This is a genomic window from Flavobacterium subsaxonicum WB 4.1-42 = DSM 21790 (assembly GCF_000422725.1).
GTDB classification, from domain to species: domain Bacteria; phylum Bacteroidota; class Bacteroidia; order Flavobacteriales; family Flavobacteriaceae; genus Flavobacterium; species Flavobacterium subsaxonicum.
This window is the reverse complement of the sequence record NZ_AUGP01000025.1, coordinates 115,343-173,013: the sequence shown is the minus strand read 5'-3', so window position 1 is coordinate 173,013 and position 57,671 is coordinate 115,343. Positions and strand designations below refer to the sequence as shown.

48 protein-coding genes (2 of these 48 running past the window's edge) are annotated in these 57,671 nt (G+C 43.1%); 26 read left to right on the top strand and 22 right to left on the bottom strand.

Annotated elements, in window-relative coordinates:
- Positions 1-52, bottom strand: partial view of a hypothetical protein gene (locus G509_RS0108575; RefSeq protein ID WP_026991146.1) — the beginning only. The gene continues 683 nt to the left of window position 1, outside the view; the window shows 52 of its 735 coding nt (coding positions 1-52); the start codon lies at positions 50-52; the stop codon falls past the left edge of the window.
- A 163-nt stretch (positions 53-215) separates the two neighbouring features.
- Between G509_RS0108575 and G509_RS0108570 the strand changes: the two genes are divergently transcribed.
- Positions 216-923, top strand: coding sequence for a LytR/AlgR family response regulator transcription factor (locus G509_RS0108570; protein WP_026991145.1), 708 nt, complete (start codon positions 216-218; stop codon positions 921-923).
- 390 nt (positions 924-1,313) lie between these two features.
- Here the strand turns inward: G509_RS0108570 and G509_RS0108565 are convergent, their stop codons facing one another.
- Positions 1,314-5,078, bottom strand: coding sequence for a DUF559 domain-containing protein (locus G509_RS0108565; protein WP_026991144.1), 3,765 nt, complete (start codon positions 5,076-5,078; stop codon positions 1,314-1,316).
- A 185-nt stretch (positions 5,079-5,263) separates the two neighbouring features.
- On the opposite strand from G509_RS0108565, the gene G509_RS0108560 reads away from it, so the two are divergent.
- The 6 genes from G509_RS0108560 to G509_RS0108535 all read left to right on the top strand — a co-directional run bounded on the left by G509_RS0108560 (position 5,264) and on the right by G509_RS0108535 (position 9,298).
- Entirely contained in the window at positions 5,264-6,136 is an 873-nt protein-coding gene (locus G509_RS0108560) for a cell division protein FtsX (protein WP_026991143.1), read from the top strand.
- A 137-nt stretch (positions 6,137-6,273) separates the two neighbouring features.
- Positions 6,274-6,585 carry a DUF3098 domain-containing protein gene (locus G509_RS21735; RefSeq protein WP_081663273.1) on the top strand — a complete coding sequence of 104 codons (312 nt, stop codon included), beginning with the start codon at positions 6,274-6,276 and terminating at the stop codon, positions 6,583-6,585.
- 9 nt (positions 6,586-6,594) lie between these two features.
- Positions 6,595-7,401, top strand: a complete 807-nt coding sequence (locus tag G509_RS0108550) for an undecaprenyl-diphosphate phosphatase (RefSeq protein ID WP_026991142.1) — start codon at positions 6,595-6,597, stop codon at positions 7,399-7,401.
- Between the two features lie 7 nt (positions 7,402-7,408).
- Positions 7,409-8,104: a tRNA pseudouridine(55) synthase TruB gene (gene truB, locus G509_RS0108545; protein ID WP_026991141.1), complete on the top strand. Its 696-nt coding sequence runs from the start codon at positions 7,409-7,411 to the stop codon at positions 8,102-8,104.
- Positions 8,088-8,681: a hypothetical protein gene (locus G509_RS21730; RefSeq protein ID WP_051200071.1), complete on the top strand. Its 594-nt coding sequence runs from the start codon at positions 8,088-8,090 to the stop codon at positions 8,679-8,681. The genes truB and G509_RS21730 overlap by 17 nt, the downstream gene beginning before the upstream one ends.
- Positions 8,681-9,298: a YiiX/YebB-like N1pC/P60 family cysteine hydrolase gene (locus G509_RS0108535; protein ID WP_026991140.1), complete on the top strand. Its 618-nt coding sequence runs from the start codon at positions 8,681-8,683 to the stop codon at positions 9,296-9,298. Before G509_RS21730 ends, G509_RS0108535 begins: the two co-directional genes overlap by 1 nt.
- A gap of 160 nt (positions 9,299-9,458) precedes the next feature.
- On the opposite strand, the gene G509_RS21725 is transcribed toward G509_RS0108535, so the two are convergent.
- Both G509_RS21725 and G509_RS0108525 read right to left on the bottom strand, forming a co-directional pair.
- Entirely contained in the window at positions 9,459-10,019 is a 561-nt protein-coding gene (locus tag G509_RS21725) for a heavy-metal-associated domain-containing protein (RefSeq protein ID WP_081663272.1), read from the bottom strand.
- 130 nt (positions 10,020-10,149) lie between these two features.
- Positions 10,150-10,977, bottom strand: coding sequence for an alpha/beta hydrolase (locus G509_RS0108525; RefSeq protein WP_026991139.1), 828 nt, complete (start codon positions 10,975-10,977; stop codon positions 10,150-10,152).
- Positions 10,978-11,088: 111 nt separating this feature from the next.
- On the opposite strand from G509_RS0108525, the gene G509_RS0108520 reads away from it, so the two are divergent.
- Positions 11,089-12,261 carry an MFS transporter gene (locus tag G509_RS0108520; protein ID WP_026991138.1) on the top strand — a complete coding sequence of 391 codons (1,173 nt, stop codon included), beginning with the start codon at positions 11,089-11,091 and terminating at the stop codon, positions 12,259-12,261.
- A gap of 79 nt (positions 12,262-12,340) precedes the next feature.
- Here the strand turns inward: G509_RS0108520 and pbpC are convergent, their stop codons facing one another.
- The 4 genes from pbpC to G509_RS0108500 all read right to left on the bottom strand — a co-directional run bounded on the left by pbpC (position 12,341) and on the right by G509_RS0108500 (position 22,356).
- Positions 12,341-14,752, bottom strand: a complete 2,412-nt coding sequence (pbpC, locus tag G509_RS0108515) for a penicillin-binding protein 1C (protein ID WP_051200069.1) — start codon at positions 14,750-14,752, stop codon at positions 12,341-12,343.
- A gap of 208 nt (positions 14,753-14,960) precedes the next feature.
- The gene (locus tag G509_RS0108510; RefSeq protein WP_026991136.1) at positions 14,961-15,989 is read right to left on the bottom strand and encodes a tetratricopeptide repeat protein; all 1,029 of its coding nucleotides are present in this window, start codon (positions 15,987-15,989) and stop codon (positions 14,961-14,963) included.
- Between the two features lie 261 nt (positions 15,990-16,250).
- Positions 16,251-21,776 (bottom strand): alpha-2-macroglobulin family protein, encoded by a 5,526-nt coding sequence (locus G509_RS0108505; protein ID WP_026991135.1) that lies wholly within the window; start codon positions 21,774-21,776, stop codon positions 16,251-16,253.
- A gap of 136 nt (positions 21,777-21,912) precedes the next feature.
- A complete protein-coding gene (locus G509_RS0108500; RefSeq protein WP_026991134.1) occupies positions 21,913-22,356 on the bottom strand; it encodes a nucleoside deaminase in 444 nt (147 codons plus the stop codon).
- A 1,527-nt stretch (positions 22,357-23,883) separates the two neighbouring features.
- Between G509_RS0108500 and G509_RS0108490 the strand changes: the two genes are divergently transcribed.
- Positions 23,884-25,653: a 1-deoxy-D-xylulose-5-phosphate synthase gene (locus tag G509_RS0108490; protein WP_026991132.1), complete on the top strand. Its 1,770-nt coding sequence runs from the start codon at positions 23,884-23,886 to the stop codon at positions 25,651-25,653.
- A 46-nt stretch (positions 25,654-25,699) separates the two neighbouring features.
- Positions 25,700-26,650 (top strand): DUF3078 domain-containing protein, encoded by a 951-nt coding sequence (locus tag G509_RS0108485; RefSeq protein WP_026991131.1) that lies wholly within the window; start codon positions 25,700-25,702, stop codon positions 26,648-26,650.
- 220 nt (positions 26,651-26,870) lie between these two features.
- Here G509_RS0108485 and G509_RS0108480 read toward each other — a convergent pair whose 3' ends face one another.
- From G509_RS0108480 to G509_RS0108470, 3 genes are all read right to left on the bottom strand, one after another.
- Entirely contained in the window at positions 26,871-27,491 is a 621-nt protein-coding gene (locus tag G509_RS0108480) for an FAD-dependent oxidoreductase (RefSeq protein ID WP_026991130.1), read from the bottom strand.
- A gap of 5 nt (positions 27,492-27,496) precedes the next feature.
- Entirely contained in the window at positions 27,497-27,697 is a 201-nt protein-coding gene (locus G509_RS0108475; RefSeq protein WP_026991129.1) for a hypothetical protein, read from the bottom strand.
- A gap of 61 nt (positions 27,698-27,758) precedes the next feature.
- A complete protein-coding gene (locus tag G509_RS0108470; protein WP_026991128.1) occupies positions 27,759-28,352 on the bottom strand; it encodes a MarC family protein in 594 nt (197 codons plus the stop codon).
- A gap of 124 nt (positions 28,353-28,476) precedes the next feature.
- On the opposite strand from G509_RS0108470, the gene G509_RS0108465 reads away from it, so the two are divergent.
- From G509_RS0108465 to dgt, 8 genes are all read left to right on the top strand, one after another.
- The gene (locus G509_RS0108465; protein WP_026991127.1) at positions 28,477-29,073 is read left to right on the top strand and encodes a DUF3109 family protein; all 597 of its coding nucleotides are present in this window, start codon (positions 28,477-28,479) and stop codon (positions 29,071-29,073) included.
- A 246-nt stretch (positions 29,074-29,319) separates the two neighbouring features.
- A complete protein-coding gene (locus G509_RS0108460) occupies positions 29,320-30,297 on the top strand; it encodes a ribonucleotide-diphosphate reductase subunit beta (RefSeq protein ID WP_026991126.1) in 978 nt (325 codons plus the stop codon).
- Between the two features lie 82 nt (positions 30,298-30,379).
- The gene (locus tag G509_RS0108455; protein WP_026991125.1) at positions 30,380-32,806 is read left to right on the top strand and encodes a ribonucleoside-diphosphate reductase subunit alpha; all 2,427 of its coding nucleotides are present in this window, start codon (positions 30,380-30,382) and stop codon (positions 32,804-32,806) included.
- Between the two features lie 9 nt (positions 32,807-32,815).
- A complete protein-coding gene (gene dinD / locus G509_RS0108450) occupies positions 32,816-33,658 on the top strand; it encodes a DNA damage-inducible protein D (RefSeq protein WP_026991124.1) in 843 nt (280 codons plus the stop codon).
- Between the two features lie 113 nt (positions 33,659-33,771).
- Positions 33,772-34,272: an RDD family protein gene (locus tag G509_RS0108445; protein ID WP_035738751.1), complete on the top strand. Its 501-nt coding sequence runs from the start codon at positions 33,772-33,774 to the stop codon at positions 34,270-34,272.
- A 22-nt stretch (positions 34,273-34,294) separates the two neighbouring features.
- Positions 34,295-34,792 (top strand): RDD family protein, encoded by a 498-nt coding sequence (locus G509_RS22820; protein ID WP_026991122.1) that lies wholly within the window; start codon positions 34,295-34,297, stop codon positions 34,790-34,792.
- Positions 34,793-34,855: 63 nt separating this feature from the next.
- Positions 34,856-35,104, top strand: a complete 249-nt coding sequence (locus G509_RS21715) for a hypothetical protein (RefSeq protein ID WP_035738748.1) — start codon at positions 34,856-34,858, stop codon at positions 35,102-35,104.
- Positions 35,105-35,254: 150 nt separating this feature from the next.
- Positions 35,255-36,601 carry a dGTP triphosphohydrolase gene (gene dgt, locus G509_RS0108430; protein WP_035738762.1) on the top strand — a complete coding sequence of 449 codons (1,347 nt, stop codon included), beginning with the start codon at positions 35,255-35,257 and terminating at the stop codon, positions 36,599-36,601.
- Positions 36,602-36,856: 255 nt separating this feature from the next.
- Here dgt and G509_RS0108425 read toward each other — a convergent pair whose 3' ends face one another.
- Together G509_RS0108425 and G509_RS0108420 are read right to left on the bottom strand one after the other, a co-directional pair.
- Positions 36,857-38,113, bottom strand: a complete 1,257-nt coding sequence (locus G509_RS0108425; protein ID WP_026991120.1) for an aspartate kinase — start codon at positions 38,111-38,113, stop codon at positions 36,857-36,859.
- Between the two features lie 34 nt (positions 38,114-38,147).
- Positions 38,148-38,621 (bottom strand): GNAT family N-acetyltransferase, encoded by a 474-nt coding sequence (locus G509_RS0108420; protein ID WP_026991119.1) that lies wholly within the window; start codon positions 38,619-38,621, stop codon positions 38,148-38,150.
- A 110-nt stretch (positions 38,622-38,731) separates the two neighbouring features.
- Between G509_RS0108420 and fbp the strand changes: the two genes are divergently transcribed.
- Positions 38,732-39,739, top strand: a complete 1,008-nt coding sequence (fbp, locus tag G509_RS0108415) for a class 1 fructose-bisphosphatase (RefSeq protein WP_026991118.1) — start codon at positions 38,732-38,734, stop codon at positions 39,737-39,739.
- Positions 39,740-39,819: 80 nt separating this feature from the next.
- Here fbp and G509_RS0108410 read toward each other — a convergent pair whose 3' ends face one another.
- The gene (locus tag G509_RS0108410) at positions 39,820-40,866 is read right to left on the bottom strand and encodes a hypothetical protein (RefSeq protein WP_026991117.1); all 1,047 of its coding nucleotides are present in this window, start codon (positions 40,864-40,866) and stop codon (positions 39,820-39,822) included.
- Positions 40,867-41,023: 157 nt separating this feature from the next.
- Between G509_RS0108410 and G509_RS0108405 the strand changes: the two genes are divergently transcribed.
- Positions 41,024-42,619 (top strand): hypothetical protein, encoded by a 1,596-nt coding sequence (locus G509_RS0108405; protein WP_026991116.1) that lies wholly within the window; start codon positions 41,024-41,026, stop codon positions 42,617-42,619.
- A gap of 44 nt (positions 42,620-42,663) precedes the next feature.
- Here the strand turns inward: G509_RS0108405 and G509_RS0108400 are convergent, their stop codons facing one another.
- Entirely contained in the window at positions 42,664-43,095 is a 432-nt protein-coding gene (locus G509_RS0108400; RefSeq protein WP_026991115.1) for a tellurite resistance TerB family protein, read from the bottom strand.
- Positions 43,096-43,261: 166 nt separating this feature from the next.
- Between G509_RS0108400 and G509_RS0108395 the strand changes: the two genes are divergently transcribed.
- The 3 genes from G509_RS0108395 to G509_RS0108385 are packed head-to-tail and all read left to right on the top strand — an operon-like array spanning position 43,262 to position 45,925.
- Positions 43,262-43,852, top strand: coding sequence for a HupE/UreJ family protein (locus tag G509_RS0108395; RefSeq protein WP_026991114.1), 591 nt, complete (start codon positions 43,262-43,264; stop codon positions 43,850-43,852).
- Positions 43,853-43,906: 54 nt separating this feature from the next.
- Entirely contained in the window at positions 43,907-44,338 is a 432-nt protein-coding gene (locus G509_RS0108390; RefSeq protein ID WP_026991113.1) for a deoxycytidylate deaminase, read from the top strand.
- A gap of 3 nt (positions 44,339-44,341) precedes the next feature.
- Positions 44,342-45,925, top strand: coding sequence for a S41 family peptidase (locus G509_RS0108385; protein WP_026991112.1), 1,584 nt, complete (start codon positions 44,342-44,344; stop codon positions 45,923-45,925).
- 790 nt (positions 45,926-46,715) lie between these two features.
- Here the strand turns inward: G509_RS0108385 and G509_RS0108380 are convergent.
- Both G509_RS0108380 and G509_RS0108375 read right to left on the bottom strand, forming a co-directional pair.
- Complete coding sequence (locus G509_RS0108380) at positions 46,716-47,459, bottom strand: toxin-antitoxin system YwqK family antitoxin (RefSeq protein ID WP_026991111.1); 744 nt, start codon at positions 47,457-47,459, stop codon at positions 46,716-46,718.
- Between the two features lie 116 nt (positions 47,460-47,575).
- Positions 47,576-48,094 (bottom strand): hypothetical protein, encoded by a 519-nt coding sequence (locus tag G509_RS0108375; RefSeq protein WP_026991110.1) that lies wholly within the window; start codon positions 48,092-48,094, stop codon positions 47,576-47,578.
- Positions 48,095-48,279: 185 nt separating this feature from the next.
- On the opposite strand from G509_RS0108375, the gene G509_RS0108370 reads away from it, so the two are divergent.
- The 3 genes from G509_RS0108370 to G509_RS0108350 all read left to right on the top strand — a co-directional run bounded on the left by G509_RS0108370 (position 48,280) and on the right by G509_RS0108350 (position 53,099).
- Complete coding sequence (locus G509_RS0108370) at positions 48,280-51,696, top strand: hypothetical protein (protein WP_026991109.1); 3,417 nt, start codon at positions 48,280-48,282, stop codon at positions 51,694-51,696.
- A gap of 261 nt (positions 51,697-51,957) precedes the next feature.
- Complete coding sequence (locus tag G509_RS0108360) at positions 51,958-52,197, top strand: hypothetical protein (protein WP_026991107.1); 240 nt, start codon at positions 51,958-51,960, stop codon at positions 52,195-52,197.
- 554 nt (positions 52,198-52,751) lie between these two features.
- Complete coding sequence (locus tag G509_RS0108350; RefSeq protein WP_026991105.1) at positions 52,752-53,099, top strand: hypothetical protein; 348 nt, start codon at positions 52,752-52,754, stop codon at positions 53,097-53,099.
- A 178-nt stretch (positions 53,100-53,277) separates the two neighbouring features.
- Here G509_RS0108350 and G509_RS0108345 read toward each other — a convergent pair whose 3' ends face one another.
- The 5 genes from G509_RS0108345 to G509_RS0108325 all read right to left on the bottom strand — a co-directional run.
- On the bottom strand, positions 53,278-53,751 hold the full coding sequence (locus G509_RS0108345; RefSeq protein ID WP_026991104.1) for an HAD family hydrolase: 474 nt from the start codon (positions 53,749-53,751) through the stop codon (positions 53,278-53,280).
- Positions 53,752-53,909: 158 nt separating this feature from the next.
- A complete protein-coding gene (locus G509_RS0108340) occupies positions 53,910-54,455 on the bottom strand; it encodes a hypothetical protein (RefSeq protein ID WP_026991103.1) in 546 nt (181 codons plus the stop codon).
- A 191-nt stretch (positions 54,456-54,646) separates the two neighbouring features.
- Entirely contained in the window at positions 54,647-55,306 is a 660-nt protein-coding gene (locus G509_RS0108335; RefSeq protein ID WP_026991102.1) for an HAD family hydrolase, read from the bottom strand.
- Positions 55,307-55,621: 315 nt separating this feature from the next.
- A complete protein-coding gene (locus tag G509_RS0108330) occupies positions 55,622-57,301 on the bottom strand; it encodes an Ig-like domain-containing protein (protein WP_081663271.1) in 1,680 nt (559 codons plus the stop codon).
- A gap of 4 nt (positions 57,302-57,305) precedes the next feature.
- Positions 57,306-57,671, bottom strand: the 3' portion of a protein-coding gene (locus G509_RS0108325) for an ankyrin repeat domain-containing protein (RefSeq protein WP_026991100.1). It continues 150 nt past the right edge of the window; the window shows 366 of its 516 coding nt (coding positions 151-516); its start codon lies beyond the right edge, outside the window; its stop codon occupies positions 57,306-57,308.

The window sequence follows — 57,671 nt, the reverse complement described above, 5'->3', positions numbered from 1 at the left end:
TAGAGCAGGAAACCATGGCCAATACGGCCAAAACCAGTATAAACTTTTTCATGATATAGGTATTTTTAGTTGTAATATGTGCCGAAGTTATTTGTAAACCCGCGGCCACGCAACTACCAATATACCAACAACCTAATTAATAGACGGGCGTGCTTTAAAACCCTGTATTTAACAAGCTTTTAAGATATTTTGACTTAATTTTAAAATAAAAATACATGCCTTACAATTGTATTATAGTAGATGATAACGAAGTAGACAGGCTTACCACCTACTCTTTTGCCAAGAGGCACCCGCAGCTTAGGGTGCTGGGCGTTGTAGAGTCGGCGGCAGAGGCACTGGAGCTTATGGAAAAGGAAATGCCCGACATACTTTTTCTGGATATTGATATGCCCGATATAAACGGACTCGAACTTAGAAAGAGAAGCATGGAGGTACCGGTTTGTATTTACATATCGTCTCATCCGGAGCACGCCATTGAGAGTTTTGAACTCGATACGCTCGACTTTTTAGTAAAGCCCGTTAAGTTTGCCCGTTTTGAAGATGCCGTAATGCGAATTGAAAATTTTATGGAGATGCGCCACAAAGCATCGTTATTTGAAGCCAGCGTGGGTGGCGATGCCATTTACATTAAAGAAGGCCGCGACCAGGTAAAGGTCAAACTTCATGATATTTTATATCTGGAAGCCTTAAAAGACTATACCCTTGTAGTTACCGCCCAAAAAAGGCATTGTGTGCTCTCTAACCTTGGGGCGTTATTAAAAGAAACCCATTTTTGCTCTTTTGTGCGCATACACCGCAGCTATGCCGTACAAAAGCAGTTTATACAAAAAATTAATGCTACAGAGGTACTGCTTAACAACAATATGCTGTTGCCGCTGGGGCGAAGTTTTAAGACTTTGATAGATGTAAACAACTTATCCTGAAGCACGAAACTATAAGGCATAAAAAAACCAACTCATGGCATCGAGCTGGTTCTCTTAAACTAACTATATAAAAAACTAAATCTAATTCTATTAGAGATGTATTATGTATTTCAAATTTTGTGCCAAAAATTCTGATTAAAATAAAAAAAGGGTCGCAAAAATTATTTGCGACCCTTTTTTTATTGATTTAACCACCCCACCCTACGGGCACCCCTCCAAGGGAGGGGAATGCTGTACAACCTCACCCCCAGCCCCTCTCCGAAGGAGAGGGGAGCCTGGAACGGGTATAGCTCGGAATTGCAATTTATACATTAAACAGCAGTCACGGTTGAGTGTAGCTGCCCCCCTCTCCTTCGGAGAGGGGCTGGGGGTGAGGACAATAAAGGTTTATTACCCAACAATATTAATAATCTTGCCCGGCACTACAATAACCTTTTTAGGCGCCTGGCCGTTTAGCTGTTGTGCAGTACGCTCGTCGGCCATAATGGCGGCTTCAATTTCTTCTTTACTCATATCCATAGGCAACTCAATTTTAAAGCGGGTTTTGCCGTTAAAAGACACCGGGTACTCTTTACTGCTCTCTACCAGATGCTCTGCATTAAAGATAGGGAACGGCACTTTAGAGATGCTACCCTGGTGGCCCAGCCTGTGCCAAAGCTCCTCAGCAATGTGCGGTGCATAGGGCGATATTAATATAGCCAGTGGCTCCAGTATGGTACGCTCGTGGCAGTTGATGGCGGTAAGCTCGTTAACGGCTATCATAAAACTGCTGACCGAGGTGTTGAACGAGAAATTCTCTATATCGTCCTGTGTTTTTTTAATGGTGCGGTGCAGTATCTTAAACGCCTCTTTGCTGGCCTCATTAGAGGTAACAATTAGTCCGTTATCATCAAAATACAGCTTCCACAATTTTTTAAGGAAACCGGACACCCCTGTTATACCGGCAGTATTCCACGGTTTGGCCTGCTCCAGCGGACCTAAGAACATTTCGTACAACCTTAATGTATCGGCACCGTATTGCTCGCAAATCAAGTCAGGCGTTACTACATTGTATTTTGATTTCGACATTTTCTCGACTTCGCGACCAACAATGTATTTACCGTTTTCATTTAGAATGAATTCGGCATTTACGTAATCTTTATTTCGAACATCTTGTTTAAAAAGTTCTATGTCAAGTTCATTAGAAGCATTTACATAATTAACATCTACATGAAAAGGTAATGTATTTGCATATATATTTTTAGGGTATCGCTTCTCATTCTCAAAATTTCTTTCAAAACTTATTTTATGACCATCAAATTTTTGCTCAAATCTATTTGATAGTTTCTGATAAGCACTTTCAAATATTGACTCTAATTCTGAATCAAATTCATGAAGTCTTTCATAATGAGAATTACTAACAAGTATCCTGAATTTATTACAATAATCAATAATCTCCTTACGATTTTCTTCGCTAAGATTTTCACTTCCTTCGACAAGATCACAGAGTGGAATATGGGCATAAACAAAAGCACTTTGACCCAATATCATCCCCTGGTTGATAAGTTTTTTAAACGGCTCTTCCTGGTTTACAAAACCACGGTCTTTTAAAAATTTATTCCAAAAACGCGAGTATAATAAGTGGCCGGTAGCATGCTCGTTACCACCAATGTATAAGTCGACATTTTGCCAGTAGTCTTCGGCTTCTTTGCTTACCAATGCCTCTTTATTATACGGGTCCATGTACCTAAGCCAGTACCATGAACTGCCTGCCCAGCCCGGCATGGTGTTTAACTCTAACGGAAACACTGTTACCTCGTCTATCAGGTCGTTGCTTACCACCTTGTTTTCGGTAGTGCTCCACGCCCATTCGCGCGAGTTACCCAACGGCGGCTGGCCGTCTTCGGTTGGTAAATATTTCTCAACATCGGGCAAACGCACCGGTAAATGCTCTGTAGCTATAAGCTGCGGCACACCGTTTACGTAATACACCGGGAAAGGTTCTCCCCAGTACCTCTGGCGACTGAAAACAGCATCGCGCAGGCGGTAATTGGTTTTGCCCTTGCCCTGGCCAATGCCCTCTAACGCACCAATAACTTTTTTGGTAGCTTCTTTGTAATTATCGCCATTTAAAAAGTCGGAGTCCTGTAGCTTAATACCGTCTTTAGAGCCGTAAGCCTCTACAGAAATATCCTGGCCTTCGAATATATTTTTTATCGGGATGCCAAAATGCCTTGCAAAGTCGTAATCGCGCTGGTCGCCCGCCGGTACCGCCATAACGGCGCCCGTACCGTAGCCCGCCAGTACGTAATCGCCTATCCAGACCGGGATAGGTTCCTTTGTAAAAGGATGCTCTGCATACGCGCCTGTAAACACGCCCGATATGGTTTTAACGTCGGCCATACGCTCGCGCTCGCTGCGTTTTGCAGTAGCTTCTACATAGGCATCTACCAATGGTTTTTGCGTTGGCGTGGTTATTTTAGCTACCAGGTCGTGCTCGGGTGCCAACGTCATAAATGTTACCCCAAAAATGGTATCAGGACGGGTAGTAAATACCTCTATCTTATAATTGTTGGTGTCTTCATCGTCAAACGGACTGGTTATATCATCAAAAAATTCTTTTAAACCAAGGCCCTGAAGGATGGATGGGTTGCCGTTATTATTTAACGTCATATTATTATCTGACCTATCCTCATCAGACCTCACCCCCGGCCCCTCTCCAAAGGAGAGGGGGGCAGCTTCACCCGGGGCAGCATCATTTGTCCTCCCCCCGGCCCCCTCCGAAGGAGGGGGAGTAGCATCACTCAGCTGCTCCTCATCTTTGTAAGATTGCCTGTTGCTTAGGGTTTCGCTTATTGCAGATACAACCGTATCAATATCATTTAAAACTTCCTGATTTGTAAACCTGATTACTTTAAAAAGGTGTTTTTGCTCTAACTCAAAAGTGCGGGCAAGATCAAGATCTGTTTGCTCCGGGGATGTATGGTAACCGCCATCAACCTCTATAATTAAACGCTTTTCTAAAGCTACAAAATCGGCCATAAAAGCACCTACTGGGTGTTGCCTCCTAAATTTTATACCAAGATTTTTTTTACGCAAAGCTTCCCATAAAACATTTTCGGCTTCAGTAGGCTCTTTACGCATACCCTTAGCGTGCTGTAACGAATCTTTAATAATCGTACTGTCTCCGGTTAAATACCCGGGGTCGGAGCTCGCTCCCCTCTCCTTCGGAGAGGGGTTGGGGGAGAGGACTGAGGGGTTAGGGGTGAGGTCTTTGGAATCGTCTGAAGAATTAGCAATTACCTTAAACGTAACCGATGCCCCAACCGATTTACCTATCCAGTTGCGTTGGCTTTCTTTTATAGATTCGCTCCAGTCAATAGTGTCAAGGCCCTGCAAAAAGCGTTCGGCATACGCCGAGATGCGCATGCTCCACTGGGTCATCTTTTTACGGATAACCGGGTAGCCCCCACGTTCAGATACTCCGTTAACAATCTCATCGTTAGCCAGTACCGTACCCAATGCCGGGCACCAGTTAACCTCGGTTTCGGCCAGGTAGGTAAGCCTGTATTTAAGCAACAGTTTTTCCTGTTCGTCTTTAGTGTAAGCATTCCACTCAACTGCCGTAAAAGTGGCAATATTATCATCGCTCACGGCATTTATGCCGGCGTTGCCGTTGGCCTCAAACGCGCTAATAAGCGTGCAAATGCTCTCGGCCTTATCGGTATCTTTATTGTACCATGAGTTAAACAGCTGGATAAAAATCCATTGTGTCCATTTATAATATTCGGGGTTAGAGGTGCGTACCTCCCTGTCCCAGTCAAAAGAAAAACCTATTTTATCCAGCTGTTCGCGGTAGCGGGCAATGTTAGCCTCTGTAGTAATAGCCGGGTGCTGCCCGGTTTGTATGGCATACTGTTCTGCCGGAAGGCCAAAACTGTCGTACCCCTGCGGGTGCAGCACATTAAAGCCCTGGTGGCGTTTGTAGCGCGCATAAATATCTGATGCTATGTAACCCAGCGGATGGCCCACATGCAGGCCGGCACCACTTGGGTACGGAAACATATCCAGCACATAGTATTTGGGTTTATCAGATATGGCTTCGGCTCGGAAGGTACCTTCCTCTGCCCAGTATTTTTGCCAGCGGGCTTCAATTTCGTTAGGGTTGTATCTCATACTTTAAAGTTGCTTAGTGTCTTAGGTACTTAGATACTGAGGCCCTAAGCGCCTAAGCAACTTAGCACCTCAGCACCTTTGTGGCACAAATTTACGGTTATTGTACGAATGTAAAAACTTTGCCCGTTATAAACTATGACGAAAGAAATAGTTTATTTATTTTTACGGCTAAATTAAGATCTCCTATGGCATCATCTTTTGAAAAATTCCAGAAACGACGCGTAATTTCTTCGTATTTTTCTGTTGTGCTGTGTATTTTTATAGTACTAACCCTTCTTGGCGCACTGGGCCTGTTTGTTATTAACACCGATAAGATTTCGGGCTACGTTAAAGAAAACATACCCATGACGGTTTATTTTAAACGCGAAGCTACCGATAGTACTACCCAGGCTTTTGGCACCCGCCTGCAAAACTCGGCCTACATTAAAGATTATGTGTTTGTATCTAAAGAAGATGCGGTTAAAAATAATCCGGAACTGATGAAGGATTATGATACTATGCTGGATGAGAACCCACTGCTGGATTCGTACGATATTCACCTTAAAGGCGATTTTGTGCAGAAAGACAGCATTAAAGATATTGAGGTAGAGCTGCGCTCTGACCCTGCCGTGGGCGATGTTAGCTACGACAATGTACTGGTAGACCTTGCCAACGAAAATATTAAAACCATTACTTTTTATATACTTATACTTAGCGGTGTACTGGCTTTTATTGCCATGCTGCTTATAAACAGTGCACTTAGGCTTAGTATTTATTCGCACCGTTTTACCATTAAAACCATGCAGATGGTAGGTGCTACAAAATCGTTTATCCGCCGCCCGTATATCTGGAAAGGTATTAAACTGGGCCTTATTGGTGCCATACTGGCAATGGGCGCCCTGGTGTACATTGTGTACTGGCTGGATGGGGCTTTCCCGGTATTAAATATTTGGGAAGACTGGATACCTACCGCCATTGTACTGGCCGGTGTACTGGCTTTTGGGATTATCATTGCCATGATAAGCACCTTTTTTGCCACACAGCGATTTTTGAATTTAAGAACGGATGATCTTTATTAGAGATTAGATGAGAGATAATAGATGATAGACTGACGGTGTAGACAGAAGATAGTAAACGTTCGAGTAAAGTTAGCGGTAAGCACTACAAGCGTGGCAACTTTAAACATTAAACCTGAAACTTTAAACAAATTCATAAAGTGAAAAATAACGAAATAAAAACCCATTTCCTTTTCGAAAAGGTTAACTATAAAATATTACTTATAGGCCTTGGTGTTATTGCCCTTGGTTTTATACTAATGTCCGGCGGCGGTAGCGATGATCCTAAAGTATTTAGCGATGCCATTTTTAACTGGAGGCGCATTCGCCTTGCCCCTACCGTAGTGCTTATTGGTTTTGGTGTTACTATTTATGCTATCATAAAAAACCCAAACCCTACAGAGGCAACTATAGACACCACTACTACAGAGCCTTTTCCGGAAGATAAAGCCATCAAGAATTTTAAAAAATAACATTTATAGATGGATTTTATACAGGCCATTTTTCTTGCCATTATAGAGGGGCTAACCGAATATTTGCCGGTTTCGAGTACGGCACACATGATTTTTGTGAGTTCGTATTACGGCATACAGGACGATGAATTTGTAAAGCTGTTTCAGACAGCCATTCAGTTTGGTGCCATACTTGCCGTTGTTGCCCTGTACTGGAAAAAGTTTTTCGATTTTACCCGTATCAACTTTTACGTTAAGCTGGCCTGCGCCGTTATACCCGCACTTTTACTGGGCAAATTGTTTGACGATATGATAGACGAAGCCCTGGGCGACCCCATTCCTATCGCCATTATGCTTATAGTTGGTGGTGTGGTACTATTGTTTATAGACAACTACTTTAAAAAACCTCAAATTTTTAAAGAAGAAGATATTACTATTAAAAAAGCCATTACCATTGGTTTTTGGCAATGCCTTGCCATGATGCCGGGCACCAGCCGTTCTGCAGCCTCTATAATTGGGGGTATGCAGCAAAAGCTTAGCCGCGAGGCTGCCGCCGAATTCTCGTTTTTTCTTGCGGTGCCTACCATGCTTGCGGTTACGGTATATTCGATAGTTTTAAAAGAATATGGCCCTAACCAGGTTAAAGGCTACACCATGCTTTTGGAGGGCGACAACCTTAAGCTGTTTTTACTGGGCAACGTTATTGCTTTTGTAGTGGCCATTATTGCTATTAAAGGCTTTATTGGCATTATTAAAAAATACGGTTTTAAGCCCTGGGGCTACTACCGTATTATTGTAGGTGCTGCACTTTTGGCCTATTTTTCCATTTATAAATAACAGCATTTTGCCTACAACTCCCGAAGATTTCCAGGAAGGAAAAATTGTACTGATTGATAAACCGCTTACATGGAGTTCTTTCCAGGCGGTTAATAAGGTTAAATGGAGCCTTAAAAAGCACATGGGCCTTAAAAAAATAAAAGTGGGCCATGCCGGTACGTTAGACCCTCTGGCTACAGGGTTGCTGATTGTATGCACCGGTAAATTTACCAAACGTATTACAGAGCTTCAGGGTATGGAGAAAGAGTACACCGGTACTTTTTACGTTGGTGCTACTACTCCATCTTACGATCTGGAAACCGAGGTTAACGCCACCTTTCTTACCGACCATATTACGGCAGAATTAATTCACGATACCGTACCGCAGTTTTTAGGCGAGATAGACCAGAAACCACCGGTTTTTTCGGCCATTAAAAAAGACGGCAAGCGCCTTTACGAACACGCCCGCAAAGGCGAAGAGGTAGAGATAGCATTTCGTAAAACCACTATTCACGAATTTGAGATTACCCGTATTGCCCTGCCCGAAATAGACTTTAGGGTGGTATGCAGCAAGGGTACCTACATACGGTCTTTAGCTTACGATTTTGGAATTGCATTACAATCGGGCGCACATTTAACGGCTTTAAGGCGTACCAAAATCGGCGAATTTAACGTTGATAATGCTATAACCCCAGATGCCTTTGAAGATGAAGTTACACCTTAAACTTTGCCTTATCTTTTTTGCCTCAAGCCTTTATTGCGCTGCGCAAAACACTACCGTTTTTATTACCAGCGCCGACGAACCGGAGAAAAAAAGCGGCTCGGGTTTTTTTAGCGATTTTGCACCTTTTTCGCAATTTGCGGTTTCATTCCCTTTCAGATCCAATCCGGAGTATGGCGAAACTGATAACTCTAACAGTAACAACAACTGGTTTATACCCGATGGGCTTAGCGCACACGGTGGTTTTGGTGTTCACGTTTACGAGTCTATTGCCTTTAGTGCCAATACCGGCGTAGACTGGCAGATTACCCCAAAGCTGGTATCGGTACCGGTTTACGGCAGTGTATTGCTTAACCCATCTATATCAGACGAATCAAGCATCCTTATACAGGCCGGCCTGGGCAAGGCTTTTGCCATTGGGCATGGCGATATATCGGGCACCTACCAAAAATACCGCGTTGGCTACTTTACAAACTATTACGGCATTTATGGCGAGATAAACTTTTACGGCTATGCCTGGAACGATGCCCCGCAAATGAGCACCATTAATGTTGGCATTTGTTTGCTTAACTTTGAATAATGAAATACCTATTACTTTTCTTTTTCGGCATTGCAACGGCTTTCGCGCAAAGCAAACCCGACTTAAAAGACGGCGACCTTATTTTTCAGGATATGGATTGCGGTCCGCTTTGCGACGCCATTGAGGCCGTAACCCAGGGCTACAACGGTGCCGATTACAGCCACATGGGGCTGGTGTACCACCGCAACGACACCCTTTACATTATAGAGGCCGCAGGCAGCGCGGTACGCTTAACTACGCTGGAGAAATTCAGTAAAAACACAAGCAAACCCATGCTTGTGGGCCGCCTTAAAAAGAAATACCAAAAACTTATACCTGCCGCCATTGCCTTTTCTTTAAAGCAAATGGGTGTACCCTATGATGATGAATATGTTTACGATAACGGCAGCTACTATTGTTCTGAACTTATTTATGATGCTTTTAAAGATGCCAACAAGGGCAAGCCGTTCTTTACACTTTATCCTATGACGTACAAGCAGCCCGGCACTAACGATTACTTTCCTGCCTGGGTTGACTACTACAAGGCCATCAACAAACCCATCCCAGAAGGGCTACCCGGCTGTAACCCCGGGGGCATCTCTACCAGCGATAAGATCGAGATTGTGGGTAGTCTTTAGTTTTAGGATGGAACACGGATAACACGGATGCGAGCAATCGCGGATTTTAACGGATTTTTTTCTTTGTGCCTTCTTTGCGAATCTTTGTGGAACTATCCTTCAATTCCTAAAACAAAAAAGCAGCCCGAAAGCTGCTTTAAATATTCTCTATAAAAGTAGATTATAAACTACCGCCTTTTGCTTTAGCATCGGCAGAGCAGCATCCTGATTTTTTCTCGGTTTTAGCTTCAGATGAGCAGCAAGAATTTTTACCTTCTTTTTTTGCTTTTGCAGCAGCCTCTTTTTCTTCTTTTTTCTTTTTCTTCTTGTCTTTATCCTTTGCAGAATAGAATGCTTTATCGCCCGATGATTTTACATCCGATACTTTGTAAGCGCCATCGGCAATTTTTTCAACAGTTTGTACAAAGCTTTCGGCAGTTTGCTTAGCCGGGTCGAAAGATATGGTAGCTGTTTTACTGTCAAAGTCAACTTTAGCTTTATCAACACCGTCCATATCGGCCAGTTTTTTCTCAATGGTAGCAGCGCAACCCATTGGGCAGGTCATACCATCTATTTTAAAGGTAGCAGTTTCAAGGTTAGCAGCCGTTTCTTTACTCTGGGCGCTATCGGTTACAATTTCTTCTTTAGGCGTTTCAATGTTGCCATCTTTAGAGGTATCCTTACAGCTTGCAAACAATACCGCAGCAAGGGCAATTAACGAAAGTTTCTTAGCTAATTTCATATATCGTATCTATTAGTTTAGTATCTGGTTTATACACAGGCTACAAATTTAGGCAAAAACGTGTTTAGATGGTAACCCACTAATCATAAAATTATTTAGCTTTTACGGACGGTTGTTACAATAAACGGTATTAATTATAAAGCCCCACCCACTTTGTAATCTCATCAAGCACTTTCTTTTCGCTATCCGGCTGGTTCATGCCGCAATCGTGGCCTTTGCCCTTCATGGTTACAAACTTCGACTTTACGCTTTTCTTCTGAAGCTCCTCATACAAAAAAACCGACTGTGAGTACGGCACTATGTTATCGGCATCGCCATGAAATAAAAGTGTAGGTATTTGCTTTATGTGCGCATACGGACTAACAACTGTAAATTCCGTCCCCAGTTTCTGAGCCGGGATATACTTCGCATCAGCCAGCAGCTCGACGTTAGTAACAAGGTTATTTTTTTGGAGGTCGCCCAGCCCGGCAACGTCATCTAACTTAGATGGCGCACAAAGTGCCGTGATCGATTTTATGTTTTTAGAGGTGGTATAACCATACAACAACGCCAAGTGCGCCCCCGCACTAATACCCGTCATATGGTAACCTTTTGGGCTGTAGTTGTAGGTTGCAGCCTGCTTTTCTACATACGTAACGGCGTCATCAATATCGCGAAGCAGGTCCTTAGCGTTAACCGAGTCGTTTACATACCGGTAATCAACGTTGGCCACCACAAAACCGCGGTCGCGGAGGTCTTTAGAAGTTTTTTCGGTGTACTGGCTACCGCCCATCATCCAGGCACCGCCATGCAACATAATAATAACCGGCGTTTTAGGGGTAATGGTTTTAGGCAGGTACAAATCGAGCGTGTTTTGCTTTGCCGATGCATACTGCAAATGCATAATGTCTTTCGGGCCCTGTGCAGCGCAGGCTACAAACAAAAACAGGCTGGCAATAAGCGGAAGGATGTTTTTCATTCTAAAATGTTTTTGGATTTGGAAGTTACAAATATAAGGCCACGCATCTTATTTTAAGCACAATTAATTGTTGCTAAGCAGGCTATTATGTAGCTTTGCAGCCTCTTTGGTATGCAAAAAACTAAACACCCCATATACAACCTGCAATTTGGCCTGCTATGCCTTAGCTCGCTACTATTTTCTGCAAGTTTTAATATGCTGATACCCGAACTCCCCGCCTACCTCAGCAGCCTTGGCGGTGCCGAATATAAAGGCCTCATCATTGCACTATTCACATTAACCGCAGGCATATCCAGGCCGTTTAGCGGCCGCCTTACCGATACCCTTGGCCGCGTGCCCGTTATGGCAGTGGGTTCTATCGTATGCTTTATTTGCGGATTTTTATACCCTGTATTGGGCACCGTTTCCGGATTTTTGTTTTTAAGATTGCTGCACGGTTTTAGTACCGGCTTTAAGCCAACAGCTACTGCTGCCTACGTTGCCGATATTGCACCTAAAGAACGCTGGGGCGAAGCCTTGGGCATACACGGCCTATGCTTTAGTACCGGCATGGCTATTGGCCCGGCCATTGGCAGCTACATTACCCTGCATTTTTCTATCAACGTGCTGTTTTATGTATCGTCGGCATTTGCGCTGCTGTCTATTATTATTGTTATGAATATGAAGGAAACACTTGCCGTAAAGCAAAAATTCAGCCTGTCGCTGCTCAAGCTTTCCCGACGCGATATTATTGCGCCCGAAGTACTGCCCGCCGCCATTGTTATAATAATGACCTACGTGGGCTACGGCGCGATACTAACCCTGATACCCGACCAGAGTGCCCACCTTGGCATTGCCAACAAAGGCCTGTTTTTTATGGTGTTTACCATAGCATCATTAGTAATACGCTTTGTGGCCGGAAAGGCATCCGACCGTTATGGCCGCACTAAAGTAATTAAGGTAGGGTTGGTAGTGCTGCTAACATCGCTTATAATTATTGGCCTTGCCGATAGTTTTATACTACTTGTTACCGGTGCTGCGGTGTATGGCGTGGCACAGGGCGTGTTGTCTCCCGCGCTTAACGCCTGGACGGTAGACATGAGCCTGCCCGACCACCGTGGCAAAGCAATGGCAACTATGTACATTGCCCTCGAAGCCGGTATTGGCCTGGGCGCCCTGTTTGCAGGCTGGTATTATCAGGATGTTTTAGCGCGCATTCCGCTGGTTATGTATATCTCGGCAGGTATAACGCTTTGCGCTTTTGCGTATATGTTTTTAAGGGAGCGAAATGTTGTTAAAACGTAATTATTCCGAGCCAATGTCCTACTGAAAACTGCGACTGCGACTGTAAACATATTACTGTCCACTGTAAACTGCCTACTGATCACTTCCCCCCTTCAATTGTTATCTTTCGTTTAATCTCGTTGCCTGCTTCATCGGTTACGGTAATGTAATAGGTGCCCGTTTTAGCCGAGATAGGCATTTCATGAAACGTTTTAGTTTCGCCTAAGTATTTATCGCCCAGGTACCAGAACAATCTGGCATTCGCCGAAGTATGCGCCGCTTTTACAATAAAAGGCTGCACGATGCCATTAAAATCTTTAGTAAGGTACACCTTGCCATCTTCTTTAGGATATATAAAATCGAGGTACGCGCCTGTGGTGCCCTGGCAATCGGCACGGAAAGGCGGCAGCGGGCGGTAATCCATGTGGCCGCTTTTATAGTACCATTCCATTACGGGAGGCAGCACAAACCAGGTTGCGGTAACCATGTTATCGATGCTTTCGCAACTGCTGTTAACCTGGTACTGCCTCCCGGCATCTAAGTGAATAACCTTATGGTACGGGCACACCGTAGTTTTACGCCCCTTAAGCGGAATCCATTGTTTAACCACAGGGCAATGCTCGCCCGCAAGGTGGCCGCTCAGTTGGCAAACATCAGCCTCTTCCAGGTCGTTATACGGTGGTGCAAACCACTTTTGGCGCGGCAACAGGTTAAAAACATCAAACAAAACAGGCGCAGCACTGCCCACCCCGGTTAACGATGGCCTACCCTCGCCCGATGCATTGCCAACCCACACCCCCACCACGTAGCGCGAACTGGTGCCAATAGCCCAGGCATCGCGGCTGCCAAAACTGGTACCGGTTTTCCAGGCAATTTCTAACGACGAATCGTAAAAGCGCCAGGCCTCATCGCCCTGCGGGCGGTTAACCTCTTTCATGGCATTATATGTTAGCCAGATCGATCCGGCACCCAATTCGGGTTTGTTATACACCTCGGTACCAAAATCGGGGGTAACGGAGCTATCCCAATTCAGTTCGGCAAAGGCATTGGTTCGGTACTTGGCCTGCGTGGCTGTAAAGTGGTTTAGGGTAGATGTTAGCCCGGCATAGGTGCGGCATAAATCCCACAAATTGCTTTCGGCACCGCCCAAAATAAGCGACAGGCCGTAGTGGCTGGGCTGTTTGTTAATATCCCGAAGTTTAAAATGCCTGAGCTGGTCGTAAAAGCGCGGCACGCCAAAGTCCTTCAGCATCAATACAGCAGGAATGTTTAGCGACCGCGACAAGGCCTGTTGTGCAGGCACGGCGCCATCATAGGTCAGCTCGTAGTTTTTGGGACTGTAGCCTGCAATTTGCGTGGGCACGTCGGCCACCAGTGTATTAGGCAAGATTTCTCCGGCATCGAGCATGGAGGCGAATAAAAACGGCTTTAATATACTACCCGTACTACGCGGAGCGGGTATAATATCTACATCTTTCTGGTGGGCTTTATCGGTAGGCGAATTACCCACATAAGCCACAATATTATGCGTTTGCACATCTACCACCATAATGGCAAGGTTGTGCACCTCGGTTTGTTTGTACTCCTGGTAGTAGCGCGCGGCAATTTGGTTCACGCGGTTTTGCAGGGTGGTTTTTACGGTAGTTTTAATGCGCTGGCCCTCTTTGCTTTTGGCTATGTTCTGCAATAAATGCGGAGCGGCCTGCGGCAGGTCGAACGGTTTTTGCGGAAGGCTTTCCTGCAACGAAAGTTCGTAGGTGGTTTTATCAATTACCTTTTCGTCAAACAGTTTTTTTAGCAGCCTGTCGCGCTTATCGCGAAGTTTAATCTGGTTCTTGCCCGGATAAATAAGGCTTGGCGCATTGGGCAGCACCGCCAGTGTAGCGGTCTCGGCCCACGAAAGCTGGTGCGGCTGTACGCCAAAGTACCGCCACGAAGCCATCTCTAACCCCACCACATTACCACCAAAAGGCGCATGCGCGGCATACAACCCCAATATACCATCTTTGCTTTCGCGAAATTCCAGTCGGGTTGCCAGTATCATCTCTAAAAACTTTTCGAAATAACTTCGCTCTTTGCCTTCGCGGCTCAGTCGGATTACCTGCTGCGTTAGCGTACTGCCCCCACGCACCACCTTGCCGGCATCGTGGTTTTGCTTCATGGCTTTTACTATGGCCACGGGGTTAAAACCGGGGTGGCTGTAAAAGTGCTGGTCTTCAAAATAAACAATACATTTTTTAAATTTATGGGGCACGCTGTCCTGCGCCGGAAAACGCCATTGACCATCCCTCGCAATGCGCGCGCCAAGCAGTTCGCCTTCGGTACTTTCTATAACGGTGCTGTAGGGTTCGTTAAAAAGCGTGTGCGGCAGGCAAAAATAATAGGCAACTAAAAGCACCAGCGCTATAGCCGATTTTATCCTGTTGGATTTTACGTAGCGGGTAATGCGTTGCCATAGGTTTTTTAAACCCCTGCCTATGTTTGTAAATAGTGCCGTGAATTTATTTTTCATTGGATGTAAGCATCCTGTGTTTGGTTGTTGTTAATTGTAATCATTTATTAAGCACATATGCCGAATTATAAGATTGCTTCATTGTACCCTCCCCCCGCAAAGGCTTACACGGGTACTGTACGTTTTTCTTCACGCACTGTCATTGCGAGCGCAGTGCAACGCAGCGCGGCAATCTGTTGTTACCGTCTCGTTGGTTTGCAGAACCATCTTAGCTATATTCATTAATGATATCTTTTAGCCATCCATATTCTGTATCGGAATAGTTACTTTTATATTCTCTGACTAATACATTTAGGTTACTATCATTTTTTAGGGAATGGTAAACTATTGAATAACCTTGATTCATATAGTTAGTACTATTTTTAATTTTAGATTCGTTTATAAAGAACAAGGCCTGCTGTAGATCTTTAATTTTAAAACAAAACTGAATTACCTGGTTATATAGCTCCTGAAAGTGTTCGTTTTTTAAAAGTGAGAAGAAAATTTGCTTTGCCTCATCTAACCTACCTAAATCAAATAAAACCCATCCTTTAGCAACTAATGTATCAGGCTGGTTAGCATCTAATTCTAATGCCTTATCAAAATAAGTTATTGCTGCATCCAGTTCATCTTTTTCAATATTTATTGCTCCTAACAAATGGTAAGCACCCGGAGTTTCTTTTTTAGCTAACGAACCATCCAAAATCTTCAACGCATTATCTACCTGAAAGCAATTATAAAAGGCATAGGCCAGTGTATTCAATATTTCTGCATCAACATAGCTTTGAGGCATCCTCATAATTTCGCTTATAATTTCACTACAATTAGAAAGAGTGTCATAGTATTTTACCCTTTCATAAATAGCCTCATTAAAATTTTGATCTATTTTTAAAGCTTCTTCCAGGTATCCCCATGCCAAATGTGGCTCAGATTGTTGTAGCACATAAAACAACTCTAACCTTACCCATTTATTTTTCTGATCAACATCAGCACTTTTATACAAAAGGCTTATAGACGATTGATTATTATTATAGTATATTTCGATTAGTCCCTCTACCATTAATAATAATGATTTTTGGGATGTGTTTTCAGGTACTTTTTTTAATAAGTCAATTGCAGGTACATAATTTTGCAAACGAATATTATAATACGAATACATTAAGTACACATAATCAGTTTGGTCTATTTTAAGCAATGCATCAAAATATTCAGGTTCTAAATGAATATTCTCTGTTAAATATTTTTCTATTTCCTCCATTTAATTTACTCCTATTATATGAGATTGCTTCGTCGTGCCTCCTCGCAAAGACTTATACGGGTACTGTATCTTTTCTTCACGTACTTTCATTGCGAGCGCAGTGCAACGGAGCGCGGTATACGAGCATGACGCTCGCACAGGCAAAGCAATCCCATTTATTTAATTATGAGATTGCTTCGTCGTGCCTCCCCGCAAAGACTGCGCGTGAAAACGACAATGTTATTACATGTCGGGGGTTAGAATCCCTCTTTCTCTGCAAATTTACCTCACTACTTTAACCCATTGCCCTTTGGTCCTGCTTAGGTACGAGTTATCGTACATGGCTTCGCATTGCACGCCCGGCAGGTAATAACTGCCCGGATAGGATGCGTTAAGCAGTATCCTGAAGGTTTTGGTTTCGTTAGATTTTAGCGAGAAATAGAAGTTAGTCCTGTCGTCCCTTATATCGGTATAATCAACAGCGTTCTCGGCAAAGCTTCCAAAATCGGTAAAGCGGGTGTTTACAATTTCCCACCCCGACGGGATTATCTGCGTAAGCGCAACGTTATCTACATACTCGCCTTTGCGGTTGCTTACCGTAACCTCTGCCACAAACTCGGTGCCCTGCGACAGGCTCGACGGATTAATTACCTGGCCCGCCCTGTCTTTAAATACTATGCCCGTGCTAAGGCCACGCTCTTCGGCAAATTCCTGACCTACCGGAAGCACCCCGCTGTACACCACTTTTACATATAGCGTAGATTTTTTATTGTTTTTAATGGTTACCACATTGCTGCTGCCAATTTCGAGCACCCTGTCGGCAAAGGTTTTAGGCGTGTTTATAGCCTGCGTTTTACCCTTGTTGGTATAGCTGATGTCGATGCCTTTTGGCCCGTTACTTTGTGCAAATTTGGTCATGGCATACAGGCAGTACGCCGTTGTTTGCGTGCTCATCCATTGGTTAGACGACATTTGTTTAGCCAGCTTAATGGCCATAGTAAAGGCTTTTTCTTTCTGGCCTAAGATAAGCAGTGTTTCCAGTGCCATTGCCCTGTTGCGTTCTGCCGAGCCGTAGTAATAGTAGTAATTATAATTATCCTCGTAATCTATAGCACTTTGCGCCAGCAACTCCTGGCCTACATTTTTCTGGCCTGCCAGTGCATAGGCCGCAGCCAATCGTAGCCTTGATTCGTTACTGATGCCGTTGGTTTCCCTTAATCGGTTCATCGACGATAAATCTGCCGAGCCTGCCAGTGCCAGCGTGTATAGCCTGTATGCCTGGGCAAAATCGTTGTGGTAGCCGTCGTTATAGCGCCACTGCCTTGCGGTGCGCTGTTGGTACTGCACCCATTGTTTTTTAGCATTCATAGGCAGGGCGTAGCCTTTTTTCTCGGCTTCTATAAAGAAATGCCCCACATAGCTCGACCCCCAATCGTCCGGGTTGGGCTGCCCCTGCCAGTAGGCAAAGCCGCCATCGGCTAACTGAAACTGCGCCAGCTTGTTTATGGCCGCTGTTACGTTTTTCTGGATCTTATTTTTACGCGTCTGGTCGATGTCGGCAATATCGGCAAGGTACAACTGCGGGAATGCGCCCGATGTGGTTTGCTCCAGGCAGCCGTGCGGATACTGGATAAGGTAATCCAGCCTACGGTTGAAATCGATAGACGGGAACGACGATACCTCTAACCTGGCTTTATTAGTGCCCGAAACGCCAAAGGCATTCCAGTCGATACTGCCCGATTTACCCGACTCGATAACCAGTTCTTTATAATTATTGGTTATCGGGTTAGGGTTCATAACATCGATCTCTACTTCGTAACTGGCTTTTTCTTTGCCGCTTGTAGCCGTAACGGTTACTTTGCCTATGCCTGTAATATCGGCAACTTCAAGGTCAAAATAGGCAATCTTTTCATCGGGCCTTGCAAAGCTTACCACCTGAGATGATGATCCCACCACCCTAAAGCCGTTGTTGGTTTTGATGGATAAGGTTACGTTTTTAATACTATTTTCCATAGCAAATAACGTTACCGGAAGCGTTACCCTTTCTTTAGGCGTTACCTTGCGCGGCAGCGATGCCAGCAACATTAGCGGACTGCGAACCGGCGTAGTTTTCTCGGCCATACCGTAAGCGCTAACATCGGCGTTGGCGGCTACCACCATAGTGCGCACCGAGCCTACATACATGGGCAGCTTAACGTCGTGCACACGGGTTTGCCCCTTGCCCAAAGTATAAGGCCCAAGGTAAATTACTACCGGTTTAAAGCGGTTGGCTTTTTTAGCGGCACCACCACCTAAGTCGGCATCGCCTCCAATACTAAATACCTGGTTTACCTTGCCACCGTAAGCACCAATAACATCATCATAAATATCCCAGGTGCGCACGCCAAGGGCTTCTTTAGCGTAAAAAGCATCCCAGGCGTTTGGCGTTTTAAATCGTGTTAAGTCTAACAATCCATCATCAACAATGGCCAGTGTATAGGTCATGGCCTTGCCTGTTTTTTCGCTGACTTTTATATTAGTCCGCTGCTCCGGTTTTAGCACCGCAGGCATGGCAATTTGTGGCTCTAACAAGGTATTTTTATCTACTACCTCTATTGGCACAATGCCGTATAGTCGAATAGGGCTATCGTTTGCGGTTGTGGCATGTGGCTGCAACAGCGTAACATAAATGTACACGTTGGGCGCCATTTTTGCCGTTACCGGAATGGTTAACTGCGTTTCGCCTTTTTTGGTGGGTACCCAGTAGGTTTCTACCACGTGGCTGCCGTTTTCTAAAGATATCAATGCCCTGCCGCCCTCGCTGGATGGGAAGGATATCGTAGCTTTTTCGCCTACGTTGTATTTTTCTTTATCGGCGGTAAATACCAGCATTTTAGCTTCTTCACCTGTGGTGTTACGGCTGCGGCCACTCCAGTAGGGGTAGTCGATGTGCACGGTTTCTCCTGTAGAATGCCCACTCTCCATATCGGTAACCCTTACAAGGTAACGGCCCCACTCTTCCTCGTCGGTTTTTAGGTTGAAGGATGCTTTTCCGCTGCCATCGGTAATTACCTGCTGCGTATAATACGGCGTGTTGGATAGCGCCGAACTGTACGATGATGTATTGCCATGAGAGGCATCCCACCACCAGCGCCATTCTACTTTATATACTTTTACATCGAGCCTTCTGCCTGCTTTGGGCTGGCCTTTATCGTTTACGGTTGCAAGGTCGAATTTATTAGATTTACCCGTTTCGAGCATGCCGTATTTATTACCTTCAGGCAGTTTAACGCCCACGTAGGTATCGTACGGCGAATAGGTGGCCGTAACCACATCGGTACTAAAATCGCCTCCCCTTTCGTAGGCTTTGGTAATAATAGCTGCCTTTAGCATGCCCGGTGCGCGTGCCTCTAACTTAGGTTCCAGGTTTACCTGTACCACGCCATTATCGTTAGCCACGCCCGAGAAGATGTTAACCTCTTCACTGCTGAAATTTTGCGTAGGGTCGTCAAAAATATAGTTAAGGTAGCCTTTAAACGCCGTGGTTTGCTTAAGGAATTTAGCCTGCATCTCAACCTTAAGGCCTTTGGCAATAGCGCCGTGCAGCCAGGTAACCTCTACCGTACCGGTATTTTTAGAGCTGCCGTAAATGGTTTTACCCTCAAAGCTGTTCTTAATTTTAAGTCGGTTTGGTTTAATGGTCTCTATTTTGATGCTCTTGTAAAAATGTGCACCACCTACAGATACCCTTGCCTCCCAATTGCCCGTAGGCGCACCGGCCTGCGTAGGCACCACAAACTTAAAGTGGTTACGGGCATTGTAAGCCTGTACCGTTTGGAACACCACCTTGCCGTTAGGGTCTGATAACCTTAATTTTATAGGATGCGCCGGCGGAAGCTTGGCTGCCTTATCGTTTAATATAAAACCGATAAACAACGAGTCGCCCGGGCGCCAAACGCCACGCTCGCCATATACATAGCCTTTTAACCCTTTTTGTAGCTGCATACCATCTACATCAAAATTACTTACTGATTGCGCATTGCCCTCATACAGCTTAACATAGGTGGTATTCTTATCTTTTTTAACAATGGCAAAATAGGCTTTATCATCTGCCGAAAGGTTTACAATACCCTCTGCATTGGTCTGTGCTGTTGCCACTTTTTGCTGTTGGAAGGTAAACAGCTCTACCGTAGCGCCCGCAATAGGCTGCGTGGTGGTAATGCTGGCTACCGCAAAAAAGTAGCTGTTATTTTCGCCGCGCTTGGCTATAACCCCAAGATCTGACGCGAGTACGTTGGTAGACACCTTTCTGTCGTAAAAATACGAGCTGCTGCAAGGGTTTTCGCGCTGGTCCCAATCGTAATCATACGGGTAATAATCGTAGTATTCGTCTTCGTTATTATCGCCATAGTCTTCCTCATCTTCACGGTCTTCATCCTCATCTTCGCTTTGCGCAGATGCTGCTGCTGTATCGGTATCGCTGGCATCACATTTGTAGAGCGAGTACGATTTTTTAACCGTTATCTCCACCCTGTAAATGGCGCCCTGCTGTGGGGTTATAAGCGTAGACAGGTCTATGGCATAGGCATTCCACTTGCCGTAATTAAGCAGTTTATTGGTGGTTAGGTCTAATGTTTTTTTGGCTACCGGCAGCGCCACTTTGCGCAGGCTGTAGTTGCCGTTAAGCTCGTTATCCTGAAGAAACTGCATTACATTGTTCTCGAAAATACGGTATACCTTAACGTCGACCTTACTCAGGTTAACGGCTTCGAAATTGAGTTTAAGGTTGCTGGATGCCGGCAGTATGGTACCGCTTTTAATAAAGCGCACTTCGGGTGCCAGTTGCTCGAACACCACTTTCTGCGACCATGTATTTTTGGTTTTAAAGCCCTCTGTACTCTCTATACCCTGAAATACCTCTACCAAAAAGCTACCGTTAAGCGGCTCTGGGAAAAACACCTTAAGCAGGTTACCGTCTACCGAATATTTAAGGTTGTTGGCACTTTCTACGGCTACAAGGCCGCTAAAGTCCTGATCCTTTCTAATAGGGTCGGAGAAATTGATAAGCAGCGTCTGGTTATCGCCTGCGGCCGGCTCTATGGTAATTACCTTAAAGTTGTCTTTGCCGGGCACGGTATACTCTTCGCTGCCCTCGCGGTCTATATCGTATGGCTTTCCGTTCCAGCTGATCTTAATTTTGCTGTCCTGCGCCTTACGTTGTATGCTATCTATTACAAAGTGGAATTCGGTTGGCGTACCGGCATTGGCATCAAACCTAATAGGCAGCTGGCGGCCATCCTGCTGAGCGGTTACCAGTTTTTTGGCTACGGCAATATCCAGGTTGTCGCTGGCCTTTAGGGTAGCGTTTAAGTACTGGAGGTTGCGGTTGTAGGATTGCAGATCGGTAACGCTAACCAGAAAGTCCTGCTTAATGGTTTTTACGCGGAAGTTAAAATCTTCAAGCCCTTTGGGTACGTTTATAAATTTAGAAAGGTGCAGCGTTACGCGGTACTCCTTATCGGCCTCCAGCTTTTTTGTTGGGCGAAAGGCAATGCTGTTGTCCTGCAAAAAGATAACCTTACCGTCTACACTGGGCGAAACCGAGAAATAATTGTTATCCAGCTCCTGGTTGGCCTGCCACTCTTTTTTGGTAAAGGCAAGCCCCACCCTGATATCTGACTTAGTAGAAATGATACCCGAAGAAAAACTGGTAATGTATTCCCGGAATTGAGAAAAATCTGAATCGAAATCTTTTCCTGACGGTTTCGAGCAGGAATGCAGCAGCAGTGTGATGACTGTTAGGCACAGCACCAGTTTCAGGGTTTTCATTTGTGAGGATTGGTTAAGGTTAAACTGTTAAAGTACAGGTTGGTATTTTACGCTATAACTATTAATATCCTACAAATATTGTAATAAAAAGACGAATTAATTTTAAAATTTTCTTAAGAAATTAATTCATTGATAATCAACCCCTCCTTTGCTTAAAAAACGTTTTCACAAGGGCACTGCATTCGGCTTCCATAACGCCGCTAACCACCTGTGTTTTAGGATGCAGCTTGGTGCCCATGGCACGATACCCCCGCTGATCGTCGGCCGCGCCAAAAACTACCTTGCTAACCTGGCTCCAATATAGCGCGCCGGCGCACATTTGGCAGGGCTCTAAGGTTACATAAAGTGTGCAGCTGGTAAGGTATTTGCCACCTAAAAAATTAGCGGCAGATGTTATAGCCTGCATCTCGGCATGGGCGGTAACATCGTGCAGTAATTCGGTCAGGTTATGGGTGCGGGCAATAACTTTATCGTTAACCACCACAATGGCCCCAACGGGTATTTCGCCTTTATCAAAAGCAGCCTGGGCTTCCTGTAGGGCCTTGCGCATAAAATACTCGTCGGTAAAAATGTTTTCCATAAGGGCAAAAATACAAATCTATTATGGAACGCTGATAACACGGATTTGAAAACGCGGATTTTATTGGGTTGCCACTCTTATATACCTCACCCCCGGCCCCTATCCACACGAGCGCAGCGAACTGGCGCAGCAAAGGAGAGGGGAAGCCGAGAAGGGGTATAGTGTGGAATAGCAATATGCAATTCATTATAGCGATGTGTTGCCCCTGACTTTAGTCAGGGGTTATGGATGCAGGCGGTTTTTTGGCTTTAGCCGAATATAAATTACACTTCTTAGTCCTCTCCCCCACCCCCTCTCCAAAGGAGAGGGGAGCCGAGAACGGGTATAGGGTGGAATAGCAACATGCAATTCATTATAGCGATGTGTTGCCCCTGACTTTAGTCAGGGGTTATGATGCAGGCGGTTTTTTGGCTTTAGCCGAATATAAATTACGCTCTTAGTCCTCACCCCCAGCCCCTCTCCACACGAGCGCAGCGAACTGGCGCAGCAAAGGAGAGGGGAGCATGGACGGGTATAGTGTGGCAAACCGTATACTATTTATGTAGCGATGTGTTGCCCCTGACTTTAGTCAGGGATTATAAGTGCGGGCCGCTTTGGGCTTTAGCCGAATATAAATTACACTTCTTAGTCCTCTCCCCCAGCCCCTCTCCGAAGGAGAGGGGAGCATGGACGGGTATAGTGTGGAACATCAACATGCAACTCATTACAGCGATGTGTTGCCCCTGACTTTAGTCAGGGGTTATGGATGCAGGCGGTTTTTTGGCTTTAGCCGAATATAAATTACACTTCTTAGTCCTCACCCCCAGCCCCTCTCCAAAGGAGAGGGGAGCATGGACGGGTATAGTGTGTCGACCTGACTTACACCCCCAATTTTCAGTAGAGACGCATTGAATGCGTCTCACTCACTGGTTAACCTCACCCTCAACCCCTCTCCACACGAGCGCAGCGAAGGAGAGGGGAGCATGGACGGGTATAGTGTGGTTAAAATTACTATGACCATATTGCTTATAGTCCTCACCCCCAGCCCCTCTCCGAAGGAGAGCGGAGCCGAGAACGGGTATAGTGTGTTGACAATGCTTACACCACCAATTTTCAGTAGAGACGCATTGAATGCGTCTCACTCATTGGTTAACCTCACCCTCAACCCCTCTCCACACGAGCGCAGCGAACTGGCGCAGCAAAGGAGAGGGGGAGCTGCGAACGGGTATAGTGTGGTTAAAATTACTATGACCATATTGCTTATAGTTCTCTCCCCCAACCCCTCTCCGAAGGAGAGGGGAGCCTGGAACGGGTATAGTGTGGCAATTGTTATCTCTATTCAAACACCCGAGTGTAGCTGCCCTCCTTTGTTGCGCCAGTTCGCTGCGCTCGTGTGGAGAGGGGCTGGGGGTGAGGACTAAACCCATTTTGCTCACACGTTCCTTTTCAAACCTATTGCATTATATCGTAAATTTGCCTTACAACAATAAATCCACGAAGCTCGCTCCCCTCTCCTTTGGAGAGGGGCTGGGGGTGAGGTCCAAAATCATGGCAGGCAAATTATTAGATACCATACAGTACCCCAACGATATTAGAAAACTAATGCCGGAGCAGTTGCCGCAACTGGCTGCCGAGTTGCGGGAGTTTATTATAGATATTGTATCGGTTAAAGAGGGTCACCTTGGCGCAAGCCTTGGCGTGGTAGAGCTTACAATTGCACTGCACTATGTTTTTGATACGCCCAACGACCTTTTGGTTTGGGATGTGGGCCACCAGGCGTACGGCCACAAGATACTTACCGGCCGTAAAGATAATTTTGACACCAACCGCCAACTGGGCGGCATTAGCGGTTTCCCTAAACGTAGCGAAAGCGAGTACGATACCTTTGGCACCGGCCACAGCAGCACATCAATTTCGGCGGCGCTGGGCATGGCAATAGCCTCGCAAATAAAGGGCGATACGGCTAAAAACCACATTGCCGTTATTGGCGATGCCAGTATAGCATCGGGCATGGCGTTTGAAGGCCTTAACCATGCGGGGGTTACGGATGCTAACCTGTTGGTAATTTTAAACGACAACGCCATTGGCATAGACCCCAGTGTTGGCGCGCTTAAACACTACCTTACCCAGGTTAAGGACGGCAGGAACCCGAGGCAAAACAACATGATAAAGTCGCTTAACTTTGATTATACCGGCCCTGTAGACGGGCACGACTTTACCACGCTTTTAAAAGAGCTTACAAAACTTAAAAATACTAAGGGGCCAAAATTCCTGCATATAATTACCACTAAGGGCAAGGGACTTAAACAGGCTGAAGAAGACCAGGTTAAGTACCACGCCCCGGGTAAATTTGACAAACTAACCGGCGAGGTGCTGGCTGTAGCCGATAGCCACCTGCCACCCAAATACCAGGATGTTTTTGGGCTTACGCTGGTAGAACTGGCACAGCAAAACCCTAAGATTATAGGCATTACCCCGGCCATGCCATCGGGTAGTTCGATGAAGTTTATGATGGAAGCTTTCCCGCAAAGAGCTATAGATGTGGGTATTGCAGAGCAGCATGCCGTTACCTTGGCCGCCGGCATGGCTACACAGGGCATGGTGGTGTTTTGCAATATTTACTCTACTTTTTTGCAACGTGCTTACGATCAGGTTATTCACGATGTGGCCCTGCAAAACCTGCCCGTTATTTTTTGCCTGGACCGCGCCGGCCTTGTGGGCGAAGATGGTGCCACCCACCACGGCGTGTTTGATATTGCCTACCTTAACTGCATACCCAACCTTATTATTTTTGCCCCGCTTAATGAGAGCGAGCTTCGCAACATATTGTACACCGCCCAACTTGGGTTAGAGCATCCTATTGCTATCAGGTACCCGCGCGGGCGAAGCCAGAATGTAAACTGGCAGCTGCCTTTTTTAAAAATTGAAATGGGCAAAGCGGTGCCCTTAAAAACCGGAACCGATGTTGCCGTACTTTCTACCGGCACAATTGGCAATAATGTGGCGATCTCAATATCCGAAAGTGAAAAATCAAGCCTTTTTTCGCACTATCATTTTGGTTTTGTAAAGCCGTTGGATGAAGATGCGCTGCACGCCATTTTTAAAAGTCATAAGAAAATAATTACAGTGGAAGACGGCACTGTAATTGGTGGTTTTGGAAGCAGTATTATTTTTTTCGCGGCAAAAAATAATTATTCTTTGGAAATAAAAACGTTAGGCGTTCCGGACTCTTTTATAGAGCACGGCAGTACCAGCGAGTTACAACATTACTGTAATATTGACGTTAAATCTTTATCGGATATTTTTTCAGCTTGCTGAAAATGCCGACTTTTGCAAACTATTTCCAATTAAAAAAACGTTTTAGATGAGATTGAAAGCCTGTTTAATAGCTTTACTACTTATTGCATTTGCCCAAAAAGGCCGCTCTCAGGTATTGATAACCACCACATTGCCTGACTCTATTACCTACTGGGAACGCACCAATGTTGTAGGGCTTGATATTAGCGAAATTGCCTTTGTAAACTGGAGCGTGGGTGGTAATAACTCGGTATCGGTACTGGCTAAGGGCAATTTTACACGTAAATACACCCGCAAAAATATCAACTGGCTTAACGAACTGATTATCAGGTACGGTATTAACAGCCAGGAAGGCCAGGAACTGCGCAAGACCGACGACCAGTTTCAGTTCAACTCCACTTTTGGCTACCGCCGCGACACTGTATCTAACTGGTACTATAGTGCCAAGTTTAACTTTAACACCCAGTTTAGCAACGGTTATTCTTACCCTAATACTACGGCTGAGATATCGGGTCCGTTTGCCCCCGCTACTATATTCCTCGGGGTTGGTAGCGAGTATATTAGAAAAGATTTAGGGCTAACCCTGTACCTTTCTCCACTTACCGATAAAACCACGTTGGTATTAAACCAGTTTCTTGCAGATCAGGGTGCTTTTGGGGTTGAAGCCGCCGTTAAAGATGCCGATGGCAACATTATAACCCCCGGTAAACGATCGCGTACCGAGGTGGGTATGCTTTTTACCGGCCAGTTTAAAAGGCAGGTGTTTAAAAACATAATGTTAGACAACCGCATTACCCTTTATACCGATTACCTTAACAGCTTTGGCAACATAGATGTTAACTATCAGCTACAGCTGGATATGACTGTTAACGAGTACGTTAAAGCAAACATTGGCGCCAACTTTATTTATGATGATGATATTAAATCAAGCGAAGAAGTTGCCGGCACTGTAGTAACAGGCGGCCCTAAAGTACAGCTTAAGCAAACCCTTGGTGTTGGGCTTAGCTATACTTTTTAGATTATCAGATGGTTAGATTGTTAGAACATTAGATTGTTAGAACATTTTTGGACTGTTAGAATCTTCTGCAAAATAAAAAAGCAACCCACAATGGGTTGCTTTTTGTTTTATATCATCTATTGCTGTAGGTTTTAGATTCCTCCTTCGTCGGAATGACACTCATACTCAATACTTAAGCATGATTGGCAACCTTAAACTCAAAACTACAAACCCCTAACGGTTAAACTGTTGCCTGCTTAGGTACGCTATCGTGTGCCTGTGTATGCTTGCCATCGTTCCATAAGCTTAGTATATCGGCACCAACGGCGGCACCGCTTCCTGCTGCAATAGCAAGCTGGCTTCGGGTTCCGGCAAGGGTTCCGGCTACGTATAGACCTTCGGCAATAACGTGGTCATCGTTAACAAGCTGTATGCGGTTTTTTTCGGGCATTGCTTTTTTATGCGGTACAACATACTGCATAAGGCCTTCAAAATCAAAGCTATTGGCCGACCCTATAGCTACCACAACACTTTTAGCCTGGTAGGTATCTTTGTTGGTAGTAACGGTAAAGTTTCCGGCAGTGCCTTCTACATTCAGTACTTTTTCTAAAGGAATTTGCTCAACCAACGGATACGTTGTAGCAAGGTGCTCAAGGCTTGTAGTTAATAAATCGGCCCCGCGGGTACCGGGAGCAATGCCATATGCATTGTTATAAAGGCCGTTTTGTAAAGAAGAGGCTTTCTGGTGGGTAAAAATACCAACTTTTTTGCCTTCGCCATACGCACGGGTAAGGCCGGAACCAAGGATCAGGGCGCAGGAAACACCTGCAACACCGCCACCTACAATAAGTAAATCAAACATAAATTTTATCGGTTTCTTGTTTTCTCGTCTATGCTTTGGGCACTTTTAAAAATTAAAAGAATGCATATAGCACACAACGATGCTATAATGCCAATTAATGCCACAACGCTGTTACCTTCCAGTAAGTTGCTGAAATCAAGCTGTGTAACATTAAAAATGGTAAGTCCTAATGCTAAGACTATCAGGATGTAAATAAAAGTTTTCATTGTAAATATATCTTAAGGTGATATAGACTATTTGTTGGCCCTAAAATTAAAAAATATAATATTAGGCAAACAATTGTTTAACATTAGAGGCAAATAATTTAACAGCTATAGCTAAAAGTATTACCCCAAACACTTTACGTATTACGCCCAGGCCATTGTTGCCCAAAATCTTTTCTATTTTAGCCGATGATTTTAACACGGCATACACTACCACTACGTTAATAATAATGGCAATTATAATGTTTATCTTTTCGTACTCGGCACGTAAAGACAGTAAGGTTGTCATGGTACCGGCACCTGCAATTAGTGGGAATGCTATGGGCACAATAGAGGCCGTGCTGGGGCTGTCTTCTTTATAAAGGCGTATGCCCAATATCATTTCGAGCGCTAAAAAAAACAGCACGAACGATCCGGCAACGGCAAAAGAGCTGGCATCTATGCCAATAAGCTTAAGTATCTCTTCGCCCACAAACAAAAACACTATCATAATAAACATAGCTACTATAGAGGCTTTTTCGCTTTGTATGTGGCCCAGTTTATTGCGCAGGTCTACTATTATGGGCACACTGCCCACAATGTCTATAACGGCAAAAAGCACCATGCTTATGGTAAAGATTTCTTTCCAGTTAAAAGCGTCTACCCAGTCTAATCCCATAACAAAAATTTTGTGCGTGCAAAATTACCTATAAATAAGGCACGTACCAATAAAATGGCAATTTAATATTTTTGCAGCGGTTAGATTACAAACTAATTTGGGCAACTTTGCCTATCTTTGCCCCATGTTTCAATTAGGAAAAACCATAGTCTCAGAAGACATTTTAGAAAAAGAGTTCGTTTGCAACCTATCGGCTTGCAAGGGGGCATGCTGTGTAGATGGCGATGCAGGAGCACCGCTTAATGAAGAAGAAACCAAAATACTTGAGGAGATATACCCATTGGTTAAACCTTTTCTTAGAAAAGAAGGTATTGCTGCCATAGAAGCCCAGGGCACCTGGGTTAACGGTACCGATGGCGACCTTGAAACCCCTCTTATAGACAACAAAGACTGCGCTTACGTTATTTTTGACGGTAAGACAGCGCTTTGCGGTATAGAGCAAGCCTACAACCAGGGTATTGTTACCTGGAAAAAACCGGTATCTTGCCACCTGTACCCCATTCGTGTAAAAGACTTTACCGATTTTGCCGCCGTTAATTACGACCGTTGGGATATTTGCAGCCCTGCCTGCTCCCTGGGTAAAGAATTAGAAGTGCCGGTTTACAAATTTGTAAAGGAAGCCCTTATACGAAAATTTGGCGCAGACTGGTACATGGAACTGGAAAAAGTTGCCGACGAACTTAAACAAAACCCTTTACCAAACCGCCGTAAACGCCTTTAAAACACTCTGTTTAAGTGTAAATTAATTGTAAACTTTTGCTACTGTTAAATTTTTTAATTTATTGAATTTCAATATTTTGTAAAATTTTATTGTAAACAATGTAAATTTTACTGTTGTTAAGAACTCTCCAAAATTGTGAATAAGTAGTTACAAGTTTAGGTTTGATTTTCTAAATCAAATCGCAATCTTTGTAATCCGCCTTTAGAATAATATCATTTTTTATAATACCATAAAAGTCAAAATAGTATGTCTGCAATAGAACCCATTTTACAAGAGAACAAGAACCGCTTTGTGATTTTTCCGATAAAACACCACGATATCTGGGACTGGTACAAAAAAATGGAGGCAAGTTTTTGGACTGCAGAAGAAATTGACCTACACCAGGACCTTAACGACTGGAACACCAAATTAAGCACCGACGAGAAATACTTTATTAAACATATACTTGCTTTTTTTGCCGCGTCTGACGGGATTGTGAACGAGAACCTTGCTGAGAATTTTGTGAACGAAGTGCAGTATGCCGAGGCTAAATTCTTTTATGGTTTCCAGATCATGATGGAAAACATACACAGCGAAACCTACTCGCTGCTTATAGACACGTATGTTAAGGATGAAGTTGAGAAAGACCAGCTGTTCCGTGCATTAGAGGTATTCCCGGCTATTAAGAAAAAAGCCGACTGGGCCCTTAAATGGATCGAGAGCGACTCTTTCGCCGAAAGGCTTATTGCCTTTGCAGCCGTAGAAGGCATCTTCTTTTCGGGTGCATTTTGTTCTATTTTCTGGCTTAAAAAACGTGGCCTTATGCCGGGCTTAACCTTTTCTAACGAGCTTATATCGAGAGACGAAGGCGTACACTGCGACTTTGCCGTGCACCTGCACAACCACCATTTAGTTAACAAAGTACCTAAAGACCGTATTAAAGAAATTATTATAGATGCGCTTAATATTGAGCGTGAGTTTATTACAGAGTCGTTACCGGTTAGCCTTATTGGCATGAACAGTGTACTGATGATACAGTACCTGGAGTTTGTGGCCGACAGGCTTTTAGTAGAGTTGGGCTGCGAAAGGCAGTACAACGGCGGCAACCCGTTCGATTTTATGGATATGATATCGTTACAGGGTAAAACCAACTTTTTTGAAAAAAGGGTATCAGAATACCAAAAAGCCGGTGTTATTAACAACGGCGAAGATTCTCAAAAAATTAGCTTCGACGCTGATTTTTAATCAACCAAGAGACCAACCAAGATTATTAATAGGGAGCGCATTGGCAATCCCACCAAGTTACTAAACCTTAAATTATTGCCCTATGGATGTAGTAAAAAGAGACGGAAAAAGAGAGCCGGTAATGTTTGACAAGATTACCGACAGAGTAAAGAAATTATGCTATGGACTGAATGACCTTGTAGACCCTATTAAGGTGGCTATGCGCGTTATTGAAGGATTATATGACGGTGTAACTACATCTGAACTGGATAACCTTGCGGCAGAAACGGCAGCGTCTATGACTATTACGCACCCGGATTATGCCCAGCTTGCTGCCCGTATTGCGGTTAGCAACTTACATAAAAACACTAAAAAATCCTTCTCTGAAACCATGAAGGATATGTACCATTATGTTAACCCTCGCACCAACCAGGAGTCTCCGCTACTGTCTGACGAGGTGTATGATGCCATAATGGCCAATGCCGAAAGATTAGACTCTACCATTATATACAACCGCGATTTTAATTACGACTACTTTGGGTTTAAAACCCTGGAGCGCTCGTACCTGCTTAAAATAAACGGACAAATTGTAGAGCGCCCGCAGCACATGCTTATGCGTGTATCTGTAGGTATTCACCTTAACGATATCGACTCGGCCATAGAAACTTATGAGCTTATGTCTAAAAAATTCTTTACCCATGCTACGCCTACCCTGTTTAATGCCGGTACGCCAAAAGCACAGATGTCGTCTTGCTTCCTTCTTTCAATGAAAGATGACAGCATCGACGGTATTTACGATACGCTTCGCAACACGGCTAAGATATCGCAATCGGCCGGTGGTATAGGTTTATCTATACACAACGTTAGGGCAACAGGATCGTACATTCGTGGTACAAACGGTACCAGCAACGGTATTGTACCCATGCTAAGGGTGTTTAACGATACGGCCCGTTATGTAGACCAGGGCGGTGGCAAGCGTAAAGGCAGCTTTGCCGTTTACCTTGAGCCTTGGCATGCCGATATTTTTGAATTTCTTGACCTTAGAAAAAATACCGGTAAAGAAGAGATGCGCACGCGCGACCTATTCCTTGCCATGTGGATTCCGGATCTGTTCATGAAACGCGTTCAGGAAGACAGCACCTGGACACTAATGTGCCCTAACGAGTGCCCTAACCTGTACAACGTACACAGCGACGAGTTCGATGCTATGTACCTGGGCTATGAGGCTGCCAACAAAGGCCGCAAGACCATTAAGGCACGTGAGCTTTGGGAAAAAATATTAGAATCGCAGATTGAGACCGGATTGCCTTACATGCTGTACAAAGATGCAGCCAACAGAAAATCCAACCAGAAAAACCTTGGCACCATTCGTTCGTCAAACTTATGTACAGAGATTATGGAGTACACCAGCGAAGACGAAATCGCGGTGTGTAACCTTGCCTCTATATCATTACCAATGTTTGTAGAGAACGGTAAATTTAACCACGAGTTTTTATTTAACGTTACCAAACGCATTACACGTAACCTTAACAAGGTTATAGACCGTAACTACTACCCGGTTAAAGAGGCAGAAAACAGCAACCTGCGCCACCGCCCTGTTGGGTTGGGTGTACAGGGCCTTGCCGATGCCTTTATACTTATGCGCCTTCCGTTTACAAGCGATGCCGCAAAAGCCCTTAACCAGGAAATTTTTGAGACTATTTACTTTGCTGCCGTTACCGCATCTATGGAAATGGCTAAAGAAGAAGGTCCGTACTCATCATTCGCAGGTTCGCCAATATCTCAGGGCGAATTTCAGTACAACCTTTGGGGCCTTAACGACAGCGACCTTAGCGGCCGTTGGGACTGGGCTTCGCTACGTAAAGAGGTTATGGAAAACGGTGTGCGCAACTCATTGCTTATGGCGCCAATGCCAACAGCATCTACATCGCAAATATTGGGTAATAACGAAGCTTTTGAGCCGTATACCTCTAACATATACACCCGTAGGGTACTTTCGGGCGAGTTTATTGTAGTAAACAAACACTTACTGCACGACCTTGTAGAGCTTGGCCTTTGGAACGAGAGCCTTAAACAAGAGGTTATGAGAGCTAACGGTTCTATCCAGAATATAGACAACATACCTCAGGATATTAAAGACCTGTACAAAACCGTATGGGAAATGAGTATGAAAGACATTATAGACATGAGCCGCCAGCGTGGTTATTTTATAGACCAGTCGCAAAGCCTTAACCTGTTCATGGAAAACGCATCGTACTCTAAGCTTACGTCTATGCACTTTTATGCATGGCAAAGTGGCCTAAAAACAGGCATGTACTACCTGCGTACAAAAAGTGCGGTTGATGCTATTAAGTTTACACTTAATAACGATAAAAAAGCAGAGCCGGAAGTGGAGGCTATTGCAGCCCCAAAAGCTAAGCCTGTTGCTGTGCCTGTAGAGGCTACAGCGGTAGAGCTTTCAGAATTTCAGGCCATGATTGAGCGATCTCGTGCTGCAGAGCCGGACGATTGCGAAATGTGCGGATCTTAGTTGTATATTATGAGAAATGAGATTATTAAGGGCTTAACAGATGATTTCGAAAGTCACTCTAAAAGCACAGAAAATGGTATAGAATTTTGGTATGCAAGGGATCTACAGCATCTTTTAGGATATACTGAATGGAGAAATTTCAATAAAGTTATATCCAAAGCTAAGACCGCTTGTGAAGTTTCTGAACATTCAATACAAGACCATTTTGTTGATGTCAACAAAATGGTCTCAATTGGTTCTGGAACGGAAAGAGAAATCGATGATATAATGCTAACTCGCTATGCTTGTTATTTAATCGCTCAAAATGGAGATCCAAAAAAACAACCTATTGCTTTTGCTCAAAATTATTTCGCTATTCAAACAAGAAAATATGAAATTATTGCACAAAGAATAAATGATTGGGAAAGACTAAATGCAAGGCAAAAGTTAACTTTATCTGAAAAAGAATTATCAGAACTCATCTATGAAAAAACTGGCAATGATAAAGATTTTGGCATAATAAGGAGTAAAGGCGATCAAGCATTATTTGGAGGGAAAAATACTTCTCAAATGAAAAAAAGATTAAATGTTCCCGAAACCAGACCCTTAGCAGATTTCCTTCCAACAATAATAATAAAAGCTAAAGATTTTGCAGCTGAGATTACAGTTTTCAACACAAGAGATAAAAGCTTAACAACAGAATCAAAAATATCTAACGAACACGTAAAAAACAATTTAGGAGTAAGAAAACTTCTGTTAGACAGACAAATTGTTCCCGAAAACATACCCGCTGAAGAAGATATTAAAAAGTTAGAAAGAAGAGTAAATTCAGAAACTAAAAATGCAAGCAGGAATCCAGATAAGTTGAATTAATACTGTAAATACTCATTAGTAGATTAATCTATTTAATTTTTTTAGGTTATATATAAAAACAAGAAAGGGGCAGCAATGCTCCTTTTTTGCTATTTTTGTAAAAATCATCATACATGGCAACAACAAATACAATAAGTACCGATGTGCTGGTAGACCGGCCCGTAAGGTTTGCAAATTTACTTATCGATATTGTGGCAATTTTTATATTTGCTTTTATAGCGATTATAATTGTTACATTACTTTCATTAATTATAGGTAATGGTCTTGCAGTGTGGTTGTCAGGCATGAGTGATGCCGAGGCTAATATACTGGGTGTTTTAATTATGAGCATCTATTATATAGCTATGGAATTAACCACCGGAAGGACTATTGGCAAATACATTACCGGAACCATGATTGTTATGGAAGACGGAACCAAACCAAAAGCAAAGGCTGTTATTATAAGAACATTATGCCGTTTTTTACCTTTCGAGGTATTTTCTTTTTTCGGGTCATACCCAAGGGGCTGGCACGATAGCGCTGCCGGCATTTATGTGGTAAACGTAAAAAAGTTTAACGCAGCATTACAAATAAAAAATTCATTTAGCGAGATAGGAGCCGTTCAGGACATCTAAACGTATCGCCTAAAATTTATCGATGGAAAAACCAATTGAAATTACTTACGGCATGCTGGGCACTAAAGGCCAGCGGTTTGCTAATAATATTATAGACAGCGTTGTAGTATACATAATTGCGTTAACGGCGCTTGTTATTAATACAAAGGCGCAGGGCGTAAGCAACTTAGAAAAACCGGAAACGTGGGAGCCCCTGCTTAGTAGTTTTGGGTTTACAATGTACAATGTGGCGGCCTCTATTATTTATTATGGGCTGTTAGAGTCGGTTTCGGCGCGCACGCTGGGTAAGTATATTACCGGTACTAAAGTGGTTATGAGAGATGGTTCTGCGCCCGATAGTATTACCATACTTTTACGCACCATTTGCCGCAATATACCTTTCGAGTTTATATCGTTTTTATTTAGCCCTATAGGCTGGCACGATAGCCTTTCTAAAACACTGGTGGTAAACACCAAACAATATAATGCCGCGCTAAGCAAGAAAGACTCTATAGAAGATATAGGCGGCGAAGACATTTAATACAAATTGCAAAGCCAAACCCTTATTACGGGCAAGGCATAAAATCATATAAAAACAAAAACAATGGCTAAAGATGATAAACCGGTTTACACCGGAATAATAGAAAAAGACGAAAAAGGCAACTTTTTTTGCGGAGAGTACCTGCTTGACTATAAAATGGTAACTACACGTTTTAATGAAGGCGACAAAATAGCTATTAAATCGGTTATAGAAAATGCAAGCGATATTAGCCACGGCCAGTATCCTAAAAAATCGAAAGATTTTTCGTTAGCCGATAAGAAGAAGTTTATAAGGGAAGAAGGAAAAGAGTAGCGCGAGATAAGAAGACGATAGAGAATAGATGATAGACATCTGCATTTTGCAATAAACGCCGGACTTTAGACCTCCGTCTATCATCTATTATCTAACGTCTATCATCTTAAATCTAAATTCTGAATTCTTAAATCTGAAATCAATACAATGATGCACTGGGAACAGCTTTTGTCTTTAAAAAGGCAGGGCGATACAAGCAAGCGTTTGCGCAAAGAGCAAGACGATACCCGTTTGGGTTTCGAGGTAGATTACGACCGTATAATCTTCTCGTCTGCCTTTCGCAGCCTGCAGGATAAAACGCAGGTAATTCCGCTTTCTAAAACCGATTTTGTACACACCCGCTTAACGCACAGCCTTGAGGTATCTGTAGTAGGCCGCTCGCTGGGCAGGCTTGTGGGTAAAAAGATATTAGAAAAGCACCCGTACCTGCAGGACATTCACGGTTTCCAGATGAACGATTTTGGCGCTATTGTGGCGGCAGCCTCTTTGGCACACGATATTGGCAACCCGCCCTTTGGGCACAGTGGCGAAAAAGCCATAGGCGAATATTTTAAAATTGGCCGCGGCCTGCAATACCAGGACCAGCTAACCGCCAAAGAATGGCAGGACCTGATAGATTTTGAGGGCAATGCCAACGGTTTTAACCTGCTTACGGCATCGCGCCCCGGTATAGAGGGTGGCCTGCGCATATCGTATGCTACGCTGGGTGCTTTTATGAAGTACCCTAAAGAATCGTTACCTAAAAAGCCTACCGCTAATATAGCCGACAAGAAATACGGTTTCTTTCAGGCCGATGCGGCGTTCTTTCAGGATGTGGCTAACGATTTAGGGCTGATACCTAACAAAACCGGCGATGATGTTGGTTTTGAGCGCCATCCGCTGGCGTATCTGGTTGAGGCTGCTGATGATATTTGCTACACCATAATAGATTTTGAAGACGGCATTAACCTTGGCGTAATACCAGAGGAATTTGCTTTAGAATACCTCATCAAACTGGTTAAGGATACGGTGCATGTAGATAAGTACAAAACACTTACCACTAAAGAAGACCGTATTAGCTACCTGCGCGCACTGGCCATAGGCACGCTTATAAATGATGCTGTTACTACGTTTTTGGAAAATGAAGATAAGATACTGGCAGGGCAATACGCGTATGCACTGACCGATCAGGGCAAGTATACTGCCCAGATGAAAGACATTATAAGCCTGAGCATTAAAAACATTTACCAAAGCCGCGAGGTGGTAGAAAAAGAAGTTATTGGCTACCGTATTATCAATACGCTGTTAGATACTTTTTGCACGGCTTATAACAACAAATTTGAGGGAAAAGCCGGTAATTACGACACCTTGGTGCTTAAGCTGCTCCCTGAAAAATTTGTTACCGATAAAATGAACCTGTACGACCGCCTGCTGCATATTTGCCACTTTGTATCTACCCTTACCGATGGTAAAGCCCTGTTGCTTTATAATACCATTACGGGGGTTAATAAAGCATAGAGCGCGAGTTTGCAGTCGCAGTTGCAGTTTCAGTTTACGTACACGGTGTTATTTTGAGCACTGCGGAGTCGAAAAGCGCATAAATAAATTATAATAAAAAAGCCGCACTAAAAATTAGTGCGGCTTTTTTGTAACTGTATTGCTCTTACTGAAGATATTTTTCGAATCCACTGCGCCGGCAGGCAGGCTGCGCTCAACATGACAGGCAGACTGCTTACTGCAACTGCCTACTGACCACTGCGACTGCTCACTCCGCTACGCTTCTTTCGTTACTATCTGTAATGTTTCCCTGCTTACCTGCCTTACTAAAACCACTTTGTTTTTAGCAACGGCATCGCCCGATTTTTCGGTAAAATGGCGGATGGTGTACAGCGATACATTATCGTTATACGTAACGTGGAATTTTTTAGACAGTACGCTTTTAAGCTCGGCAAAATTACCGAATTTATCATCTACACAAACCGAGAAGCTAATGGCCGTATTCTGGATAAGCGTTACCTTGATCTTGAATTTATGAAGCAGCATAAAGATCTCGCTGATGTTTTCTTCCATAATAAAAGAAAAATCAAGCGATGATAACGATATAAGCAGCTGGTTCTTTTTAACGATAAAGCAGCTGGTTTGCGGCTCTAAGTCGGCGCCCTTGCTTACCCTTGTACCCGGCAACAGCGGGTTAACAAACGATTTTACAAACAACGGAATCTCCTTTTTTTGCAGCGGCTGCAATGTTTTTGGGTGAATTACCGTTGCACCGTAAAACGCCAGCTCTATAGCCTCGCGATACGATATCTGGTTAAGCAGTATGGCATTTTCAAAATAACGGGGGTCGGCGTTAAGCACACCCGGCACGTCTTTCCAAATGGTTACACTCTCGGCATTAAGGCAGTAGGCAAAAATAGCTGCGGTATAGTCTGACCCTTCCCTGCCCAGGGTGGTGGTAAAGTTATTATCGTCAGATCCTAAAAAGCCCTGCGTAATGTTAAGCGTTTTTTTCTTAACGTTTTTAGATATATTTTTTTGCGTAGCCTCCCAGTCTACAACAGCATCGCGGTAGGTGTTATCTGTCTTAATAAGCTCGCGCACATCCAGCCACTGGTTTTTAAGGCCTACGTGGTTAAAGTAATGGCTAACAATGCAGGTAGAAATTACCTCGCCAAGGCTTACCACCTGGTCGTACACAAAGTTGTAGTTAGGCGACTTATTATTTTTAAGGAAACTCTCTAAATCGGTAAAAATTTTGGTAACGGCAGCAAATACAGCATGGTTCTCGTCGTCAAACAAGTCCATTAATATCTGGTTGTGGTACTTTCGCACTTCCTGTATAGAAGCCTGCAACTCTGCCGATTTATCAAAATAGTTTTTTATAACCACCTCAAATGCATTTGTGGTCTTGCCCATGGCGCTTATAACTACAAGCACATCTTCATGACCCACTTTTTGTAAAACGTCGTATACGTTTTTAATACCATCGGCATCTTTAACCGATGCACCTCCAAATTTAAATACTCTCATTTGTGTAAGCTATTATACTTTTTATTGGGTAATTTTATAAATCAAGTGTAAACTTTGTAATGCCCTCTTCGTTCATTTGCACCGTGCGCCAGTCGGTAAAAACGGTGGCCCCGCTGCGCTCGTAAAACTCAATGGCAGGGGTGTTCCAGTCTAATACCGCCCACTCTATACGGCGCACGCCAATGCTTTTTCCAAACTTAATAACTTCTTTATACAGCAAGCTACCGGCACCGGTGCCACGCATAGCCTCTGTAACAATCAGGTCTTCCAAATGTATGGTTTTTCCTTTCCAGGTGCTATAGCGGTAATAAAAAAGTGCCATGCCAATAATCGCGTTGTCTTTTTGAGCCACAAATGTGTGGAATAACGGACTCTCGCCAAAGCCATCGGCCACCAGGTCGTTAACGGTAACAACAACGGCATCGGGCTCTTTTTCAAAAGTGGCCAGTTCTTTAATAAGTTCCAGCACGGCAGGCATATCCTGTGGGGTTCCTTTTCGGATGATCATAAACAAAATTTGGGCAAAAATACACTCAAAAACATTGCTAAATAATAATTTGTTTTCATATCACAAAAATTTCGATATTTGTGCCACAACCCAACTATAACGATTTCGTAATGGAAGAAAGAAACAAAACCTTAGGAGAATTTATTATTGAGAAGCAGGAAGACTTTAAATATTCATCGGGAGAGCTGTCCCGGCTTATCAATTCTATACGCCTTGCCGCAAAAGTGGTTAACTACAAGGTAAACCAGGCCGGCCTGGTAGATATTACCGGTGCCTTTGGTGCACAGAACATACAGGGCGAAGACCAGCAGAAGCTCGATGTTTTTGCTAATGATACTTTTATGGAAACCCTTATTAACCGCGAAATTGTATGCGGCATTGCCAGCGAAGAGAACGACGATTTTATTACCATAAAAGGGCGCGACGAGTGCCACAACAATAAATACATTGTGCTTATAGACCCGTTAGATGGGTCGAGCAATATAGATGTAAACGTATCTGTAGGTACTATTTTTTCTATTTACCGCAGGGTTACCCCTATTGGCAGCCCCGTAACTATAGACGATTTTTTACAGCCCGGCGATGCCCAGGTGGCGGCCGGCTACGTTATTTATGGCACCAGCACCATGTTGGTGTACACAACGGGCCGTGGCGTAAACGGCTTTACCCTTAACCCGGCTATTGGTGTGTTTTACTTGAGCCACCCCAATATGCAGTTCCCTAAAGACGGTACTATCTACTCAGTTAACGAGGGTAACTATGTGCATTTTCCGCAGGGGGTTAAAGACTACCTTAAGTATTGCCAGCGTGAGGAAGACAACCGCCCGTATACGTCGCGCTACATAGGCAGCCTTGTGGCCGATATTCACCGCAATATGATAAAAGGGGGTATTTACCTGTACCCAACCAGCTCTAAGGCGCCTAATGGCAAGCTAAGGCTGCTGTACGAATGCAACCCTATGGCGTTTATTGCCGAACAGGCCGGTGGCAAGGCTTCCGACGGTTTTGGCCGTATTATGGAAATTGTGCCTACAGAGCTGCACCAACGCGTTCCGTTTTTTTGCGGAAGCAGCAACATGGTTGATAAGGCCGAGGAGTTTATGGCGAAATATGTGTAAGTTGGTCAAGTCGTAAAGTTGAAAGTCTTCAGGTCGAAAGTTTATAAAGCGAGCCACAGGTCCTGACAAAGATTTGTGGTTTACTTGCTTTTTGACACATTTTTAAAGTAATGTAACAGTATGTTATTGCCTTTTACTTCTAATAAGCCATACACACCTTCTTTACCTGTGCTAAACGGAATAGTTTTATTAAGATACAGGTTGCGATAAACATTATTGCGCCTAATAGCTTTTATGCCCTTACCAATATTAGCAACCGGTATTAGTTTTTTGCCTTCTGCTTTTGCAATATAAGTCGCAGCACTATCGCTTGTAATAAACCTAAGGCTATCATTATGTGTAAATGCCGGACCTATGCAAAAGTTGCTCTCACGTTCGTACGTTATTTTTCTGCTAAAAATATTCCTTAAGCCTTTTGTATAGCCTTTATATTCCCGTTCGTAAAATTTCCCTGCACCACCTTCTCCTAAAAAGCTCTTGTAAGCACCTTTGCCAGCATTTTCCAGCAACTTAGGGTTATCAACCACATTAATCTCGCCAGGGCTTATTAAATAATAAGCTCCTTTAAATTTTCTAATTTCCGGGGTTATAAATCCGGCTGCTATATACTCTATACCTGTTTTTTTATCTCTAAACCATGTAGCGCTACCCCATTCGCCAAAATCAAGCGCGGTAACATAGTAATCATTATCTTCAAACACCACATCGTCAACCGTTTTTATGGGTATAGCTTTTTTGTTTTGCTCGTCTATATAAAAACTTGAATTTTCATCAAAATAGCTTTTAACCATTACACTATCATGGCGTATGTGTATATCGTTATACCCAAATTCGTTATAACCGGATAAACCTTCAATATTTTTAATCCCTCCATTGTTGTTTATTACGCAAAAGTATTTAGCGTTGTATTGTCCCATGCTATCTTTAGAGTGCAATAGACAGTAATAGCTGTTATTATAAATTAATATAGGCTCTAATAATCCTTTTTCATTAGTAATAATGGTGTCGGTAATTACGGTAATGCCATTAACCTGTAAAGTAGAACCTGATGTAATAATAGCTTCGCCATCGTTATGTTGGCAGGAAACAAAAAACAATACAAGTATTAGCGAAGAAAACAGTTTCATAGTTCTGCAGCGATTGGTCTTACAAGATACTTATTTAAACGGAAGCAGCAATATGGTTGATAAAGCCTGAAATACTGTTAAAATAGGGATTTATAAAAGCCATTTCCGATTGATAAATTGTGTATACTTGTAAACCAATACTAAAAATTCAAAAAATATGAAAAAATTACTGCTTGTTATTGCTCTACAGCTTTTAGCATTCACGGCTCTTGCCCAGAAAGAATTATCTAAAGACTATGTATATAATAGTAGTACACCGTATGAAGCGAGGGACGGGAGAGAAATATTTTTTACCAAAGCAAACGAGGTCCTGGCGCTTAAAATTAATTATTCTAACGGAGAAGTTTACCTGCAAAAATTTAATTCAGAATCTGCGAAAGCCGATTTGGTTAAAGAAACACTCTACAAAGATTTGCCTAAAAAAACAATACCAATAAATTCAATTGAGTTTAATAACAAATATTATTACTTCTATGCCCTCTCAGACGGCGAAGGCCATGACCAGATATTTGTAAGAGAGATTGATTTTGAAAAAGGAACGTTTACAGGAGACGGAAAGTTGCTTTTTAAGGTTAGCGGCAGGGCATCTGGCGTAGTAACAGGATGGTGGTTTAAAGAGCGTTTAAATTTTGCAGTATTAACCGACCTGAATAAAAAAATGTTGCTGGTGCAATACCTTAAAATAGATAAGAATAATAAACTGGACGACCAGGTTATAGGCATTAAAGCTTTTGATGCTGACTTAAAAATAATTTCTGATAAAGAAATAAAGTTGCCCTACAAAAAAGACCGAGTTGAATATATGGACTATGCCATAGATGGTGTGGGAGACTCTTATATGATGCTTAAAGTGTTTGAAGGCAGTAGCGATAGAGATAACAAAAAGGATAAGGATGGTAAAGAAAACTCGCATATAGAGATATTTAAGCTAAAAAAGGGTGCGGCTAAATTTGACATAACTACCGTTAATGCTAAAGATAAATTTATTAGTGGAGCGCGTTTTTTTGAGCATCCTGATAAATACCTGGTTTGTGCCGGTTTCTATAACCTTGGCAACCCTAAAACAAATAACGGACTGATTTATGGTAAGGTTGATGCTAACGGAGCGGTTACTGACCTTAAAACATTCGAAATTCCGTTAGAGATAGTAAACCAGTATATTGCCGAAAGAGAGGTAAAGAAAAACACTAAAGACTTTGCAACCGGAGATGTTGGGTATCCTTATTTAACACTTAACGACCTTGCAATAGATGCAAAAGGAGGATTATTACTTATTGCAGAACAAGATTATACAGAGGTTAACCAGGGTGCTTCTGGCCTAAGTTCTTATCCTTCTAATTATAACGATATTTTACTTGTAAAAGCAGATGCCGCGGGAAAATTGCTATGGATGAAAAAAATACCAAAACACCAGCGTGGCATATACGGTAAAGGATCGATGTCTTTTAAACAGATAGAAGCCAATGGCTACAATTACTTTTTCTTTATAGATAATGTAAAAAATTACAACCTGCCTAAAGATAAAGTACCTGCTGAGTATGCCGATAGAGAGCACGGTTACTTTACTGCCTATAAGGTTAACAACGCTACAGGAGATATGGTTTGCAGTACAATTTTTAATACCAAAGATGTTGGCGGCTTATCTTTAGAAGAGTTTGAGGCAGAAAATATCCTGAAACTTGTAAATAACGAAATATTATTTGAGATGAATAAAAAGAAAAAAGACGTAATAATTAAGGTTAAACTTAATTAACCTAACAATACCCTAATAAAAAAGCCCCGTAAGGGGCTTCTTCATTATTTGTTCATGTGTTGCATTTCGTATACAAAGGTGTCAGAATCTACATTCATAACCAGTAGCGAAAGCGCTTTATCTACAATATACTGTACGTTGCCCGGGGTAAAGCCCAGCGCAAGCGAAAAGCGTGTAAGTATTTCTTTTTGTTTTGGACCTAAAACATGATCGGCATATACCATGCGCGAAAGGTCGTAAAGGCGCTCAAGCCTTTGTACGTGAAGGTACGGCGGGTTAATTGGGTACCCTTTTGGGTTGGCCAGTATCTCTCTGTACTCTTCATCAGATATTTCAAGCCTCTTGGCTAATTTATCTAAGAACAAGCGTTCTTCTTCACTCAGGTGGCCGTTTTCCATGGCAACCCTTACAATTGAGGCAAAATGGCCTTTGTTCCTGTCTTTAAAACCGCTATCGAATAAATCTGAAATGGACATAGTAGAGTAATTCAAAATTTTGGCAAAGATAATTTTATATTTAAGGTAATAATAATTTTTAGAAAAGATTTTACTATTAACGCGTAATATGTAAGGTAGTAAGCCGTGTACATATCTAAAAAATAAGTAAGTTTACAGATTATTTTACGCATAAAACCTTTTTTTGATGCCCGATTTTTGGTTGTATTTTCAAATTGGCCTTAAGCATGTCCTAGACCTGGGCGGTTACGACCATGTTATGTTTTTAATGGCGCTTACCGTGCCTTACTCTTTTAAAGACTGGCGCAATGTACTGCTGCTTGCCACGCTGTTTACCATTGGGCATACCCTATCGCTTATACTTTCGGTTTACGGGGTGGTGCGTATAAACAGCACCTTTGTAGAATTTTTAATACCCGTAACCATACTTATAACCGCGCTGTACAACATTATTACATCGGGCAAAAAAGCGGCCAAAACCCAGAGTATTAACTTTGTTGCTTTTACTACCTTGTTTTTTGGCATCATTCACGGGTTGGGCTTTTCTAACTATTTTAAGATAATAATAAATAACGATTCAGATTCTAAACTTGCGCCCCTGCTGGAGTTTGCACTGGGCATAGAGGCGGCACAGCTAATTGTTGTACTAACGGTGCTGGTACTATCGTTTATAATGCAGGGTGCCTTAAAGGTGCAGCGGCGCGACTGGCTGCTGGTAACATCGGCCTTTGTTGCGGGTGTGGTACTACCCATGATAATAAGCGCCGAAATTTGGTAATTTTTTAACGCACAAACTACGCCTGCCACCTTATCTTAGGCAGGGTTTATATACATGAAGGAGAAACTTAATAAATACGACAGGGCTTACTTACGGATTGCGCGCGAATGGGGGCAGCTATCCTATTGCCAGCGCAAAAAAGTTGGCGCAATTATTGTTAAAGACAGGATGATAATATCCGACGGTTATAACGGGACACCATCGGGGTTTGAGAATTGCTGCGAAGACGAAGACAACCTTACCAAATGGTATGTGCTGCACGCCGAAGCCAATGCTATATTAAAAGTTGCCCGTTCAACACAATCGTGCGAAGGCGCTACGCTGTACATAACCCTATCGCCCTGTAAAGACTGCAGTAAGCTAATACACCAAAGCGGTATTAAAAGGGTGGTTTACCAAACGGAATACAAAGATAATTCGGGACTGGATTTTCTTAGAAAAGCCGGCGTGCAGGTAGAGTGCGTTCCAGATCTGGACCAGATATAATACATGAAAATACAACGTTTATACATACCTATTATAGTTGCACTTGCCATGGCCGTTGGCCTGGTGCTGGGCAGCATACTTAACTTTCCGGCGCAGGGCGGCGGCATCGGCATAGCATCGGGCTCTAATAAAAGCAAGCTTAATAAGCTTATGGATTTTATTGATAACGAATATGTTGATGATGTTAATACCGACTCTATTGTAGACCTTACCGTTAACAGCATACTCGAAAAGCTGGACCCCCACTCGGTGTACATTAATAAAGAAGAGATGGAGCAGGTATCGCAAAGCATGCGCGGCGATTTTGTGGGCATTGGGGTTAATTTTTATATGTACAAAGACTCTGTTGCAGTTATAAAACCCGTTCCCGGCGGGCCAAGCGATAAAGCGGGCATTAAGGCCGGCGACCGTATTTTATATGCCGATAACTACAAGCTTTTTGGCCGCAAGCTGCCTAACGATACGCTTTTTTCTAAACTTAAGGGCGAAGAGGGTTCTAAGCTTACGCTTACCGTTTTTCGTAAAAGCACTAAAAAGCAGTTTAAGGTTAACCTAACGCGTGATGTTGTGCCTATTAAAAGTGTAGATGCTGCCGTTATGGCCAACCCCGGCGTGGGCTACATTAAGGTAAACCGCTTTGCCGAGACCACGGCAGACGAATTTCACACTGCTTTGGCCGACCTTAAAAAACAGGGGGCAACATCCATCATTGTAGACCTTAGGGATAATGGTGGCGGCTACCTTGAAAAGGCCGTAGAAATTGCCGACGAATTTTTGACTAAAGGCCAGCTTATAGTTAAAACCAAGAACAAAAAAGGCCGTATAGACGAAACAAAAGCCACCGGCGATGGCATTTTTGAGACCGGTAAACTGTTTGTACTGATAAACGAGAACAGCGCATCGGCAAGTGAAATATTAGCGGGCGCCATTCAGGATAACGACAGGGGTACTATAGTAGGCCGCCGATCATTCGGCAAGGGCCTTGTGCAGCGCGAAATGCCTTTGGGCGATGGCAGTGCCGTGCGCCTTACCGTAGCGCGTTATTATACGCCGTCGGGCAGGTCGATACAGCGCAGCTATGCCAATGGCGGCGAAGATTATTATAATGATTTCCAGAAACGCTACGAGAGCGGCGAGCTATATGCCGCCGATAGTATTAAAGTAGCCGATACCCTTAAATTCAAGACCATTAAAGGCCGTACCGTTTACGGTGGCGGCGGTATTGTACCCGATTTGTTTGTGGCTTTAGAGGGCAAGCACGGCGATGAGGCGCTATCTCAGGTAATGCAAAGCGGTATTGTTAGCTATTTTATTTTTGAGCAACTTGATAAAGACCGCACGGGCTTTACCGGCATGAATGCTACGCAGATAACCGATAAGGTTAGTACCGGCGATAAATACTTTAATGCCTTTAACAAATACCTGCTAAGCAACGGACTGGTGTTTCAGTTGGATAAGTACAACGCCCGCGTTAAGCACTACCTTGCCGCAGAGTTTTGCAGGCAGCTTTTAAGCGAAAAAGCCTACTACGAAATGATACTGAAGGAAGATAACATGGTTAAGGCTGTTTTGGCAGAGAAGAAGTAATTCAGGTCGCAGCCTGCCTGCCGGTAGGCAGGTCGCAGTTTTCAGTTGGCAGCTATCATCCCGACGAAGGAGGAATCTATCTTATATTATCTGTAAAGTTATTAGAGATTTTTCGACTCCGCTGCGCTGCGCTCAAAATGACAAAGCGGCTGTTATTCCGACGAAGGAGGAATCTCTTATATCATGTGTAATTGTTATTAGAGATTTTTGGACTCCGCTGCGCTGCGCTCAAAATGACAAAGCGGCTGTTATTCCGACGAAGGAGGACTCTATTATATCATGTGTAATTGTTATTAGAGATTTTTCGACTCCGCTGCGCTGCGCTCAAAATGACATGGCAGCTATCATCCCCACGAAGGAGGAATCTTTATTATATAATGTGTAATTGTTATTAGAGATTTTTCGACTCCGCTGCGCTGCGCTCAAAATGACAATCGGCCGTTATTCCGACGCGGAAGAAATCTCTTAAATCTGTAAAGCTATTAGAGATTTTTCGGCTCCGCTGCGCTACGCTCAAAATGACATGGCAGCTGTCATTCCGACGAAGGAGGAATCTCTCTTATATCATGTGTAATTGTTATCAGAGATTTTTCGACTCCGCTGCGCTGCGCTCAAAATGACAAAGCGGCTGTTATTCCGACGCAGGAGGAATCTCTCAAATTAACTCCCCGCATCTTCACCACGAATGGGATCGCTTCGTGCCTCGCGAAGATTTAATATAAATAGCCATTAGGGTTAACACTACCTGTTACTAAATCCGCTATCCAGATGGAGGTAATAAGAATACAGCCTACTCTGCTATATAAATATCTTTCCTAAAATAAGTGTATTGTTTTTTAATAACCAGGTCGGTCTTATCTTTATTTGCTTCATAAAATAGTTCTTCCAAAATGCCCCCAACGCTTTTTTTGCCGGGTTGCAGGGCTTCTACGCCAAACCAAATGTTGTTTTTATCGTCAGACGAAAAAGTATCCAGCTTAACGGTTCGCAGGTTACTAAAGTCGGGTTTTATGCCCTGGCCCACATAAACATTAAATACACTTTTAGCCGATAGTACCGGCCTGTAATTTATGGTACCAATGGAGCGCCCCACCTTTAATGTATCTTTTAAGGCTATGCTAAAAATAGTACTTTCCTGCGGGTTAACCGTTCCGTCGGGTTTGTAAATAATGGTCTGGTTGGCGACTTCCTTACCATCAATAAAAACAAATTCTGTTTTACGGTTAAGTAGGCCATCGCCATTGTAAAAACTCCACCAGCCGGTTTTATGCTCATCATACAATGCGCCAAATGCTTTGCGTTTTTTATTGCGGTAATATTCTTTCTGGATAACGTTAAGCGAGTCCTTCCAAATTTTTTGGCCTACTAAGATACCATTTTCGTTGTAAAACTTCCTTTCGGCCCCTTTAAATCCGGGCTTATAAACGTAAACCGATTTTAAGTTGCCGTTGTTGTAATATTCTTTCTCCGGCCCCTCTTTTTTGCAGGACAGGGCGCTTAAAAACAGTAACGTAATGAGTAGCTTTTTTAGCATAGGATGGCTTGGTTTATATAACAAACCTACAAAAAAAGTTAGTCTCAACTACCTTAAACTCACTAATAAGGTTAATTGAGACATAAAAATTTACTGTGTACTGAAGCCTGAGTTTACTACTCAATTAATCCTACCGCTTTAAGGTTTTCCTGTATTAACTCTTCCATTTTAGGGTTTACGTTTTTACCGCACCATTTTAGCTCGCCGTTGCGCAGCAGGCAAAACGGATGAAAGTTAGGCGATAGCTCTTCTTCGCCCTCTTCTAATTCGGCAGAGCCAATCTCTACCTCAAAACCGGCAACGCAATAATCGGCTACCTCGTTTAACTGGTGCAATAACCCGGCATAGCCGTTAATAGGGGTGCCCGGGTAAAAGCCAAACCATACCTCTATATAGGTTTTGCTGTAGGTAATAGAAAAACTGCAATCGTCGTCGGTACCAATGTATGCTGTAACAACCTCCCCAAAATTGTTATCTGCCAGCAGTACATTGTAATCATCAATGCTAATTTCTTCTGAATTACTTTTCGTGATGTAGCCAATTTTATAATCGGCAAAAAGACCATTTACTGTGTTTTTTTCAGGTAAAGCAATCAGAAAATGAAAGCCCAAAAGGCCGTAATCTCTCATTTCCATAAATTTGTTATTTAGTGTGTGTGCGTGTGTGTACAACAAACGTATGAAAAAACTGAACTTAAAAGTATTACATTAAGTAAATTACAACACTTTTAGTAAAATTATATAACCCTGCCCCTTGCGCACACTCTTAAATCTTAGGCTTAAATACACTACTTTTGCCATTTTTGAGTTATAAAGTAACGATGCTTAAAAACGCTGTTTTATGGATGCTTTTATGTTGTGTTTCCGCGGTTTACGCACAGGAAACCCCATCGCCCTACAAAAATAAAAAAACAGCCGCCGTTAACGATACCATCCGTATAGACAGCATAAGCCTAAACCCTGCCTATTTTAAGGTGCAGGACCTTGCCGGTAAAGAAATAGACACCACCAACTACAAAGTAAACTTTAGCACCGGTACGCTGGTGTTTAAAAACGGCTTTACCACACAAGACAGCCTAACGGTTAGCTACTTAGCCTACCCGGATTATCTTACCAAAAAATACAGCATTTACGAGTCCAACCGTATTGTTAGCAACGAGTCTAACGGCGAAAGCCGCTATACTGTTACGCGCGATAACCTGAGCACCTACAAACCTTTTGACGGCCTTACTACATCGGGCAGTATTACGCGCGGTATAACGGTGGGCAATAACCAGAATGCCGTGGTTAACTCTAACCTGGATTTACAGATTACGGGCAAACTATCAGATAAAGTCAGCCTGCGTGCGTCTATACAAGACAGTAATATACCGCTGCAGGAAGGCGGCTATTCGCAAAAACTGGATGAATTTGACCAGATATTTATAGAGATGTTTAGCGATAAGTGGAACATCCGCGCGGGCGACCTGTTTTTAGAGAACCGGCAGTCGCGGTTTTTAAACTTCAACAAAAAAGTACAGGGGCTTTCTACCAGTTTTAACTTTGGTAAAGAGGGTAACAAAACGTCTGTCTTTGCAGCTGCGGCCTTAGTGCGCGGCCAGTATGCCCGCAGTACCTTTACGGGTCAGGAGGGCAACCAGGGGCCTTATAAGCTTACCGGCAATAGCGGCGAGCTGTATGTACTGGTAATATCGGGGTCGGAGCGGGTGTACGTTAACGGAATCCTCTTAGAGCGCGGCGAGAGCAACGACTATATTATAGACTATAATGCGGGCGAAATTATTTTCACCTCGCTTTTCCCCATCACATCAGAGATGCGTATTAATGTAGAGTACCAGTACACCCAGCAAAACTTTACCCGTTTTGTTACCTACGGTGGTGTTACCCACGAGCGCGACGACTGGAGTATTGGCGGTTATGTATATTCTGAAAGCGATATGAAAAACCAGCCACTACAGCAAAACCTTAGCGAAGAGCAGGTGGCCACCCTGCAACAGGCGGGTGATGATACTACGCTGATGACGGCGCCATCGGCCTACGTGGATAGCTATACCGAGAATAAAGTACTCTACAAAAAAATTACCGTTAGCGGGGTGGAGGTTTTTGAATATTCTAACAACGCCGACGATGTTTTATACAATGTGCGCTTTAGCCTTGTGGGCACCAACCAGGGCAACTATGTGCTGGCTAATGCGGCGGCCATTGGTAAAATTTACCAATATGCCGCCCCTATAGATGGTGTATTGCAGGGTAATTACGAGCCGGTTATTAACCTTACGCCACCGGCTAAAATTCAGATTGCTACGGTGCTTGGTAAATTTAACCCAAGCGAAAAAACCCTTATAGATTTTGAGGCGGGCATTAGCAACAACGACCTTAACCTTTATTCGCCTATAGACGATGGCAACAACAGCGGCCTTGCCGGTAAGCTTAACGCAAAGCAGCGCCTTTATACAGGCGACTGGGAACTGGATGCGTTTGCCAACTACCAGTTTGTGCAGAAGGACTTCAGGACCATTGAGCGCCTTTTTAATATCGAATTTAACCGCGACTGGAACCTTACCAACATTATTACTACCGAGGCCAACCAGAGCTACCTTGTGGCGGGTACTACGTTGCGCGTTCCTAAAAAGGGGCAACTTAACTACCAGGTAGAAAAACTGGATTTTTCGAGTGCGTTTAACGGCCTGCGCCACGTGGTAGACGGCCAGTTTAAGTTAGACAAGCTGGTGGTGCAAAACCAGGGCAGCTGGCTGGAGAGTGATGGCACGTATTCTAAGTCGACTTTTATAAGAAACGAAGCTTTGGCTAAATACCACTTTGGCAAAAACTGGGTAGGCAGCAGCCTGCGCCTGGAAGACAACCGCGAACGGCTAAAGGCAACGGGGCAGTTTTCGGCGTTAAGCCAGCGGTATACCGAATATGGTGCTTTTGTAGGCCGTGGCGATAGTACCAAGGTGTATGTGGAACTGGGCTACCTGCAACGCGCCAACGACAGCCTTACTAACGGGTTGCTGGAAAAAGTAAATACCTCGCGCTCGTACTACCTTAAGTCGCGATTATTAAAGACCGATAAAAGCGACCTGACCCTTTTTGTTAACTACCGCAAGCTTAAGTTTGAAGATGCTGCTTTTGCAGATGAGCCCAGCCTTAACTCGCGCCTTTTGTATAACGACCGCTATTGGGACCAGCTTGTGCAGGTTACCACGGCTTATGAAACGGCATCGGGCACCATTGCGCAGCAGGAGTTTACTTATTTAGAAGTAGACCCCGGGCAGGGCGTGTATTTATGGAACGATTATAACGGCAACGGCATACAGGAACTGCAGGAGTTTGAGGTGGCCCCCTACCCCGACCAGGCAATTTATGTGCGTGTGTATTTGCCCAACCAGGTGTACATACGCACGCACCAAAATAAATTCTCGCAGTCGGTTACTTTAAACCCTACGCAGTGGCAAAATATGGGCGGCTTTAAAAAACTGCTTTCGTATTTTTATAACCAGAGTTCGTTTTTAATAGACCGGAAGATTGAGCGCAATGCCGGTAACTTCGATCTGAACCCATTTTCTACAAGCGAAAACGAACTGCTGGGGCTTAACTCATCGTTTAGAAACAGCCTGTTTTACAACCGTGGCAAGCAACGGCATTCGGTTACCTATACCTATATTACCAACAGGGTAAAAAGTTTGCTGTCGGTAGGCTCGCAGGATACCAAAACGCAATCGCACCAGGCGCAGTATGCCCACCTGATACAAAAAACATGGCTGATGAGCTTTAACGGGCAGTCGACTAAATCGAGCACTGTGGCCGATACCTACGGCAGCAAGAACTATACTATAGACAGTTATTTGGTGGGGCCTAAGGTGTCGTACATTTTTTCGCGTAATGCCAGTTGGGATGTGTTTTATGAGTACCAGGACAAGAAAAACCGCATTGGCGATCTGGAAACCCTGAGTCAGCAACGGGTGGGAACGTCGTTTACCTACGCGTCTGAGAAAAAATTTACCGCCAGTGGCGAATTCTCGCTTTATAAAAACGACTTTAGCGGTACACAGACCAGCGCCGCCGCCTACCAGATGCTACAGGGCCTGCAACCCGGCCAAAACACTACATGGCGACTGCTGCTGCAAAAAAACCTGACCCAATTTTTAGATGTTAATGTTAGCTACCAGGGCCGTAAAAGCGAAACCAGCCAGGCCATACACACGGGTAGTGTGCAGCTTAGGGCTTATTTTTAGGGGTAGATGGTAGAGATTAGATAATAGATGATAGACGGGAGATAATAGAGGCGCTGAAGAGGGGGTTTTTGCAGGTGCGGTGTGATTGAGGCATCTCGCTTTATTACAGATTTTTCCACTGCACTGTGCTGCGATCGAAATGGAAAAAGTGTATGGCACGGATTGGAAATATCCGTTATCGTGGATAGCTCTAATACCGGTAAAAGTTATTAAGAAAGTTGGAACAACGAATAATGTAATAACACCAATAAAATTAATGATATGGATTATCAAAAAATACTAAATGTTTCAGAAAGCAAATTACAGCTTAGGTTTTCAGATGTTGTAGAAAACATAAAAGACTGCATAATAAGTGGTTCTACAGGTGGTGAAATAATATCCAAAGTTGGTAAATACCTTAAAGACTTAAAATTTACTGATATTGAAGCATATTTAGTTATTGAAAACGACATTATTACCTATCTAAAGACGTGTAAAGAAAATGGAATAATTATTATATAAGAAAACCAGATCGTGCCTGATTTGCAATCGTGCCCGTAATTATCAATTACCACCTTTTTGGTATTGCTAAAAAATCGAGTATGTAAAAGGTTACTTTTTGGAATGAAAATATAAACAACCCAGAAAATACAATGCTTACTATTATTGATCTGGAAATTTGCCTTAATGTACCTTTTTTACTAAACCTCAGAATGAATGCGATTAGAAACGGAATCCATATCATTATAAACGGAAATAAAAAGTAGGCACCTAAACCATAGGCAGAAGTACTAAAATAATAATCAAGAAATAATAGTAAGTACAATACAACAGCGATAACCAGCCCATAAATAAATTCTCTGTTTTTAAATTGCCTCTTATAAAACGATTTAATAATCAATATAAAGTCCATAATTATTAGCAAGACCGTAATAAAAAGAAATGGATATATAATTAGCCCCATGATGTGTATATTTTATTATTAGCAGGCCTTGCTTGTGGGCGCGAGCATGACGCTCCGCCAGCAGGGGAATTAAAAAAAGTTGATATTGGTAAAGTAATAAAAAACAAATAATATGTATAAATATAATTTAGTTAAATTAGCTAATGGAATTGGTTTTAGAGTCTCATTTGATATGAAAGCTGTTTTAAATGATAAGAAGATAGTTAATATTGAAATCGAAAAAAATGAAAATCTCATATTAGAAAATTCTGACTTGTTTTTACAAACAGGAATTTATTATTTTTTCGAAAAATTTAAAAAAGGTTTCGATGTCGAAATTAATAATATTAGACTGATGCCTGTAGATACAACAAATATGCTACTAATGTACGCTGTTATTGAATCTCTAACTGTAGCATTAGATTTTAAAATAGAGGGATTATGTATAACTGAAAAAGGGTTATTTAGTATTCCAAAATAAGTTCTCTTAACTAGTTCTTGTGGATTAAAGTTATATTTTATATATGTACCCAGATAGCGCGGATTTGCAATCCGTTACTACACTTATAAATAATTATAGATTTCTCTTCTTCGCTACGCCTACCAATCGGCAGGCAGGCTTAGGTCGAAATGGAACAACGCTACATTCTACATATGTTTTATTTAATTTTTCGGAAATATGCGTTTTGACCTTCCATATTTATTTTCTCTGAATTAGGAGTATTAGAACATTTTTGCTCAAAATAAATATATTTCAATTTGGTATCTAAAAAAAGCAGCTTGTTCTTTTGCTCACAATTTATTTCATCATCAGTTTCAAGATTAGCTTCGGATGAATATGATATATATGTGATGGTGTCTTTTTCAATCGAATAATCTAATATTTCTTTGCCTGTATCAGTACTTATATAAGTTAGTTTATTTGGCTTGTCAAAAATAATAGTGTCAGGTGTTTCACCATTTAATCCATTTTCACCTATAATCCATCGTGTATTTTTCAGTTTATCAAATGATAAATCATTTGTTGCCATATTTAATTCTTCCTTCTTCACTCGGGATATAGACTCAGATTTATCTTTGCTACAAGAAATTATCAAGGTTAAGAGTAAGGTAAATAGAGTAATTTTTTTCATTTTTGTTCTGATTTTTTATTCGCTCCCAATAGCGCAAATTTGTATCCTTGTCAACACTTAAATACTTACAGATTTCTCCACTTCGCTGCGCCGCGGTCGAAATGAAAAAAGTGTATGGCACGGATTGGAAATATGCGCTATTGAGAAATTCAATATAACTAATTAATTTTTTCAACGTAATAATTGTTTTCAAAATTAACTACTTTAATATCAGGAGCCAAGTATATTTCTTTAGATAATATTTCTTTATTTCTAATACCATGTGCATTATACTGTTTATTAATATAAATTGTGTCGTTCTTAATTATTCCTTCCTCAACTACTAAATATGTATTGCCAGGAGTTCTTGCCATACTTTTTATTTTCAGTGTGTTTCCGTTAACCGAAAAAGTACTGCCCCTAAATAATTTTTGTACTGGAAAGTTACTTCTTGTTTCGTTCGCCATTAATTGCGATTTATAAATAAATTTGTTCTCAGAAAATACAATGATCTGAAAAGTAAAATTATTATCATATACAAAATAAGCTTCACCGTATTTTATATTTTTATAACTATACTTGTCAGTAATTTCTGATTCAAAATATTTTTCCTTAAACACAGTGTCTTCCATATTATTAAAATCGTTTGCGTATTCTGTCCCCTTTTTTGATATGCAAGAATTGGCTAGTAATGCTATTAAAATAAACTTTATCAATTTTATCATAATTTAAAATTTCTCCACTTCGCTGCCCCCAAATAGCACTGATTTGCAATTCGTGCCGGCAATAATAAATAATTAGAGATATCTCCTCTTCGCTGTGCCTACCTATCGGCAGCAGGCTTAGGTCGAAATGGAAAAACGCCGCATTCATTCTAAGAGCTCAAATCTAAAATCTCAATTCTAAAATCTGAAATCTAAAAAATCAGTCCATTAAGCACGGCATCGTTATAATCATCAACCACGCAAAGCACGTTATCGTTAGCCAGCTCTTCGGGTGTGTGGTAGGAGGCAATGCCAACGGCTTTCATACCGGCACGGCGGGCGGCCTCTATGCCTTTAGGCGAATCTTCGAACACTATGCAACTGGCGGGGTCTACACCTAACAGTTGGGCGGCTTTTAAAAACACCTCGGGGTCGGGTTTGCTGGTAACCACGTCTTCGGGGCCTACAACCACCGGAAAGTACTCGCGAATGTTAAGGTTATCGAGCACAAAATCTACATTGGCGGTAATGGCGGCGGTGCCAATAGCCAGCTTAATGCTCTGGGCTTTGGCTTTGGCAAGCAGGGTATCCAGGCCATCTATAAGTTTCAGGTCGGGTAAAAAGTCTTCGCGGTAGCGCCCTTCTTTGCGGTGGGTAAAGGCGGCAATTTCTTCTTTGGTGTATTTTCCGGGGCCAAAAACACGTTCAAACAGCTCCTCATTTTTGCCGTACATGTTCAGCTTGATCTCGGCCTGGGTTAGCCCGGCATTAAGCTCTTTAACCAGGATATTAAACCATGCCATTTCGTGGTAGTGCATGTCGTTAATCATGGTTCCGTTCATATCAAAAATAAAGGCGGTGTATTGCGGCATGTTGATTGGTTTTAGAAAAGTAAATGTATTTTAATATTTTGAGACCACAAAGTTACGGCGGCTTTTTACCGTTAGTACTGAAGCGGCAATTGCAGTAAATTATTTTGCCTGCATTTTTTGGGATGGCTAACCCACAAAATCAGCACGCAAAACTGTCGTTTGGTTTAATGTGCGCAAAATAGCGTAACTCGAAGTCCGAAAGTGAAATATTAAGCACTTTTTATCGAATTTATGAAAGCTTTTTCTGATAAAATATAAAACGGCAAAGGCCCCCAAAATTTGGAGGCCTTTACCTATTTAAAAGTAGTATATAGGTTATTGTTTAACCACCCTTACAGATCCTGTTGCGCCGTTGGCAGCAGTAACCTTAAGGATGTAAGTACCTGAGGCAAGCTGCGATACGTTTACCTGTACCGATGTGTCGTTAGCTTTTTGGGTAAGAACTTCCTGCCCAAGCATGTTAATTACCGATATACCAGTAAGTTGCGTACTACCTGATACTGTAACCACACCCGATGTTGGGTTAGGATACACCACTACATCTTTAAGGTTAAAGCTGTTAGCCGATAGTACAAGGTTAGCCGTGATGCCGAATTTAGGGCTCTCGCAACCGTTGGTGTCCTGGGCTACAAAGTAGGTAGTATCGTCTGTAAGTACTGTAGTTACAGGCACTTCGGTATAGGTAGTACCATTAAGCGTGTACCATGTTACGGTAGCTCCGGTGGCTGTTGTAACATCCAGTGTTGCAATGGTTTCGCCTGCTAAGAACTCCTGTGTAGCATCTCCCGTTGGTATTACCGATGCCGCGTTAAGCGTTACCGTTACCTGTGCTGTAGCGCTCTCGCAACCTGTAACAGTCTGTGTAGCAAAGTAGTTACCCGCAGTTAACGGTGCTGTTGTAGCAAGCGGTGTACCGCCTACTGTGCTGTACCATTGAATGCCTGTGCCTGTAGCTGATAGGTTAGCTACCGTAGTGCCTGAACAATAGGTTTGTGCTGCTGTTACAGTGGGTGCGTTAACCGTTGTTATAGTTACAGTTACGCTTGCCCTTGTGCTTGAACAGTCGCCTAAAGTCTGGCCTACGAAGTACGTACCATTAGTAAGTGCTGTAGTAGAAGCCAATGGCGAACCACCTGTAGCTGCTGTGTACCAGTTAATTGTAGCTCCCGTTTGGCCTGTAGCCGTTAGGTTAGCCACGGTACCCGCTGTGCATATATTTTGGGTTGCCGTTGCAGTTGGCAGGCCTAATGTAGTAATGTTAACCGTAACCGGTGTCCTGTCGCTTTCGCAGGCGCTAAGTGTCTGGGCTACATAGTAGGTAGCTGTGTTAAGCGCTGTTGTACCCGCTAAAGCTGTACCGCCTGTTGCTGTAGTATACCAGTTAAACGTGGCACCTGCAAGGCCTGTAGCTGTTAGGTTAGCAACGGTTGCACCGGCGCAAAATGCTTGTGCAGAAGCTGTTGGCGCAGCCGGTGGTATGCACGTAAAGGTTTTGTTTAACGCATATCCCCTGTTAGCACCATGATTGGCGATGGCAAACGATGCCGACGCACCGCGAGCATATACAAAATCGATATTGGCATCGTTATACACAAAGGTATAATCGCCGGTACCGCCTGTAAAAGAACGGGTTGCAACAATGGTACGCGTTGTTCCGGTAACGGTGTTAGAGCTCACAGTCCAATCGTTACTGGCATCTATAGAAGGGAAAGCCCCTACCCCGTTTTGAGAAGCATCTACCAGTGTAGTGCCGTTGTAGTACACCAAATCGGTACCGGATTGCATGCCTCCGCTATTGGTAAACGAACCAAACTGCAGGGCGAACCACCTGTCGCTTGGGCCCGTTAGGGTTAGCGTTGCCGTGGTAGTGGTGTTGTTAAGGTCTAATTTGGCGGTTAAGCCCGTCATAAGGGATACCGATCCTGTTGTTTTGCTCTGAGCCTGAAGGCTTAACGCCGACAATGAGAGCAAGGCCATTAGTAATATTCTTTTCATTTTTCTAATTTTTTAATAAGTTGATAATATCCTGGTTATTTGTAAATACGGCGTGGTCGTAAGGCGATTTGCCCTCGTTGTCTTTCTTATTTTTATCTGCTTTGTATTTGAGCAGCAGCATTATAAGTTCTTTATTTTGAAATTGTACTGCATATACCAACGGGGTTACCCCATTGGCATCGGCAATGTTGGGGTTGGCCTTGTTCTCTAAAAGCAGCTTTGCCAGTTTAACGTCGCCCTTTACAGCGACAGATGCTAAAGCCGTACCGTTAGAACTGTTGTAGTTAACATCCTTAACATTTTTAGCAAGGTATTCTGCCACAGGCACATTGCCCCTGTAGCAGGCCAGTATTAACGGCGAAAACCCGGC

What these genes read in the sequence shown, in the direction of transcription:
- G509_RS0108570 (WP_026991145.1), top strand. Translation starts at nt 216, where the DNA reads ATGCCTTACAATTGTATTATAGTAGATGATAACGAAGTAGACAGGCTT.
- G509_RS0108565 (WP_026991144.1), bottom strand. Translation starts at nt 5,078, where the DNA reads ATGAGATACAACCCTAACGAAATTGAAGCCCGCTGGCAAAAATACTGG.
- G509_RS0108560 (WP_026991143.1), top strand. Translation starts at nt 5,264, where the DNA reads ATGGCATCATCTTTTGAAAAATTCCAGAAACGACGCGTAATTTCTTCG.
- G509_RS0108550 (WP_026991142.1), top strand. Translation starts at nt 6,595, where the DNA reads ATGGATTTTATACAGGCCATTTTTCTTGCCATTATAGAGGGGCTAACC.
- G509_RS21730 (WP_051200071.1), top strand. Translation starts at nt 8,088, where the DNA reads ATGAAGTTACACCTTAAACTTTGCCTTATCTTTTTTGCCTCAAGCCTT.
- G509_RS0108535 (WP_026991140.1), top strand. Translation starts at nt 8,681, where the DNA reads ATGAAATACCTATTACTTTTCTTTTTCGGCATTGCAACGGCTTTCGCG.
- G509_RS21725 (WP_081663272.1), bottom strand. Translation starts at nt 10,019, where the DNA reads ATGAAATTAGCTAAGAAACTTTCGTTAATTGCCCTTGCTGCGGTATTG.
- G509_RS0108525 (WP_026991139.1), bottom strand. Translation starts at nt 10,977, where the DNA reads ATGAAAAACATCCTTCCGCTTATTGCCAGCCTGTTTTTGTTTGTAGCC.
- G509_RS0108520 (WP_026991138.1), top strand. Translation starts at nt 11,089, where the DNA reads ATGCAAAAAACTAAACACCCCATATACAACCTGCAATTTGGCCTGCTA.
- pbpC (WP_051200069.1), bottom strand. Translation starts at nt 14,752, where the DNA reads ATGAAAAATAAATTCACGGCACTATTTACAAACATAGGCAGGGGTTTA.
- G509_RS0108510 (WP_026991136.1), bottom strand. Translation starts at nt 15,989, where the DNA reads ATGGAGGAAATAGAAAAATATTTAACAGAGAATATTCATTTAGAACCT.
- G509_RS0108505 (WP_026991135.1), bottom strand. Translation starts at nt 21,776, where the DNA reads ATGAAAACCCTGAAACTGGTGCTGTGCCTAACAGTCATCACACTGCTG.
- G509_RS0108500 (WP_026991134.1), bottom strand. Translation starts at nt 22,356, where the DNA reads ATGGAAAACATTTTTACCGACGAGTATTTTATGCGCAAGGCCCTACAG.
- G509_RS0108490 (WP_026991132.1), top strand. Translation starts at nt 23,884, where the DNA reads ATGGCAGGCAAATTATTAGATACCATACAGTACCCCAACGATATTAGA.
- G509_RS0108485 (WP_026991131.1), top strand. Translation starts at nt 25,700, where the DNA reads ATGAGATTGAAAGCCTGTTTAATAGCTTTACTACTTATTGCATTTGCC.
- G509_RS0108480 (WP_026991130.1), bottom strand. Translation starts at nt 27,491, where the DNA reads ATGTTTGATTTACTTATTGTAGGTGGCGGTGTTGCAGGTGTTTCCTGC.
- G509_RS0108475 (WP_026991129.1), bottom strand. Translation starts at nt 27,697, where the DNA reads ATGAAAACTTTTATTTACATCCTGATAGTCTTAGCATTAGGACTTACC.
- G509_RS0108470 (WP_026991128.1), bottom strand. Translation starts at nt 28,352, where the DNA reads ATGGGATTAGACTGGGTAGACGCTTTTAACTGGAAAGAAATCTTTACC.
- G509_RS0108465 (WP_026991127.1), top strand. Translation starts at nt 28,477, where the DNA reads ATGTTTCAATTAGGAAAAACCATAGTCTCAGAAGACATTTTAGAAAAA.
- G509_RS0108460 (WP_026991126.1), top strand. Translation starts at nt 29,320, where the DNA reads ATGTCTGCAATAGAACCCATTTTACAAGAGAACAAGAACCGCTTTGTG.
- G509_RS0108455 (WP_026991125.1), top strand. Translation starts at nt 30,380, where the DNA reads ATGGATGTAGTAAAAAGAGACGGAAAAAGAGAGCCGGTAATGTTTGAC.
- dinD (WP_026991124.1), top strand. Translation starts at nt 32,816, where the DNA reads ATGAGAAATGAGATTATTAAGGGCTTAACAGATGATTTCGAAAGTCAC.
- G509_RS0108445 (WP_035738751.1), top strand. Translation starts at nt 33,772, where the DNA reads ATGGCAACAACAAATACAATAAGTACCGATGTGCTGGTAGACCGGCCC.
- G509_RS22820 (WP_026991122.1), top strand. Translation starts at nt 34,295, where the DNA reads ATGGAAAAACCAATTGAAATTACTTACGGCATGCTGGGCACTAAAGGC.
- G509_RS21715 (WP_035738748.1), top strand. Translation starts at nt 34,856, where the DNA reads ATGGCTAAAGATGATAAACCGGTTTACACCGGAATAATAGAAAAAGAC.
- dgt (WP_035738762.1), top strand. Translation starts at nt 35,255, where the DNA reads ATGCACTGGGAACAGCTTTTGTCTTTAAAAAGGCAGGGCGATACAAGC.
- G509_RS0108425 (WP_026991120.1), bottom strand. Translation starts at nt 38,113, where the DNA reads ATGAGAGTATTTAAATTTGGAGGTGCATCGGTTAAAGATGCCGATGGT.
- G509_RS0108420 (WP_026991119.1), bottom strand. Translation starts at nt 38,621, where the DNA reads ATGATCATCCGAAAAGGAACCCCACAGGATATGCCTGCCGTGCTGGAA.
- fbp (WP_026991118.1), top strand. Translation starts at nt 38,732, where the DNA reads ATGGAAGAAAGAAACAAAACCTTAGGAGAATTTATTATTGAGAAGCAG.
- G509_RS0108410 (WP_026991117.1), bottom strand. Translation starts at nt 40,866, where the DNA reads ATGAAACTGTTTTCTTCGCTAATACTTGTATTGTTTTTTGTTTCCTGC.
- G509_RS0108405 (WP_026991116.1), top strand. Translation starts at nt 41,024, where the DNA reads ATGAAAAAATTACTGCTTGTTATTGCTCTACAGCTTTTAGCATTCACG.
- G509_RS0108400 (WP_026991115.1), bottom strand. Translation starts at nt 43,095, where the DNA reads ATGTCCATTTCAGATTTATTCGATAGCGGTTTTAAAGACAGGAACAAA.
- G509_RS0108395 (WP_026991114.1), top strand. Translation starts at nt 43,262, where the DNA reads ATGCCCGATTTTTGGTTGTATTTTCAAATTGGCCTTAAGCATGTCCTA.
- G509_RS0108390 (WP_026991113.1), top strand. Translation starts at nt 43,907, where the DNA reads ATGAAGGAGAAACTTAATAAATACGACAGGGCTTACTTACGGATTGCG.
- G509_RS0108385 (WP_026991112.1), top strand. Translation starts at nt 44,342, where the DNA reads ATGAAAATACAACGTTTATACATACCTATTATAGTTGCACTTGCCATG.
- G509_RS0108380 (WP_026991111.1), bottom strand. Translation starts at nt 47,459, where the DNA reads ATGCTAAAAAAGCTACTCATTACGTTACTGTTTTTAAGCGCCCTGTCC.
- G509_RS0108375 (WP_026991110.1), bottom strand. Translation starts at nt 48,094, where the DNA reads ATGGAAATGAGAGATTACGGCCTTTTGGGCTTTCATTTTCTGATTGCT.
- G509_RS0108370 (WP_026991109.1), top strand. Translation starts at nt 48,280, where the DNA reads ATGCTTAAAAACGCTGTTTTATGGATGCTTTTATGTTGTGTTTCCGCG.
- G509_RS0108360 (WP_026991107.1), top strand. Translation starts at nt 51,958, where the DNA reads ATGGATTATCAAAAAATACTAAATGTTTCAGAAAGCAAATTACAGCTT.
- G509_RS0108350 (WP_026991105.1), top strand. Translation starts at nt 52,752, where the DNA reads ATGTATAAATATAATTTAGTTAAATTAGCTAATGGAATTGGTTTTAGA.
- G509_RS0108345 (WP_026991104.1), bottom strand. Translation starts at nt 53,751, where the DNA reads ATGAAAAAAATTACTCTATTTACCTTACTCTTAACCTTGATAATTTCT.
- G509_RS0108340 (WP_026991103.1), bottom strand. Translation starts at nt 54,455, where the DNA reads ATGATAAAATTGATAAAGTTTATTTTAATAGCATTACTAGCCAATTCT.
- G509_RS0108335 (WP_026991102.1), bottom strand. Translation starts at nt 55,306, where the DNA reads ATGCCGCAATACACCGCCTTTATTTTTGATATGAACGGAACCATGATT.
- G509_RS0108330 (WP_081663271.1), bottom strand. Translation starts at nt 57,301, where the DNA reads ATGAAAAGAATATTACTAATGGCCTTGCTCTCATTGTCGGCGTTAAGC.